The following is a 55,891-nucleotide window of genomic DNA, read 5'->3' as shown; positions in this document are numbered from 1 at the left end:
CGCACCGAAGTCTGATTCACCGCACCGCGGTGGCGGTCTGATTCACCGCACCGCGGAGGCGGCGGCGGTCTGATTCACCGGCGGTGCACGACCACCCGGCCGCCGCTCTTGGGCGTATAGGCCACGCCCCTCGAGTGGGTCTTCTCGGCGGGGGCGTCGGTGGGTTCGATCACGAAGTGCCGCAACACTGTTCGCAGCACGATGTCCATCTCCACGTTGGCGAAGGCGGCACCCACGCAGCGCCGGGTGCCGCCGCCGAACGGGATGTGCGCGAACGTGGGCGGGCGCTGACCGATGAATCGGTGCGGGTCGAATCGGTCCGGGTCGGGGAAATCCTGGGCACGGTGGTGCATCTGGGACAGCGCGACGACGATGGAGTAGCCCCGCGGGATGGTGTACTCGCCGAGATCGAATGAGGGCGCGTACACGTGGCGTCCGGCGAAGTCGATGACGGTACGCACCCGCTGCACCTCGAGGATGACCGCCTGCCGGTATTCGTTGTCCTCGGTGTCGGCCTCGGCAGCCAACCTGGCCAGCACGTCGGGGTGGCGGCTGATGCGCTCGAAGGCCCAACCCAGCGTGGCTGCGGTCGTCTCGTGGCCGGCCGCGAGCAGCGTGAGCAGTTCGTCGCCGATGTCCTGGCGCGACATCGAGGACCCGTCCTCGTAGGTGCTCTTCAGCAGCAACGCCAGCACGTCGTCGCGGTCGTCGAAGTCCGGGTCGGCCTGCACGGCGTCGATCAGTCGGCCGATCACCTCGTCGTAGCGCCGACGGTAGCGCGCCAGCCGTCCCCACGGGCTGAACCGGCCGTAGGTGCGTGCCGGGGTGGGCAGCACCGCCAGTCGGGAACCGAGGGTGACCCACGGCGGGATGATGCGGCGCAGCTCGTCCAAATGCGCTCCGTCGGCGCCGAATACCGCCCGCAGGATGGCGTTCAGGGTGATGCGCATCATCGGTTCGAGGGTCTCGAACGGCGTTCCCTCGGGCCAGTTCTGGGCTTCGCGCAGCGTCTCTTCTTCGAAGATGGCCTCGTAGTTGCGAATGCTCTTGCCGTGGAACGGTGGGGTCAGCAGCCGGCGTCGCCGCCGATGGTCGGCACCGTCGAGGGCGAACACCGAACCCGACCCGAGTACCCGCGACAGGTTCGGCTGGATGTTGCCGACGTCCTCGGTGTTGGCCATGAACAGTTCCTTGGCCAGTGCCGGGTCGGCGACGATCACGGTGCGGCCGAACACCGGCAGCTGCAACGTGAACACGTCTCCGCATCGGCGGACGATCTGTGCGACCGTCCACTTCCGTGACGTCGTGAAGCCCAGTCCCTGGATCAGCCGGGGCACGGGCGGGGTGGGTGGCAACCGCACCTCACGGGGCGCTGGGGCGCTCCGTTCGGCAGTGGTGATCGTCGCTTCGGTCATCCGCAATCGGCTCCGCTCTGGTACTTGGGTGTACCGCGCTCGTGTCCGGTACGGTACCGCTTGGTACCACGGGGTCGCAAGGGGGTGTCGCGATCATGACCGCCGTTCCCGCCGACTCGGCGGTGACCGCTCGGCTGCTCGACGGCTTGGCGGCCTCGGTCCGCGAGCGCGGCTACCGCGACACGACCGTCGCCGACATCGTCCGGCGCGCGCGCACGTCCAAGCGAACCTTCTACGAGCACTTCGACAGCAAGGACCGCTGCCTGATCGAATTGCTACGCCGCAACAACGACGACCTCATCGCCGCCATCCTGGCCGCGGTCGACGCGCAGGCGGACTGGCCGGTTCAGATCCGTCAGTCCGTCGACGCCTACGTCGAGCACATCGGCGCCCGGCCCGCCATCACGCTGAGCTGGATCCGGGAGGCGCCGGCCCTGGGCGCGCAAGCGCAGCCGTTGCACCGCCAGGCCATGGTGAAACTGACCGACATGCTGGTGACGCTGACCGGGAACCCGGGATTTCGCCGTGCCGGTATCGGCCCGGTCTCCGCTTCCTCCGCGCTGATCCTGTTGGGCGGCATACGGGAACTGACCGCGCTCGTCGTCGAGGACGGTGGTGACGTCCACGAGATCGCCGGACCCGCGGTGGCCGCGGCGACGGCGCTACTGGGTCCGCACTGACCTCACCCGAGGATCAGACGCGCCGACCTCTCGAGTCGGCGCGCGATCTCGTCGTAGGAGACGTAACCCATGCCCGCGCGGACCAGCACCCCGGAGTACAGCATCTCCAACGTGTCGATCACGTCCGGGTCGGTCTGAGGTCCCAGCGCGCCGGCCAACCGGTCCCGGATGTCGCGGCCGATGCGCAGCCGCAGCACCTCGACATCGGGATCCTTGCCCAACAGCGCGGTCGTCACGGCGCCGGCGAACTCCGGCTCGTCGGCGACCAGGAGCGAGATGTGCCCGAGCACGTCGACCACCCGGGCGACGGGATCATCCGACTCGTGATCGACGTGGGGCGAACCGGCCAGCCGGCGCCAGAACACCTCCGCCACGAGATGCTCCTTGGAGGAGAAGTACGTGTAGGCCGTGGCGGCGCCGACGCCCGCCTCCGCGGCGACCCTGCGCACGGTCAGAGCGGCGAATCCATCCCGGGCGAGCAGCTCGACCGAGGCCCGGCCCAACCGCTCCACGGTGTCGGCCTGTCGGGCCGTCAGACGGCGCCGAGTCGACTCCAGGGCCGGATCGGACACATGTCCGGACGCTACTACAACGACCTGTGACCAGCAACGGTAAGTTGGGCGCCATGAGCGATACGACGGCGCACCCCGACACCGCACTACCCCCGGCCGCCGCCGAGCTGTTCGAACTCGCCGAACGCGTCACGGGTTTCATGCCCGCTGATGAGGGCCGCGCCCTCTACGACACCGCGCTGCACTACCTGGGCGACGGCGTCGCGGTGGAGATCGGGACGTACTGCGGCAAGTCCACCGTCATGCTCGGCGCCGCCGCCCAGCAGACCGGTGGGCTGCTGTACACCGTCGACCATCACCACGGCTCCGAGGAACACCAGGCCGGCTGGGAGTACCACGACTCCTCGATGGTCGACCCGGTCACCGGCCTGTTCGACACCCTGCCGACGCTGCGCCACACCCTCGACGCCGCGGGCCTCGACGACCACGTGGTGGCGATCGTGGGACGCTCGCCGGTGGTCGCCCGCGGTTGGCGAACCCCGTTGCGGCTCTTGTTCATCGACGGTGGCCACACCGAAGAGGCGGCCCGCCGCGACTTCGACGGCTGGGCGCGGTGGGTGTCGGTCGGCGGGGCACTGGTCATCCACGACGTCTTCCCCGACCCCGCCGACGGCGGGCAGGCGCCCTTCCACATCTACCGCCGCGCGCTGGACACCGCAGAGTTCCGCGAAGTCGCGGCGACCGGTTCGATGCGGGTGCTCGAACGCGCGACGGGCGATCCGGGCACGCTCGGCGGCGCGCAGGTCAGCGCTCGCTGATCACGCACTCGCAGTCGTAGTCTCCCTCGAGACCCCGCGGCAGATCGGGACCGCGGAAGATGCCGCTGCCCGGCGTCGCGCAGGACAATGCATCCGCCGCGAGGATCACCGCCGCACCGGTCCAGGTGGTGCGTTCGACCGGCCAGCGTTTGCCGTCGGCGTACACCAGGCCGGTCCAGTACGAACCGTCCTCCTCGCGGAGGTGGTGCATGGCCGCGAACTGCGCATGCGCGCGTCCTCGGTCGCCGATCGCGTCCAATGCCATGACCAGCTCACAGGTCTCGGCACCGGTCACCCACGGCCGGTCGTCCACACACCGGATCCCCAGATCCGGAACCACGAAATCGTCCCACCGCTCGTCGATCCGGGAGCGCGCCCGGGGCCCGCGCAGCGCGCCGCACAACACCGGGTAGTACCACTCCATCGACCAGCGGTCCTTGGCGACGAACGCTTCGGGGTGTTCGACGATCGCGTGACCCAACCGCCCGACGGCGACCTCCCACTCGGGCTGCGGGTCGTCGACATAGTCGGCCAGCGCCAAGGCGCACCGGATGCTGTGATGGATGCTGGCGCAGCCGGTGAGCAGGGCCTCCTCGGCGATACCGGACGGGCTTGCCGCCCAGGCGATCTCGCCGGTGCCGGACTGAAGGCTCAGGACGAAGTCGATCGCCTTGACCACAACCGGCCACATCGTCTCGGCGAACCGGCGGTCGCCGGTGACCAGCACGTGATGCCACACACCGGTGGCGATGTAGGCGCAGAAGTTGCTGTCACTGTTGGCGTCCTCGATGACGCCGTTGCGCAACTGGATGGGCCAGGTGCCGTCGTCGCGCTGGGTGCGCAACGACCAGTCGAAGGCCGCCCGCGCCGGCTCGAGCAGTCCCGCGACGGTCAGCGCCATCGCGTTCTCGATGTGGTCCCACGGATCGGTGTGCCCGCCGTGCGACCACGGGATGGCACCGGACGGCTCCTGCGTCGCCGCGATGGACTCCGCCGTCTGGCAACACTGGTCGGGACTGAACGCCCCGGGCACACCGGGGATCTCAGGCATCGGCCGGAGGTTTCCTGAAGTAGAGCGCCACACTCTTGCCGATCAACGGGTTGAGCGCGGCCTCGGCAGTGCGGGTGAGCCACGGCCGGCTCATCATGTCCCACACCAACAGCTTGTGATACGCCGTCACCGCCGGATGATCCGACTTCTCGGTACCGACGGCGCATTTGAGCCACCAGTACGGCGCGTGCAGCGCATGAGCGTGATGGGTGGCAGTCAGTTCGAGGCCGTGTGCGAGCACCTTGTCGCGCAGTTCGTCGGCGCGGTAGATGCGGATGTGACCGCCTTCGTTGGCGTGGTATTCATCCGAGAGCGCCCAGCAGATCCGCTCCGGCAACCACCGCGGCACCGTGATCGCCAGCGCACCACCGGGTCTGAGGACCCGCACCAGTTCGGAGATCGCCCGGTCATCATTGGGCACATGCTCGAGGATCTCCGAGGCGATGACGCAGTCGAAGGTGGCGTCGTCGTACGGCAACTCCAGCGCGTCGCCTTTGACGGCCTCGCCCCGGGCCGAAGCGGGTGCCTCCCCCTCGGCTTTCATCGCCTGCAGGATCTCGTCGACATCATTGAGATCGGCGACGTTCTGGTCGAAGCCGATCACGTCGGCGCCACGGCGGAATGCCTCGAAGGTGTGCCGGCCGGCACCACACCCGACGTCGATGACCTTGCTGCCCGGCCCCACCTCGAGCCGGTCGAAGTCCACGGTCAGCATGCCGCGACCCGCCGACAGGCGCGCTCGTAGACCGAGACAGTCTGCGCGGCAACCGATTCCCAACTGAATACGTCCAGCGCACGGCGCCTTCCGTTGTCTCCGAGCCTGCGCAGCTCCAGCGGCGAATCCAGCAACTCGCCCAGTACCCTGGTCAACTCGTCGACGTCGGCGGGAGTGACCAGCCGCGCACATTCACCGTCGGGTCCGACCACTTCGGGCAGCGCACCGGCCCGGCTGGCGACAATCGGGGTCCCGCTGGCCATCGCCTCCACCGCGGGAAGCGAAAAGCCCTCGTACAGCGACGGGATGCACGCCACCTCGGCGGAGGCCAGCAGCTCTGCCAGTTCGGCGTCGGACAACCCGCTGGAACTGTGCACGATGTCGGAGATACCCAACTCGGCGATCAGCTTCTCGGTCGGGCCGTTGGGCTCGAGCTTGGCGACCAGCTGCAGCTCGAGATCACGCTCGATGCGTAACCGGGCGATGGCGTGCAGCAGGTGGCTCACGCCTTTGAGCGGCACGTCGGCGCTGGCGATCGCGATGACACGGTTGCGCACCCGGTTCGGCGCGGGTTGGAACAACTCGGTGTCCACTCCCAGCGGTACGACATGCAGCTGGTCGGGGCTGACCGCGAAGTCCTCGGCGATGTCGGCAGCCGAGGTCGACGACACAGTGACCAGCTCGGGAATCCGGCGTGCTACGTCCTTCTGCATCTCGGCGAAGCCGTACCACCGGCGGACCAGCGGCTTGCGCCACCACTTCGCCGCGGCGACGTCGAGGACCCGGTCCCGGGTGATCGGATGGTGCACGGTGGCCACCACCGGCAGCCCGGCCTCGGCGATCGCCAACAGACCGGTACCCAGGCACTGGTTGTCGTGCACGACGTCGAAGTCGGCGCGCCGGTCGGCGAGCAACCGGGCCACCCGCATGCTGAACGTCTTGGGTTCGGGGAAGCCCGCAGTCCACGTGGTCAGCAGTTCGCGGACGTCGATGCTGGTCTTGATCTCGCTGGGCCGAGGGATCCGGAACGGGTCGGGCTCGCGGTAGAGGTCCAGGCTGGGCACCTTGGTCAGGCGCACCCGCGGATCCAGACCGTCCGGGTACGGCTGCCCGGAGAAGAGTTCCACGTCATGGCCGAGCTCGACCAGGCCGCGGCTCAGGTGTCGTACGTAGACGCCCTGGCCACCGCAATGGGTCTTGCTCCGATAAGACAGCAACGCAATGCGCATGGTCAGCTCACATACCCCGCGCAGCGCTCACGCACATACCCCGCGCCGCGCTCACGCGCGAGGATCCGGATGGAATGCCGCACTGAGCAGGCCAAATCGATTGGAGCAAGGAATCCGAACCCTCCTGGACATGTGTCCAGACTATAGTTTGACGTGCTAGCTGACGCAACGCGTGCGCTAGCTCTGACTACCACAGTCACCTGTTGACGTCCCCGCCGACCTCGGCGCAGTGCGTCTCACCGGGGCGGGAACCCGCCGGTGGCGACCGGGCCCCAGCGCCGCGGGGTGATCCGGATCAGACATTTGCCCTGCTCGACCATCGCCCGGCGGTAGTCATCCCAGTCGGAGTGCTCACCGGCAACCGACCGGAAGTAGTCGACGAGCGGTTCGAGCGCCTCGGGCAGGTCCAGGACTTCGCCGGCCCCGTCGACCTGGACGTAGGGCCCGTCAAAGTCGTCGGAGAGCACGACGACGCTCGTGCGCGGGTCGCGGCGGATGTTGACCGACTTCGCCCGCTGCGGATAGGAGGCGATCACCAGGCGCCCGTCGCCGTCCACCCCACCGGTCACCGGCGAGCTCTGCAGCGACCCGTCGCGGCGGTGGGTGGTCAGCACCATGCGGTGCCGCGGTCGGATGAACTCGAGCAGGTCGGCCCCTGAAACCGGCTCGGCGGTCGCGATGCGTCTGGCCATCGGTTCAGCGTATCGAGTTGTCGGCCCGACTCCGTACTCTGTCGAACATGAGTTCGAACAGCCCGCTTGTCCGTGAAACGACCGCCGTGACCCCTGTGCTCGACGCCGCAGATGACGCGTTGAGCGCCTTCCAAGCCCTGACCGACCTGCCGGTACACACCCTGCGCCCGGCCGATCAGCGGGCGCTGCTGCTGCGCCTGGACGCCATGGAACGTCGGCTGGCCGCGCTACAGCGGCGTCTGCTGGCGCGGTTGGTCACCGGGCCGCCCCCGGTGCAGTTTGCCGGCGCTCCCTGGGCCGAAGTGCTCGCGCGGCGGCTGCGCATCTCGATCGGTGAAGCGGAGAAGCGCATCGCCGAGGCCACGGCGGGCTCCGCCGATCCGCGCGATCAGGCCGTGACAGCCCGCGTCGCGCCGCACGGCAGCACGAAGGCGAAAGCCCGCGGAAAGCCGAGCCCGGTCAGGCGTCCGCGGCGCAGCGCGTCCACCGACACCGACCGAGTCGCCCCGGAGGACGGCTCGTAGCACCGCAGCGCGTCGCCACTGACCTCGACCAGCAGCACCCAGTGCCGCGGGACGACGCGCCCGATGAGCACCGCCACCGGCCGGCCTTCGCCCACCGCGGCGAGCACATCGGCCAGTCGGTCGCATCGCCCTCGCCGGCACCGCCACCGGTAGCGCAGCCCGCACACCCGGGCTCGTTCGGTGAGCGCACGTGCCATTCCCGCCGGCGTGGTACCCAGACGGCGCGGCCACACGGCGTTCACCTGGGCGTGCACGCGCTGCTGTTCCCTGGCGAACCAGGCATCGGCCACGCCGGCCTCGCGCAGCATCGAACCGTACTCAGCGTCCAGCATCGCCCCGGCGACCACGGCGACCGCCGGCCCGCAGGTGATCCCGTCACGCTGCCGCAGGGCGCCCACAGCAAACTTCATGCGCCACGCCCTTCCCGCCGTGAATTTTTCGCCGGCTTTGGGTACTTGCCACGTTAGGCACAACGACGTGGGGAGATGCGCATGTTCACGACAGCGACGGTGGGGCACCGATGACGTTCAACATCACCCCGACAGCAGCCCAGCACGACCTGGCCCGCCGCACCCACGAGTTCGCCGAACAGGTCATCCGCCCCGTCGCCGCCGAGTACGACCAGCGCCAGGAGTTTCCCTGGCCGGTCCTGGAACAGGCCGCTGAGCAGGGCTTCTACAGTCCATTGTTCTACCGGGACCTGATCGGTGACCCGACCGGGCTGTCGCTGCCGATGTTCATGGAGGAACTGTTCTGGGGCTGCGCGGGAATCGGGTTGGCGGTGGTGATGCCGGCGCTGGCGCTGTCGGCCATCGGGCAGGCCGCCACCCCCGAACAGATGCTGCAGTGGGCGCCGGAGTGTTTCGGCACCCCCGGCGACCTGAAGCTGGCCGCGCTGGCGATCTCCGAACCCGAGGGTGGCAGCGACGTGCGCAACCTGCGCACCAGGGCACGCCGCGACGGCTCGGGCCCCGACGCGGACTGGATCATCGACGGACACAAGATGTGGATCGGAAACGGCGGCATCGCCAATGTGCACGTGGTCAACGCCGTCGTCGACGAGGAACTCGGGCACCGCGGGCAGGGTCTGTTCATCGTCCCCGGCGGTCTGCCGGGCCTGGAGATGGTCCGCAAGCTCGACAAGCTGGGCTGCCGGGCGTCGCACACCGCCGAGCTGAAGTTCAACGGCGTCCGCGTGCCCGCCGACCATCTGCTCGGCGGGCAGGAGAAACTCGAGCGGCGGCTGGCCCGCGTGCGCGAGGGCGGGCCCAAGCGGTCGGGATCGGCAACGCTGGGCACGTTCGAGCAGACCCGCCCCATGGTCGCCGCGCAGGCTCTCGGCATCGCCCGGGCGGCGTTGGAGTACGTCACGGAATACGCCAACCGGCGTGAGGCGTTCGGCGCGCCCATCATCGACAACCAGGGCATCGCGTTCCCGCTCGCCGACCTGGCCACCAGTCTGGATGCGGCGCGGTTGCTGACCTGGCGGGCGTCGTGGATGGCCGCCACCGGTGTGGCGTTCGAGCGCGGCGAAGGATCGATGTCGAAACTGGCGGCCAGCGAGCTCGCGGTGCGCACCACCGAACGGGCCATCCAGACCATGGGCGGCTGGGGATACATCTCCGACCACCCCGTCGAGAAGTGGTACCGCGACGCCAAGCTGTACACCATCTTCGAGGGCACCAGCGAAATCCAGCGGATCGTCATCTCCAAGGCGCTCGGCGCGGCCGACGGGAAGCCTCCGCTGCACGTCGACCTCGAACCCACCGGCGGTCCGCTCAACCGCGTCTTCGGCCGGGGCACGCCGGTGCGCACCCGTGTCGCCGACACCGCGCTGACGATGAAGGACCGGGTTCCCGCGCCGGTGATGCAGATGGCGATGAAAGTGCTTCGGCCGCCCAGCAAGTAGGGCCTGCGGATCGCGCCGGACGGAACCGGCGGTCACGCTAATCTACTGCTGTGACCAGTGACGACTCCCTGGAGCAGGCGCTCGCCGGTGGCGCGCCCCAGCTGGTGGGTTGGTTTCGCTTCCACTTCGCCGACGAACGGTGGGAGTGGTCCGACGAGGTTCAGCTCCTGCACGGCTATCAGCCCGGGACCGTGACCCCGACCACCGAACTGGTGCTCTCGCACAAGCACCCCGACGACTACCGGCAGGTCGCGGCGACCCTCGAGGAGATGCGCCGCGAGCACCGGACGTTCTCGACGCGGCATCGCATCATCGACACCCGCGGCGATGTGCACGAGGTGGTCGTCATCGGCGATCAGCTCCGCAATGCCGACGGCCGGTTGATCGGCACCCACGGTTTCTACGTCGACGTCACCCCCAACGAGGCAATGGCCAAGGCGATGGTCAGCGCGGCGCTCGACGAGATCACCGAGAACCGCTCCGTCATCGAACAGGCCAAGGGGATGCTGATGCTGGTCTACCGGGTCGATGCGGACACCGCGTTCGAGCTGCTGCGGTGGCGCTCGCAGGAGACCAACGTGAAACTGCGGATGCTCGCCGAACGGTTGCTGGTCGATTTCGCCGGCCTCGACTACGAGGAGACCCTGCCGCCCCGCGCCACGTTCGACCACCTGTTCCTGACTGCTCACCAGCGGGTGGACCGCACCAGCGATACCGTGGGCACGTGACCGCCTCGAAGAAAGCGCTGATCATCGTCGACGTGCAGAACGACTTCTGCGAGGGCGGCTCGCTGGCTGTCGCCGGGGGCGCGGACGTGGCGCGCGGCATCAACGCCCTGCTGGGCGGCGGCTCGAGGTACGCACACGTGGTGGCCACCAAGGATTTCCACATCGACCCGGGCGGGCATTTCTCCGACCACCCGGATTACGTCGACTCGTGGCCACCACACTGCCGGGTCGACACCGGCGGGGTGGAGTTCCACCCCGACCTGGACACCGCGCCGATCGAGGCGGTGTTCAAGAAGGGGCATTACACCGCCGCCTACAGCGGCTTCGAGGGTGCCGACGACGACGGCACCGGACTGGCCGAGTGGCTGCGCTCCCGGGGCGTCGAAGCCGTCGACGTCGTGGGCATCGCCACCGACCACTGTGTGAAGGCCACCGCAGCCGATGCGGTCGCCGCCGGATTCGCCACCCGGGTGCTGCTGGACCTGACCGCCGGCGTGTCGCCGGCGACCACCGCGCAGGCGGTCGAGACGCTGCGCTCTGCCGGGGTCGACGTCGCGTCCTGACCTGTGACCCACCCGACGGTTGCACCACCCCCTCGGGTGGGCATCCCATAGGGTCGCCACACGCCGTCATCCGACGAATCCGCATCGCGCTAGCACAGGAGAATCGCCTTGACCGAGATCGCCAGCTCACCGGGCAACGTCATGGCTGTCGAGCCGTGGCCCGGCAAGGCCTACCCCCTCGGCGCCACCTACGACGGGTCCGGCACGAACTTCGCGTTGTTCAGTGAGGCCGCCGAGTTGGTCGAGTTGTGCCTGTTCGACGCGGACGGCACGGAAACCCGCATCACGCTGCCCGAGGTGGACGGATTCGTCTGGCACGGTTTTCTGCCCAACATCGAGCCCGGGCAGCGCTACGGCTACCGCATCCACGGCCCCTATGACCCCGGGGCCGGCGTGCGCTGCAACCCGAACAAGTTGCTGCTCGACCCCTACGCCAAGGCCATCGACGGGACGTTCGACTGGAACCAGTCGCTGTTCAGCTACAACTTCGGCGACCCCGACAGCCGCAACGATGACGACTCGGCGGCCAGCATGCCCAAGTGCGTGGTCATCAACCCGTACTTCGACTGGGGGGTGGACCGCCCGCCCAGCCACGAATACGCCGACTCCGTCATCTACGAGGCCCACATCAAAGGCCTCACCGAGACGCACCCCGACATCCCGGAGCAGATTCGCGGCACCTACGCCGCGGTCGCCCACCCGGCCATCATCGACCACCTGGTCGCGCTGGGGATCACCGCGATCGAGCTGATGCCGGTGCACCACTTCGCCAACGACTCGACCCTCGTCGACAAGGGCCTGTCCAACTACTGGGGCTACAACACCATCGGTTTCCTGGCCCCGGACTCCAAGTACAGCTCCAACCCCAACCCCGGCGGGCAGGTGCAGGAGTTCAAGACCATGGTGCGCACGCTGCACGAAGCGGGCATCGAGGTCATCCTCGACGTGGTCTACAACCACACCGCCGAGGGCAACCACCTGGGTCCGACGCTGTCGATGCGGGGCATCGACAATGCCGCCTACTATCGCCTCGTCGACGACGACAAGCGCTACTACATGGACTACACCGGAACCGGCAACAGCCTCAACGTCGGTCACCCGCATTCGCTGCAGCTGATCATGGATTCGCTGCGGTACTGGGTGACCGAGATGCACGTCGACGGGTTCCGTTTCGACCTGGCCTCCACGCTGGCCCGGGAGTTCTACGACGTCGACAAGTTGTCGACGTTCTTCGAACTCGTCCAGCAGGATCCGACGGTCAGTCAGGTCAAACTCATCGCCGAGCCGTGGGACGTCGGACCCGGCGGGTACCAGGTCGGCGGCTTCCCGCCGCAGTGGACGGAATGGAACGGCAAGTACCGCGACACCGTGCGCGACTACTGGCGCGGCGAGCCCGCCACCCTCGACGAGTTCGCCTCCCGGCTCACCGGCTCGGCCGATCTCTACGAGAACACCGCGCGCCGACCCGTCGCCTCGATCAACTTCATCACCGCCCACGACGGTTTCACGTTGCGGGACCTGGTCTCCTACAACGAGAAACACAACGAGGCCAACGGCGAGGACAACAACGACGGGGAAAGCCACAACCGGTCCTGGAACTGTGGCGCCGAAGGCCCCACCGAGGACGCCGAGGTCAATGCGTTGCGCGCCCGGCAACAACGCAACTTCCTTACCACGCTGCTGCTGTCGCAGGGTGTCCCGATGATCGCGCACGGCGACGAACTCGGCCGCACCCAGCAGGGCAACAACAATGTGTACTGCCAGGACAACGAGCTGTCCTGGGTGGACTGGTCGGCGGCGGACACCGATCTGATGGAGTTCACCCGCACCGTGTCACAGCTGCGTACCGCGCATCCCGTGTTCCGCCGGCGCCGGTTCTTCACCGGGCAGCCCATCGAGGCCGGCGGACTGCCCGACATCCTGTGGCTCAACCCGGACGGCTCGGTCATGTCGAGCGAGGACTGGGGCACCGGTTACGCGAAGTCGATCGCGGTCTACCTCAACGGCAATGCCATTCCCTACATGGACCTGCGCGGAATCCGGGTCACCGACGCGTCGTTCCTGCTGTTCTTCAACGCCCACTATGAGCCGATCAAGTTCAAGGCGCCGAAGAAGAAGTTCGCGCCGCAGTGGCGCCCCCTCATCGACACGGCGACCGGGGTGGTGCCCGACGACGCGAAGCCCCTCAAGGCGTCGGCCACCTTCGAGGTCGCCGCGCGCGGACTGGTCGTCCTCGAGGCCATCCCCGAGTAGCCCGAGCACCGGCCACCTGAAAGACGTTGCGCGACACTGCGCTTAGCAACCCAGTTCAGCGTTTTTCGGCGCGCTGTGTGTTAGCTTGAAGATGCTGTGCAACCGTGACCGCCGAGTCGGCGTCGGGTTCCCGACTGCCGCCGGCCGGGCGGGCCGGAGTAGGAGCCGAAGAGCGGCGGGGACCTACCCGGCGGTCACGGTTGCCAGCTCTGCTCTCGACCTCCGCGGATCAACCGAGAATGCGCTGGATCGACCGCATCGGGATCGGCAGCCAGGACGGCCGGAACTTGGCCTCGTACGCGGCTTCGTAGATCGCCTTGTCGAGTTCGTAGGCGGCCAGCACCTCACCCGACTCGCGGGGGTCGGTTCCGGCCACCGCCGCGTAGCCCTCGCAGAACGCGGTGCTGTTGCGCTGGACCCATTCCCGTGCCCGCGCGGCAACCTGCCGGTCCCGCTCGTGGTCGGCGGACAGGTCGACCAGCCGCTGATAGGCGGCGTACTCGAAGGATCGCAGCACGCCGGCCACGTCGCGCAACGGGGAATCGGGCCTGCGCCGCTCCTCCAGCGGCTGTCCCGGCTCGCCTTCGAAGTCGATCAGCAGCCAGTTCTCCGGCGTGCGCAGCACCTGCCCCAGGTGCAGATCGCCGTGCACCCGCTGCACCGTGATCTGCTGGCCGGCGAGCTTGCGGTACCGCTCCTCGATCAGGGCGGCGTGCCCGCCCAGGTCGGGCACGGATGCGGCGGCGGACTGCAGCCGCTCGAGCACGGTGTCGACCGGGAAATCCATGGTGGACGTGCCGAGTTCGGCGGCCAGCGTGGCATGCACGGAGGCCACCGCCTCACCCAGCCGGTAGGACTCGCCGGCGAAGTCGCCGCCGACCTCGTCGGCATAGAGGTCGCCCTCGGCGAACAGGTCGCGCGTGCTGGCCGTGGCCATGTCCCAGCCCTCGGCACTGTTGGCGGCGAACTCGGTCACCATGCCGAGCGCACAGGGCTGCGAACCCGCCGCATCCCAGGCGGTCTCATACGAGCCGAGCAGCGGCGCGATGTGTGGGTTGCCCGCCCGGGCCAGCACCCGGTTCAGCTCGATGTCGGGGTTGATGCCGGGGGTGAGGCGACGGAAGACCTTGAGCACCGCCCGGTCCTCGAAGATGACGCTGGTGTTGCTCTGCTCGACTCCCGCCATGCGCGGAACAGTGGTCGTAGGCAGGTCGGCGCCGGGTTCCTTCTCGAAGCGCAGAGCACCGATGGAGGCCGACGAATCGATCAGGGACAGCAGCTGTTGCGCCGCGTCGGGATCGTAGAGCGCATCGCAGGCCACCCGTTCCCCGTCGGGTCCCTCGACGGTTCCGATGGTGGCGACGTCGCTGTACTCGTCGATCGGCTCGGCGCCCCAGCGCAGCAGCACCTGGTAACGCTCTGCGCCGCCGTCGGTGTAGGCCACGTCGAGCAGCACCAGTTCGACACCGTCGGACAACGCGGTGACGGCCGAAGGTCGTGCGGAGGCCAGTTCTCGGCTGCGCCCGGCGTACCAGCGCTGGCTGACGATCCAGTCGGCGAAGGGCAGATTGTCGACGGTCATCACTGCTCACCTCCCTCGGTGGGGTCGGGTCGCAGCATGAACCAGTAGAAGCCGTGGCCGGGGAGGGTGAGCAGATAGGGCAGATTGCCGATGCGGGGGAACTCGACGTGACCGGTCATCTCCACCGGGATGTGTCCGTTCCAGGCCTGCAGGTTGAGTTCGATGGGCTGCGGGAAACGCGACAGGTTGTTCACACACAGCACGACGTCGGTGCGGCCGTCCTGCTCCAGTTCGCGCACATACGCCAGCACCGACGGGTTGGTGCCGCCCAACTCGCGGAATGACCCGACCGCGAACGCGTCGTGCCGGCGGCGGATGGACAGCATCGTGCGGGTCCAGTTCAGCAGCGAGGTCGAGGTGTCGCGTTGGGCTTCGATGTTGACCGACTGGTAGCCGTAGATCGCATCCTGATTGGGCGGCAGGTAGAGCCGCCCTGGGGTGGCGGTGGAGAATCCCGCGTTGCGGTCGGGGGTCCACTGCATCGGGGTGCGCACCGCGTCGCGGTCGCCCAGCCAGATGATGTCACCCATCCCGATCTCGTCGCCGTAGTACAGGACTGGCGAACCGGGCAGCGACAGCAGCAGCGCGGTGAACAGCTCCATCTGGTTGCGGTCGTTGTCCAGCAGCGGCGCCAGGCGCCGGCGGATGCCGACGTTGGCCTTCATGCGCGGATCCTTGGCGTACTCCGCGTACATGTAGTCGCGCTCTTCGTCGGTGACCATCTCCAGCGTCAGCTCGTCGTGGTTGCGCAGGAAGATCCCCCACTGCGCCATCTCCGGGATGTCCGGGGTCTGGGCGAGGATCTCCGAGATCGGGAAGCGCGACTCGCGGCGCACCGCCATGAAGATGCGGGGCATCAGCGGGAAGTGGAACGCCATGTGGCATTCGTCGCCGCCGGTCTCGGGGTCCCCGAAGTACTCGACGACATCGGCGGGCCACTGGTTGGCCTCGGCGAGCAGCACCCGGCCCGGGAACTCGTCGTCGATGACCTTGCGGCAGTGCTTGAGGAAGGCGTGGGTCTCGGGCAGGTTCTCGCAGTTGGTGCCCTCCCGCTCGAACAGGTAGGGCACCGCGTCGAGGCGGAAGCCGTCGATGCCGAGGTCCAGCCAGAACCGCAGCACGTCGATCATCGCTTCCTGCACCGCAGGGTTGTCGTAATTCAGGTCGGGCTGGTGCGAGAAGAACCGGTGCCAGTAGAACTGCCGCCGCACCGGGTCGAACGTCCAGTTGGACTCCTCGGTGTCGACGAAGATGATCCGCGCATCGGGGTAGGGCTCGCTGGTGTCACTCCAGACGAAGAAATCGCCGTAGGGGCCGTCGGGATCACGACGGGATTCCTGGAACCACGGATGCTGATCGGAGGTGTGGTTCATGACGAGGTCGGTGATGACGCGGATGCCGCGGCGGTGTGCGGCGTCGAGCAGCTCGACGAAATCCTCGACGGTGCCGAACTCGGGCAGCACCTTGTAGAAGTCGCGGATGTCGTAGCCGCCGTCGCGCAGCGGGGAGTCATAGAAGGGCGGCAGCCAGAGGCAGTCCACGCCCAGCCACTTCATGTAGTCCATTCGTTCGGTCAGGCCGCGTAGGTCGCCGATGCCGTCGGAGTTGGAGTCGTAGAAGGCGCGAACCAGAACCTCGTAGAAGACCGCCTTCTTGAACCACACGCGGTCCTCAGGGAGGGCGCGCGCGTGGGTGAAGTCTTCCGCGGTCGGGTGTTCGACTACCCCGTCTTCGACGTGGCTGCCCTCCGCCGGGCCTGCTGAGCGGGTGCGAGTGCTGTCGTCCATAGGTGTTTCCAACCTACCCAGGTCTGGCGGAAATGAATCACCCGAGCGGAGCGAGAATCAGATCACCCGAGCACCCGGCCCGCGCCGATGCGGGTCAGGGCAGGAAGCGTTCGGCGCCGGGTGTGCGCACGTATCGGAGACTGTTGGCCTGCCGGTATCCGATGACGCCGCCGCCGAACGTCAGCAGCAGCAGTCCCGCGACGCCGGGCAGGGCCACCGCGGCCAACTCGGCCAGCGTCGGGTTGGTCAGTGCGCGGGGATATCCCAACCGGGCGGGTGGGCCGGACAGCGGGGTCGACACCGACTGCGGTGCCGATTCGGCGCTCGGCGGCAGCGAGCCGCGGATCACCGGGGTACGCACACCGGCGGTGCCGGGTTGTGTGACACCGGGCGCGGGAGCGGCGACCGCCTCGACCGGCCGGGCGCCCTGCCCGCCCACGGTGGCGACGCGGGGCACCGCCACCACGAGCGGTGCGCGCATCACCGGGGCTTCGGACATCACGCCGCCGCCTCCGCCGCCCGCGGTGGTCGTGCCGGTCGCCGCGTCGACGACGGGCTCCTCCTCCTGGGTGCGGATGGATGGTCCCGGCGGGGCCGGCGTGGGGTTGACGACCAGCGACTGGAGGAACCCCTGCAGGGTCGGTACGGAGACCTCGACGGTCGTGTAGAACGACGAGACCGTCGGCCACGTCCCGGCGGGTATCTCGTCGGCCGCAGGCAGGCGAGGTACCGGGATCCTCATGGTGATCGAGGAGTTGCTGTAGTCGAACATCCGCGGGGTTTTCGACGGCGGTACGGGACCGCGGCTGGAGCCGCCGCGCTCACTTGCGGCGTCCTCGTCGTCGGCCAGTACGAGGTCGTCGTCTTCGAAGTCCACTGCATCTTCGGCATCGTCGAGTGCATCGGAGCGGATCGTCGGCGGATCGGAGTCGCCGGATTCCCCGACATCACCGTCGTCATCCCCGACGGAATCGTCCGCGTCGGCTTTGCTGGCGGTGCTGTCCTCCCCCGAGCCGTCACCGGCACTGTCGGAACCCTGGCTGCTGGTTCCGGAATCGGAGGGCTGCGCGACGGCCGGCGCCGCGCCCGGGCCGGCGATCAACAGACCTGCCGAGACCAGACCGGCGAGCGCGGCGGCGCGCAACGAAGGCTCGCCCATGGTGCCCCAATTCTTGCCCGGATCGGTTGCTCGGCAGGTCGGTGTTCTCACCGAGATTCTCGCACATCCGCACCGCCGAATCCGCTGAGTGCAGTTGCTGACGGGAGACGATCAATCGACGTCCGCGTCATTTTGTTTCGGCGCCACGCCGACCCGATCCGGCCACCCGCTATCGTGCCGGGGGTGAGCTCCGCAGGCCCGACACGCGACCACGGTGATCCCGGCGACGCACCCACCGTCCCCCCTGCGCTGACCGAACCCGCCGACACCCGGCGCCCATCGGCGGCCGAGGAGGCGCGAACCATCGCGGCAGCCACCAACACCGGCACCCTGGCCTCGCTGACCGCCGACGGGGACCCGTGGGCGTCGTTCGTCACCTACGGCTTGCTGGGCGGGGCACCGGTGCTGTGTGTGTCGAACCTGGCCGAGCACGGCCGCAACCTCGCCCACGACCCGCGAGCCAGCCTGGCGATCGTCGCCCCCAGCAGCCAGGCCGACCCGCTGGCCAGTGGCAGGGTCACGCTCGCCGGGCACGTCGAGCAGCCCGTCGGCGACGAACGCGACGCCGCCCGGGCCGCGCACCTGGGCGCGGTCGCCGCCGCGAGGTACTACATCGACTACAGCGACTTCACGCTGTGGGTGCTGCGGGTGTCCCGGGTGCGCTGGGTGGGCGGCTACGGCCGGATGGATTCGACGACGGGCCCGGACTACGCCGCCGCCGAACCGGATCCGGTGACCCCGCGGGCGGCGGGTGCGGTGGCGCACCTCAATGCCGACCATGCCGACAGCCTGGTGGCGATGGCCCGCACGCTGGGCGGCTATCCCGACACCGTCGCCGCGACCTGCACCAGCGCCGACCGATACGGCTTGGACCTGCGGTTGGACACCGATCGCGGGATGGCCTACACCCGAATCGGATACGCCGGCCCCATCAATTCGATCGACGAATTACGTTCGGCCACGGTCGAGTTGGCGCAACGGGCGCGCCGGGGCTGAACTACCATCCCCGTCATGGCTGAGCACAACCCTCCGCGCCCGCAGACCTGGCAGGCGGCGTTCGAGTTGATCCGCGACCGCGGACACGAGCACCGCGCCGAACCGTTCCGGCTGGCCAGCGGCCAACTCAGCCACGACTACATCGACGGCAAGTACGCCGTCGACACCGGAGAGCGCCTGGCGGTGGTCAGCCGCGCCGTCGCCGATCTCGCCTCGGCCCACGGCATCGAGTACGACGCCGTCGGGGGACTGACCATGGGTGCCGACCCGCTGGCACACGGCGTCGCAATGGTCACGGGCAAGGCGTGGTTCTCCGTGCGCAAGGAACAGAAGCAGCGCGGCCGGGAGCAGTGGATCGAGGGCACGCGCCTGCAGGCGGGTGACCGGGTCCTGCTCGTCGACGACGTCATCAGCACCGGCGGCTCCACCGAGATCGCCCTCGAGCGCGTGACCGCGCTGGGCGCCGTGGTTGCCGGCGTCATTCCGATGGTCGACCGCGGCGACATCGCCGCCGGCCGCTTCGCCGCCCGCGGTGTCCCCTTCGTCGCGTTGGTCAGCTACCGCGACCTGGGCATCGAGCCCGTTCGCGACGTCTGATACCTCAGTCGCGGACGACTCAGTCACGAACCACGAGGACGCCGTCGGGTTCCACTCCGACGGTGACGCGGTCGCCGGGCGCCAGCCGCCGGGCAGCCGAACTCGGCATCTGGGCCGTCAGCGCCACGCCGTCCGCGAGCGTGATCGCGACCCGGGAGACGGCCCCGAGGAACGCCACCGAGGCGACCGTGGCCGAGCCCGCGGGATCACCACTCACGGTGAGGGATTCGGGCCGGACGCGAGCCGTGCCGGCGCCGTTGGCCACCGACCCCGGCAGCGTCGGGACGCCGACTCCGAGCAGCGTCGCCCGGCCGCCGGACACGTGTGCGGGCACCTTGTTGTTCAGGCCGACGAAGTCGGCGACGAACGGCGTCGCGGGGTGGGCGTACAGCTGTGCGGGCTCGGCCACCTGTTCCAGTCGACCCCTGTTCATGACCGCGACCCGGTCGGCTATCGCCAACGCCTCCTCCTGGTCGTGGGTGACGAGCAGCGTGGTGGTCCCCACCTCCGACTGGACCCGCCTGATCTCGTCGCGCAACTGGACGCGCACCTTGGCATCCAGCGCCGACAGCGGCTCGTCGAGCAGTAACACCCGCGGTTCGATCGCCAGCGCCCGGGCCAGCGCCACCCGCTGCTGCTGCCCCCCCGACAACTCGGTGGCGTACCTGTCGGCGTAGGCGGCCAGCCCAACCAGGTCGAGCATCTGCGCCGCGCGCTTCCGTCGCTCCCGCCTGCCCCTGCCACGCATCTTGAGCCCGAACGCGACGTTGTCGAGCACGCTCAGATGCGGGAACAGGCTGTAGGCCTGGAACACCATGCCCATGTCGCGGCGGTTCGCCGGCGTCCGGTGCAGGTCCACCCCCGCCACCGACACCGTCCCCGACGTCGCCTCGTCCAACCCCGCCACGATCCGCAGCGCGGTGGTCTTCCCACACCCGGACGGGCCCAGCAGTGCCACCAGTTCACCGGGCCGGATGTGCAGGGTCAGGCCGTCGAGGGCTCGTGAGTCTCCGTAGACGCGGGTGAGTTCGTCGACATCGAGGGCCTGACCGCCGTCCTCGCCGCGGCTCATCGGACCCCCGATGCGGTTCTACGGCGCCCCCGAGTGAGCAGCGACAGCGCCGACAACAGCACGAAGCCGAACACCAGCGTCGCCAGCGACGCGGCCACCGAGGTGGGGCCGTCGCTCTTGCCCAGCAGGACGATCTGCACCGGCAGGGTCTGGTATCCGCTCAGCGAGGCGATGGTGTACTCACCCAGCACCACCGCGGTGGAGATGAACGCCGCCGACACCATGCCCGGCCAGATGTTGGGCACCACCACCTGCAGCGTGGCGGTGAACCACCCGGCCCCCAGCGAGCGGGCCGCCTCGGTGAGGGTGCGCAGATCCACAGCGGACAGCGAGGCGTCCAGCGCCCGGTACGCGAACGGCAGGACGACGACCACGTAGACGAACGCCAGCGTCAACGGCGACTCACCCAGCAGGTAGGTCACCCACAGATACACATTGCGCAACCCGACCACGATCACCAGCGCCGGGATCGTCAGGGGAAGCAGACACAGGAACTCGACCGGGCGCCTGGCCCACTGGGCCCGCAACCGCACCCAGATCATGGTCGGCACCAGCACGCTCAGCATCCCGGCCACCGTCAGGACCGCCAACAGCACCGACACCGCGATCGCGTCGTACAGCGCCTCGTCGTGCACCAGGTTCGCCCACGCCTGCCACGTTCGCCCGTCCCGGTTCCGGGTGGAGAAGTCGGCCATCGCGTACAGCGGGAACAGGAAGAACAGCCCGAAGCCGACCCACAACACCTTTCGCGTCCACCGCGCACCGGCGGTCACGACAGCCACCGGTCGCTGCGGCGCACCACCAGGCGGTAGGCGGCCATGACGACCGCCACGACGACGATCATCTCCAACGCCAGCGCATACGCGAATCCGGCCTGCCCGAGTACTACGTCGCTGGTCAGAGCGGTGCGGATGAGCAGCGGCACGATCAGGCTGCCCTGACTGACCAGTGCCGCCGCGGTGGCGTATGCGGCGAACGCGTTGGCGAACAACAGCAGGACCGAACCGAGGAACGCCGGCCTCAACAGCGGCACGGCGACGTCGCGCCAGTAGGCCCACGTCGACGCACCCAGGCTGACGGCCGCCTCGCGCCACTGGCTGCGCAACCCTTCGAGAGCCGGGGTGAACACGATGACCATCAGCGGGATCTGAAAGTACGTGTACACCAACACCAGTCCGCCGAGGCTGTACAGCCATCCCGACCCGGCCAGGTTCCACCCGGTGAGCTGTTGCACCCACAATGTCAGCACGCCGTTCACACCGACGGTGGACAGGAACGCGAAAGCCAGTGCCACGCCGCCGAACTGGGCCAGCACACTACACAGGGCCAGCACCGCCCGCCGCAACGTCGAGTCGGGCGCAGCGCTGACGATCAACCAGGCCAGCACCGCTCCCGCCGCGGCGCCCACCAGCGCGCTGATCGCGGACAGCAGCAGACTGTTCGTCAGCGCGGACAGCGCCGTGCGGGTGAACAGCGCCGCGATCCGGTCCAGTGTGAACACCAAGTCGGCGTAGACCGCGCCGATCAGCACCGTGATGGTCGGGATGATGAGGAACACCACCACGACGATGCCGAACGGCAACAGCGGCAATGCTTCCCGGAGCATCCGCGCGGCGCGGCGACCGGAGATGACCACCCTCGGCCCACAGCCGCGGCCCAGTTGTCCGCGAGGTACTTCGACGCGGCCTCGGTCTGCTGCGGTGTCGGCACCGTCACCGGGCCGTCCACGACGGGCAGCGCCGCGGCCACCGCCGGGTCGAGCGTCCCGTCGGCGAGCATGTTGTCGGCGCGGACCGGGCGAACCCCGCCCTCGGCGAACAGGTTCTGCCCCTCGTCGCTGTACAGGAACTCCTGCCACAACCGGGCGGCCGCCGGGTGCGGAGCGTCCTTGTTGATGGCCTGGTAGTAGTAGCCGGCGACCGGGTTGTCCGGTGGGACAACGACGGTCCAGGACGGCAGCTTCTTCGTCTGCGCGGCGTTCGTGTAGTTCCAGTCGATGACGACCGGTGTCTGCCCGGACTCGATGGTCGCCGGTGTCGGGTCGACCGGAAGGAAGTTCCCTGCCTCGTTGAGTTGGGCGAAGAACTCGACACCGGGGGCGATGTCGTCGGCCGACCCGCCCTGCGACAACGCGGCCATCATGACCCCGGAGAACGCGGCTCCGGCCTGAGTCGGGTCACCGTTGAGGGCCACGCTGCCCCGGTATTCGGGTTCGAGTAGGTCGTCGACACCCGTGACCGGCGGCACGGCGGCCGAGTCGAAGCCGATCGACATGTAGCCGCCGTAGTCGTTGACCCAGGTGCCGTCGGCATCCTTGAACGCCGCCGGGATGTCGTCGAACGTCTCGACCCGATAGGGCGCGAACATCGAGGTGTTGGCCAGCGCCACTGCCTGGCCCAGGTCGAACACATCGGGTGCGCTGCTGCGCCCCTTCTGCTGGTTGGCGGCGTTGATCTCGTCCTGGCTGGACGCATCCGGCTGCGCCGAGTTGACCTTGATGCCGTACTTGTCGGAGAAGGCCGAGATGATGGCTCCGTAGTTGGCCCAGTCCGGCGGCAGCGCAATGACATTCAGCTCGCCTTCGGCCTGGGCCGCTTCGACGAGCTCGGCCATCCCACCGAAGTCCGCGGCCGACGTCGTCTGCCCGGCCTCGACCCCGGACTGTGTCTCGGTTCCGGAGCCGTCGCGTTCCGGAGGTGCGCAGGCCACTGCGCCGACGAGCAGTGCACCGGTTGTCACCACACCCACCATCCGGGCCAGCCGGGCTCCGCACGAGATCGTCGAGAGAATCACTGCCGAACCTTCCGATGGTCGGACGGCCGTGGGGTGTCGGCCGGGTTACCGGGGCTCGACGTCTCGGTGAATGAATTCGACCCGCCCGGTGCGCCGGTGGTGACCCTACCCTGGTCTCATGTCGGGATTCGATGCAGCAGCGGGGTTCGATGCGCCAGTGCGGTTCTCGAGCTCGCCGGTCGCGGTGCTGGGCACGGTCGGCGCCGACGGCGCACCGCACCTGGTGCCGGTGGTGTTCGCGATGCCCGAAGGCCGCACCGACGTGCTGTACACCGCTGTGGACGCCAAGCCGAAGTCGACCAGGCGGCTGCGCCGACTGGCCAACATCGAAGCGAACCCGTCCGTGAGCCTGCTCGTCGACCACTACGACGACGACTGGAACCGGCTCTGGTGGGTGCGCGTCGACGGCACCGCCACGATCCACCTGCGCGGTGACGAGGTCGCCGCCGGATACGCCGCCCTGCGCGCCAAGTACCCCCAGTACCAACGCGTCGAACTGGACGGCCCGGTGGTCACCGTCGCGGTCCGGCGCTGGTCGTCCTGGCAGGGGGGTTAGCCGGAAGTTCAGGCGGGGGCAGTCCGGAACGCGAATGGAGGTCAACCGGGCAGACATCCGAGATGCCCAGCGACAGAGTTGGTTCATCCGATTCCGCCCGCCGAGGAGCCCCGATGACCACCATGCGTCTTGCCCATGACGACGACCTCACCACACGCTTCGCCCGCGACGCGGTGCCGGCGATCGACGGACTGTACCGCCACGCATTCACGTTGACCCGCAACCACGCCGACGCCGAGGACCTGTTGCAGGACACCGCTGCCAGGGCGTACGCGTCGTTCGGGTCGTTCCAACGGGGGACCAACCTGTCGGGCTGGCTCTACCGGATCATGGTCAACACGCACCGCAACAATTACCGCCGGCAACAGCACCGCCCGACACTGTGGCTCACCGACGAGTTCAGCGACCCTCAGCTGCTCACCCATGCGCGCCGCACCGCCGGCCCCGGCTCGGCCGAGGACGAGGTGCTCGCACGGGCCGGAGACCAGCGGGTGGCTGCCGCGATGCGGGGACTGCCCGCAACGTATCGGACCGCGGTGTATCACGCCGACGTCGAGGGCCGCACGTACAAAGAGATCGCCGCGCTGACCGAGGTGCCGCTCGGCACCGTCATGTCGCGCGTGCATCGAGGCCGCATCCGGCTGCGCCGGGCGCTCGCCGAGCGCGCGGCGGCCTGATCCCGCTACGACTTGGCGATCGCGGCCTCGAGTTCCTCTTCGTAGGCGCCTTCGTCGCGACCCAGCGCGATCGTGCCCGCCACCATCGCCGCGGTGGCCACCGCGATCGCCACGGCGTCCCACCGCCCCACGTCGAGGTGTTCGCCCAGCACCACCGCCCCGAGAAGTACCGCGATCATCGGCTCCAGCACCAGCATGGTGGGCACCGAGGTCTGCAGGGACCCGGCGTGGAACGCCGACTGCTGCAACAGTGTCGCGATCACCCCGAGCACGGCCAGCAGATACAACACCGGGGTCGTCACCACCGCCAGCACGCCCTGATGGGTCAGCAGGTGCATGACGAGCTTGGTCAGCACCGCGACCACACCGAACAGCACACCGACCGCCACGGCCAGCAACACCGCGCGCCGCCAGCCGGCGGTACGCACCGCGACGACAACACAGGCCAGCACCGCGACGGTGCACACCACCGCGACGATCGCCGACGTGGACAGCGACGCGGCATAGTCGCCCGGGCTGGCCTTGGCCAGCACGACGAACACGGCCAGTGCCACGGTCAGCAACACCGCCCAGGCCCACTCGCCACGGGTGACCCGCCGGCGTGCCAGCCGCGCGCTCAGTGGCAACGCGAACAACAGCGCCGACACCAGGATCGGTTGCACCAGCAGCAGCGACCCGGTCGCCAGCGCCAGCGCCTGGAACACATATCCGGCGATCGCGGCCCCGGTGCCGGCCCACCACAACGGCCGGCGGACGAGGGTCTTGAACATCACGGCGCTCACGCCGTACTCGGCCGGGACGTCGATGGTGGCGCGCTGTCGCACGACGATGCCGACCGCGAGGAACACCGCGGCCAGGAGCGCCAGAAGCACTGTCAGACCTTGGCCGATCACCCGACTAGGACAGCACACTTGCCTGAGCGTCGCCCACTCCGGTCGGATGTCGGCGCGGCGGACGCAGCCGGGCCGTCGGCTAGGTACAGCTAGGAGGCCTCCCGGCCGTCCACCACGCGGAGGGTGGGCCGGTCCGCGGGCTCCGGGGCGATCTTGTCGTTGACGGTGGCCACCACCGCGTCGACGCGGTCGACGGCGCGGTCACACATGCCGCGCACGCGGTCCCCGGCGGTGTCGACATCGTCGGCCGCGCTGCGCAGGTAGCCACGCAGGGTGATGCGCAGGCGCTCACCGCGCAGACGCAGACGTCGCCGGACCCGGTCGTCGATCTCGACGGTGACGTAGGGCAACACCTGGAGCTTCATCTGCACGTCTTTCGCTCGGGGACTGCTGGCACCAGGGTAACCAGGCCTCACCGCACCTGGGTCATCGAACGACCCGCGGTCATTCCGCGCTGCCCGCGCTACACGCGGCTACGCCGGAACGGTGCGCGGCCGGGCGGCTGCTGAGGGGGCGGCAGCAGCGGGTGGCGCGGGCGCACGGCGACCTCGGTGGGCTTCTGGGTGTCCAGGTGGAGATCCTGTCCGGCGTGCCGGATGGTCAGCTCCCCCTCGGGACCGTCGCGCAGCGTGTAGGTGACCGTGTCGTGATCGACGGCGACGATGACGCCGAAGTTGCGCCACCGCAACCGGAACCGCATCCGCGTGATGCCCGGCGGCAGATGGGGGTCCAGGGACAGCATCTTCTCGTCGTCTCGCAGCCCGCCGAAACCCTGGACCAGCGCGGTCCAGCTTCCCGCCAGCGATGCCACGTGCACACCGTCGCTGGTGTTGCGGTGCAGGTCACGAAGGTCGATCAACGCAGCCTCGTAGGCGTAGTCGTGCGCCAGCTCGAGGTGGCCCACCTCGGCGCACATCACCGCCTGGGTACACGCCGACAGCGACGAGTCCCGGGTGGTGCGCCGCTCGTAATAGTCGACGTTGCGGGCCTTCTGCTCGTCGGTGAACGCGTGGCTCTGCCAGTGCATCGCCAACACCAGATCCGTCTGCTTGACGACCTGGGAGGAATAGAGCCTGAAGTAGGGTTCGTGCATCAACAGCGGGTAGTCGTTGCTCACGGTGAAATCCCACTCCCGCAGCGTGGTGAAGCCCTCGCACTGCGGGTGGACACCGAGTTCCTCGTCGTACGGGATGTGCACGGCGTCCGCCGCATCCCGCCAGGCGGCGATCTCCTCGTTGCCGGCGCCGAGATCGGCTGCGTCGTCGGGATTCCGCCCGCACGCCTCGGCGGCGATCCGCAGGTTCTCGGCGGCCATCAGGTTGGTGAACACGTTGTCCCGCACGATCGCGGTGTACTCGTCGGGACCGGTGACGCCGTCGATCCGCCAGCGACCGTGACGGTCGTGATGGCCCAACGACATCCACATCCGGGCGGTCTCGACGAGCACTTGCAGCCCGCATTCCTGTTCGAGCGACTGGTCACCGGTCACCACCCGGTAGCGCTCGAAGGCCAGCGCGATGTCGGCGTTGACGTGAAACGCGGCAGTGCCCGCGGGCCAGTACCCCGAGCACTCCTCGCCATGGATTGTCCGCCAGGGGAAGCACGCACCCTTCAGGCCGATCTCGGCGGCCCGGTCGCGTGCCATGTCCAGAGTCGAGGCGCGCCAACGCAGCGCATCGGCGGCGGAGCCCGGAGCGGTGTAGGTCAGCACGGGCAGCACGAAACCTTCGGTGTCCCAGAACGCGTGGCCGTCGTACCCGGTTCCGGTCAGGCCCTTGCCCGGGATGGCGCGTCGCTCGGCGCGGGCGCTGGCCTGAAGCACGTGGAAGAGCCCGAAGCGCACCGCCTGTTGACAGTCCGGGTCTCCGTCGACCTCGACGTCAGCGCAGTCCCAGAACTCGTCGAGGTAGGCACTCTGGGACTTCAGCAGGCCGTCCCACCCGGTGTACCGCGCGGCGGCGATGGCGGCGGCGGCCTGATCGTGCAGCGCGGGCCGCGACCGCAGGCTGGACCAGCCGTAGGTGATGTATTTGACGATGCGCAGCTTTTCGCCGGGTTTCAGAGCGCACACCACCGTGGTGCGTGCCCAGTCGTCGCCCGCGTCACCACTGAGCTGGACCCGGCCGGGCGCCTCGACGAGGTGGTCCATCGCGGCCGCCATCATCAGCCCGCTGGCACGCGTGCGGTGCATCAGTGACGCCCCACGTTCGCTCACTTCGTGGTCCACCGGCTCGAGCGGCTTGACCAGCAGCGCCGCCACCCGAGGGTCGTCCGACGGAGCGGGCTGGTCTTCGTTGGCGACGAGTTCGGATTGCACGGTGACGCGCACATCCTCGTCGAGGGCTTCGACGATGTACTCGATGGCGGCCAGGCCCCGCTGTGCCAGCGACACCAGCCGGGTCGACTCGATGCGCACGTGCTTACCGGCAGGCGAGCGCCATTCCGCGGTCCGGCGCAGGGTGCCCGCCCGCAGGTCGAGGACCCGTTCGTGGGCCATCAGGTCGCCGTAGCGGACGTCGAACGGCTCGTCCTCGACGAGCAGCCGGATCAGCTTGCCGTTGGTGACGTCGACGACCGACTGACCTTCCTCCGGGTAGCCGAAACCGGCTTCGGCGTAGGGCAGCGGACGGTTCTCGTAGAAGCCGTTGAGGTAGGTCCCCGGCAGCCCGTAAGGCTCCCCCTCGTCCAGGTTTCCGCGCATGCCGATGTGGCCGTTGGACAGGGCGAACAGCGATTCGCTCTGCGGGAGCAGATCCAGGCACAGCTTGGTCTCCCGGACGTGCCACGGTTCAACGGGGAAGGCCTCGTCGGCGATCATCATGACAGCAGCTCCCCCAGATCACCCACGACGACGTCGGCGCCGTTGTCCCGCAACGCATCCGCCTGTCCGACCCGGTCCACACCGACCACCAGACCGAAGTTCCCGGCCCGGCCGGCCGCCACCCCGGAAATAGCGTCCTCGAACACCGCGGCGTGCGCGGGCGCCACGTCGAGCAGTTCGGCGGCCCGCAGAAAGGAATCCGGCGCCGGTTTGCCGGCGATGTGTTCCTCACGCAGCGTCACCCCGTCGACGCGGGCTTCGACGAAGGCGTCCAGGCCGGTCAACTCGAGCACCTCGCGGGTGTTGGCGCTCGACGACACCACCGCGCGGCGCAGCCCCGCATCGGCGGCAGCCTGGAGATACCGGCGGGACCCTTCGAACACCTCCACCCCGTCGCGGTGCAGCACGTCGGTGAAGCTGTCGTTCTTGCGTTGTCCGAGTTTCTCGACCTCTGCGTCGTCGAGTGTGATGCCCCGGCTCTCGAGAAAGGACCGCACACCGTCCAGCCGCGGCTTGCCGTCGACGTACTCCTCGTAGTCGGCGCCGGCGTCGAACGGCACGAACTCGTCGCCGGTCTGGTCGCTGCGCGCACGAAGGTAGTCGTCGAACATCGCTTTCCATGCCTGCCGGTGCACACTCGCGGTGTCGGTCAGGACGCCGTCGAGGTCGAAAAGGCAGGCACGGATGTCATCGGGTAGCCCCAGCATCCTGTTCACGCTAACCCGAACAGCGCCCGCAGTTCAGTCGTGCGCCACCAGATGAGCCCGGCGAAGACCAGCAGCAGCGTCACCGCGGCACCGGCCTGCACGAGGTCGCGCCTGGCCCGGGGCGCGTAGGCGAACGCCGCGGCGACGGCCGCACCGGTCACCAGCCCGCCGATGTGACCTTGCCAACTGATGTTCTGCGAGCTGATCAGCGGGATCACGAAGGTGAAGGCCAGGTTCAGCGCGATGATCACGACGACGAACCGCACGTCCATGTTCAGTTTGCGGCCCACCACGAACATCGCCCCGAACAGCCCGAACACGGCACCTGACGCGCCGGCGGTGGCCGCGTTCAGCTCCGACGCCAGGTACACCAACACCGAGCCGCCCAGCGCACTGAGGAAGTACAGCGTCCCGAACCGCAGCCTTCCCAGCGCCATTTCCAGGGGCGGGCCCACGATGTAGAGCGCCCACATGTTGAACAGGATGTGGGTCAGCCCGTAATGCAAGAACGCCGAGGTCAGCAGCCGGTACAGCTCGCCGTCGGCGACTGCCGGCGGCCACAGCACCAGCTCGCGTTCCAACCCTGCCGACGTGCTCTGTAGCAGGAACATCAGCAGGTTGACCCCGATGAGCGTGTACGTCACCACCGGGGTCGCCGAGCGGCCCGGCCGGCCGCCGAACGCGGTGCGCGCCGGGCGGACGGTGCGGGCACCTTCTCCGACGCAGTCCGGGCACTGGTGGCCGACCGCGGCGGAGCGCATGCACTCGCCGCAGATGAACCGGTTGCAGCGGGTGCAGCGGACATAGGTCTGCCGGTCCCGGTGGCGGTAACAGGTGGGGATCTGCGGCGCCTCGTTGGGAATGCTCACAGCACTCCGAAGAGTTCGATCCAGTTGCCGTCCGGGTCGGCGACGAACATCCAGCCCATGCCCGGCACCGGCGCGAACTCCGTCAGCGGCTCGACGACGTCGTACTCCGAGGCCTCGAAGGCCGCCGCCATTGCGCGCAGCCCGTTGACACCGATGGTGAAGTACCGCAGACCCGCCTGCACCCGCCCGCCGCCGGGCGCTGCCGGCGCGGGCGGCGGCGTGGTGTAGGTGACCAGTTTCAGCACGTTCGCGCCGAGCGAGTAGCGGCGCTGCGTGCCGCCCTCGAAGTCGATGTCGCCCTGCGGCTCGAGCTCCAGGAACCCCTCGTAGAACGCGACCATCGGCTCCAGGTTCGTGGTGACCAGGCCGACCTCGATACCCGGGGAGAGCAGATCCAGCTTCACGTCCCCCACGCTAGCGGTCGAGCATTTCCGTCGCCCGGTCGTCCCACCGGATATGCCGGATATGCCAAGCGGGGTAGAGTTCGCACCATCCGGAGGTTTTTCGCACGCGACCACTGAGTTCGCGTCGCCGCCGAATCAGGCGGGCCGTTGGACGGCCCAGGCGGGATCTTCTCATGACAGCTCAACACAAGGTCGACGGCAGCGGTCGGTCCTCATCGGGTCCGGAGCACACACCGCGGCTGCGGCTCAAGCGCAAGACCTCGCGCTCCGGCCACGTGGACGGGGCGTGGTGGCCGCACAGCGACGACCTCGCGGCCGAACTGCCCGACCTGGTGACGGTGTTGTCGGTACGGCTTGGGGCAGTGACCAGGGTGACCTACAACGTGGCGGACTGGCCGGAAACCGTGCACAAGCAACGGATGGGCGACCAGGTGGTCCGTCTCGACGGCTATCACCGTCACCCGCTGCACACGGTGGGAATACTCGACGGTCGGGGCAACGAAATCGACCTGCTGGTGGTGCCGGCGCAGACGGACGCCGACGATGCCCACCAGATCATGATGACCGCCGCGGAAACCGACGACGTGTCAGCAGTCGAGCTGCTCCTCGCTGGAGGTCCACGAGGTCGTAAAACGTTGTCCGCGTGATGAAACGCGTAGTGGGGACGGAACTCGAGGTCGACGTCACCGCACCGACGACATTGGAGTTCCAGATCGCCGTCGCGCCCCATCCGGGTACCCAGGTGTGGGAGTCGCTCTCATTTGTGCTCGACGGTGCCCCCGTGACCGCCCTCGAGATCAGCGGCGTGCACGGCAACCGGATTCACAAGCTCGAGGTGGCGGGCGGGCAGCTGAGCGTCAACTACTCTGCCACCATCCTCGGCAGCACCGCCCCGGCGCCCATCACCGAGTACGACCTGTCGATGTACCTGCGCCCCAGCCGCTATGCCGAAGCGGACAAGTTCTACGGATTCGCCGCAACGGAGTTCGGTAGCTACGTGGATTCGGCGACGTTGCTGGAGAAGGTGTCGACCTGGGTGGGCAGCCGGCTGAACTATGTCCCCGGCTCCAGCGACCCCATCGACGGGGCGGTGGACACGTTGCTCGCCGGCGCCGGGGTGTGCCGCGACTTCGCACATCTGGTGGTCGCGATGTTGCGAGCCGTCAACGTCCCCGCGCGGGTGGTCTCGGTGTATGCGCCCGGCCTGTATCCGATGGACTTTCACGCGGTCGGCGAGGCATTCGTCGACGGCCAGCGGCGGGTCGTCGATGGGACGCTGCTGGCGCCGCGGCAGTCGCTGGTGCGCATCGCGACCGGACGTGATGCGGCCGACATCGCGTTTCTGGACAACCACCGGGGTGCGATCAGCCTGGAACGGATGGCGGTGAGTGCCATCGTCGACGGCGAGCTGCCCACCGACGCGATCGATCAGCTCGTGTCGATCACGTGAGTACGTGGTGCGGGTACGCCTGGTCCCGGTGCTGGAACGCCAGGATGGCGGGATTACGGACGGTTCCGTCCCGGATCTCGATCGCCCGGGCGATCGTCGGCGTCTCGTCCCAGGCCGCCGGTCCGGCCAGCACCGTCTCCAGGTGGGGCAGCAGCGCCTCGCTGATCTCCCACGTCGCCGAGTTCCACAGGTAGGACGGGCTGTGGTCGACCGCGTAGTAGAGCACGTCGTTCGCCACCTGGATCACCGGCTCGGCGAATGAGGTCGGCCGAGCCCACTCGAAGCCCATGCCGGCGTCACAGGAGACGTCGACGACGAGGCTGCCGGGTGTGAACGAGGCCAGGTCGCCCTCGGTCACGAAGACCTGCGGTGCGGTCGGATCCTGCAGCACACAGTTGACGACGATGTCGTTGTCCACCAGCAGTTCGGCCACCGGGAGCCGACCGTCGTCGGTGTCCACCCAGATGCGGTCGGGGCTCTCGGGGTCGGAGCCCATCTGCAGCATCTGGACGGACGGGATCGGCGCGGCCACCGCGGCGACATCCCGGTTGGTCAGCACCCGCACGTCATCGACACCGTGCGCGTTCAACCCGGTGACGGCGCCGCGGGCGGTGGCTCCGAAACCCAGCACGGTCGCCCGCAGCCGGCGGCCGTAGGTCCCCGTGATGCCGGCCAGCGCCATCGCATGCAACACAGAGCAGTAGCCGGCCATCTCGTTGTTCTTGTGGAAGACATGCAGGCCGAAGCCGCCGTCGGACTGCCAGTGGTTCATCGCCTCGAAGGCGATCAAGGTCTGCCGCCGGTCGATGGCCGCCTGGGTCAGCGCGTGGTCCTGCACACAGTGCGGCCAACCCCAGATGGTCTGACCCTGCCGAAATTCGGTGAGATCGGCGGCCTGCACCTTGGGCAGCAGGATGACGTCACACGTGGCCACGATCTCCTCACGGGTGGTGATGCCCCCGACGAACGGAGCCAGCATCTCGTCGGTGGCGCCGAAGTCGGCCCCGTAGCCGCTCTCCAGGAGGATCCGCGGCCGCAGGTCCTCGTCGATGCGGCCGAAATGCTCCGGGTGGATCGCCAGCCTGCGCTCGTCGGCTTTGCCGGAGCGGGCAAGGACGCCCAGAGTGAGCTGTCGTCTCTGCAGGCCCGGTTCTTCAACTGGCATGTGGCCAGACCCTACCCCGCCGACGGTTGTGACAGAAAAATGACGCCTTGGGCATCCGAGATCACGATCAATTAAGCACAACCGGCCGATCCTGAGGATTCTCAGACTGCCGTGACCTGAATTGCGCTGTTGCACCGGGTGATTACCCGTTTTTGAGGCGCACATCACCCCTACGGGCTGTAACGTTTCCGCGTTCGCCGCCAGCTGATCATGAGACCGGTTTGGGCACTGCGGATCTCGGCTACTTTGGGGTCGGGCGGGGATGCAGAGATCCAAGACACGAAGGACGAATCGATCATGAATTCCAGTGGAACCGCAATGCGCCGCGTCGTCGCCGGCCTCGGGGCGGGCGCGCTGTTCGGCGGCCTCGCCGCCGCCACGGTGGCCGCGCCCGCCGCGGGCGCCGCGACGGCCGAGCAGTGCAGTGCCAGCGGCATCGCCGACACAGTCAGTTCGGTGACGGGTCAGGCCCGCTCCTACCTGGACGGGCACCCCGGCGCCAACCAGGTGGTGACCGCGGCGATGAATCAGCCCTATGCCGAGGCAGAGGCCAATCTGCGGGGCTATTTCACGGCCAACCCGGCCGAGTACTACGACCTGCGGGGCATCCTGTCGCCGATCGGTGACACGCAGCGCACCTGTGGCGTGACGGTGCTGCCCGGCGAGTTGGCGACGGCCTACAACACGTTCATGGCCGGCTGAGTCGACGCATCGATGCCGCGGCGGCGGGTTCTGTCCCGCCGCCGCGGCACTTAGACTGACTTGCTATGAGGCTCACTTTGACAGCTGCGGCAGCGCTGACGGGCCTGTGTGCCGTGCTGACGGCGCCGGCCGCGGCCGCGCAACCGGATCCGCCACCGGGCCCGCCGCCGGGCCCGTCCCAGGGCACCGCGATCGACGAGGACGGAACCTACGCGGTCGGCGCGGACATCGCCCCTGGCGTCTACCAGTCCGCCGGGCCGATCGACGGCGGCGCCTGCTATTGGAAGCGCACCGCCGGCGACGAGCTGGTCGACAATGCGCTGACCAAGAAGCCCGCGGTCGTGCACATCGAGGCGACCGACACCTCGTTCACCACCAGTGACTGCCAGTCCTGGCAGTTGACCAACCTGCCGCCCCCGCCGGAGCCCGCCCCCGGTGACTTGATGGGCCAGTTGTCGGCGCTGATCGCCAACGGCATGTTCTCCGGGGGCCCGCGCTGACCGACGGCCGCATCGCAGTCCCCGACGACCTCGACGCCGTCACCTCGGTCGGCGCCGAGGACCACACAGCCGTGGACCCGGCCGCCGTCGAGCGGATCTGGGCGGCGGCGGAGCACTGGTACGCGGCGGGCATGCACCCTGCCATCCAGGTCTGTCTGCGCCGCGACGGACGGGTGGTGCTCGACCGCGCGATCGGTCACGCCTGGGGTAACGGTCCCGACGACCCCGCCGACGCGGTGAAGACCCCGGTGGATCCCCAGACCCCGTTCTGTGTGTACTCCGCGGCCAAGGCGATCACCACCACCGTCGCGCACATGCTCATCGAGCGCGGCGCGTTCGGCCTGGACGACCGGGTCTGCGAGTATCTGCCCACCTACACCAGCCACGGCAAGGACCGCACCACCATCCGGCACGTCATGACCCACAGCGCCGGGGTGCCGTTCGCCACCGGTCCGCGGCCCGACCTCAAGCGGATGGACGACAGCGAGTACGCCCGCGACATGCTGGGCAGGATGAAGCCGGTCTATCCGCCGGGCCTGGTGCACATGTACCACGGCGTGACATGGGGTCCGCTGATGCGCGAGATCATCTCGGCGGCAACGGGACGCAACATCCGCGACATTCTGCACGACGAGATCCTGGCGCCGCTCGGCTTCCGATGGACGAACTACGGCGTTGCGCCGCAGGATGTTCCGCTGGTGGCGCCCAGCCACGTGACGGGCACACCGCTGCCCGCGCCGATCGCGAAGGCCTTCAAGGCCGCGGTCGGCGGCACGCCGCAGCAGATCATCCCGTTCTCCAACACGCCCCAGTTCCTGACCGGGGTGATTCCGTCGTCGAACACCGTCTCCAATGCCCACGAACTCTCCCGCTTTGCTGAAATACTTTGTCGCGGTGGCGAACTGGACGGGGTACGGGTCATGTCACCGAAGACTCTGCGATCGGCGACCGCCCCGGCCCGACGGTTGCGCCCCGACATCGCCACCGGATTGGCGCCGATGCGGTGGGGCACCGGTTACATGCTGGGATCCACCCGGTTCGGGCCGTTCGGCCGCGACGCTCCCGGCGCGTTCGGTCACACCGGGCTGACCGACATCGCGGTGTGGGCCGATCCGCAGCGGGCGCTGTCGGTGGCGGTCGTCAGCAGCGGCAAGCCGGGGCGGCACGCCGAGGCCAAGCGCTACCCGCAGCTGCTGGACCGCATCAACGCCGAGATTCCGCGGGTCTAGCGTCGCGGATGCCGCGGTAAATCCCCCACCGCACGATCCACGGCATCAGGACCCGCTCGAACGTCCACGCCGGGAACCGGAACGCGCGCCCGTTGGGTGCGAACACCTCGAGCCCGTCCGGCTGGATGCCCAGCACCGATCCCCACCGCCGAGCCGGCGGACGGTAGCTGCGCAGCGGGGTGCCCGCGAACCACGCGCGCACGTTGCGGGCGAGCAGACCGTCGGCCCGGTTGCGCGCCGAGCTCCGCAACGGGTCGGTGGCGGCGACATCGCCGATCGCGAACACCTCCGGGTGGCCGGGCACCTGCAACTGCGGGGTGACCCGCACGAAACCGTGCTCGTCGAGCAGTTCGGCCGGCAGCCACTCGGTGTTGGGGCGCACCCGCCCGATCGCCCACAGCACCAGGTCCGCCGACACGTCCGGCTGACCGGTGCTCCAGCGCACCGTCCCAGCGGTCAGCGTGTCCCCGGTGAACCCCTGCGGCAAGTCGGCCCGGTGTCCGGGATGCAGCCCGACGCCGGCCTCGATGAGGCGGCGGCGTACCCGCTCCCAGGTGCGCGGGTGATGGCCGGCCAATGCCCGCTCACCGGGAAAGAACAGGTCCACCCGAATCTGCGGCCACCTCGCGGCGATGTTGGCGGCGCTGCTCACCGCGGCCGCACCACCGCCGACCACGATCACCGACCGGGCCGCCGCGAGCTGGTCGTGGGGTGCCCGCAGCTCGGCGTCGATCTCCGTCGCGGCCTGCAGCCCGGGGCGGCGCCAGAATCCGTTGGTGACGCCGGTCGCGATGACCAGCGCGTCGTAGGCGACCGGGGTCGTCGATCCGTCGGCGCGGCTGACGGTGACCGTGCGCGCGGTGAGGTCCACGCCGGTCAGGGTGCCGTGCACGGTGCGGATCCGGTCCAGGCCGCGGAATCGCTGGAACGGGATCCAGTTGTGCCGCGCCCAATGGTCGGGATCGGCCAGCCGCCAACCCAGCTCCTGTCCGCTGACCAGCCCCGGCTTGGTCGAGATGCCGACCACGTCGGCGTGTTTGGCCAGCTTCATCGCGGTCAGCACGCCGGTGTCACCGAGGCCCGCGATGACCACCCGCCGCGTCATGCCCGCACCGTCGCCGGCGGCCTGGGTACGAACCGCGACACCCGGTCGATGACCGCCTGATAGCCCGGGCGCCGTTGCAGGCTACGGGTTTCCATCATCGGGATGCTCGCTCCCAGGAACATCGCGAGCATCGCGGCGGCGCCGGCGAACAGCCACCACGCCTGCGGTGCGGCCGCCAACCCGAACAGCGCCAGCGCGAACCAGAAGCCGAACTCTCCGAAGTAGTTCGGGTGCCGCGACCAGCTCCACAATCCACGGTCCATCACGTCCCCGGGCCGCGCCGACGCGACGAAGCGGTGCATCTGCACATCGGCGACACCCTCGAGCGTCACCGCCGCCATACCGACGATGAACGCGACGACGGCCAGCCATGCCAACCCGCCACCCGGCGTCGTCACCGCGACGTACACCGGCACCATCCCGAGGAACACCTGCAGGGTGGGGATCAGGTGGATGGCCACCAGGTCGGCGACGAACTCGAACCGTCCCGCCCGCTCCCGGAACATCGGATAGCGCCAGTCCTCGTGATGCAGGCCGGGAAATGCGTAGACCCAGTTGGCGGTCAGGCGAACCGCCCACACCACCACCAGCACGGTGATCAGCCAGGTCCTCAGCGCGTCACCGTCGCCCTGACTCCACCAGTAGAACAGCAGCAGCGGCGGGATGACGCTCCAGTAGGCGTCGTAGAAGCTCGAGTTGCGGTAGGCGCGGCTGAACGCGAACACCACGAGCGTGGCGAGGATGTCGGCGATCAAGGTGTCCAGCCACAGCCGGCCGGTCGCCGGGCCCCACAGCAGCCAGGCGTAGCCGACCGCGACGGCGATCAGGTAGGCGACGGTGACGATGGCCAGCGAGCGGCCCTTGGAGCGGGTCATCCGAGCCGGACCCGGAACATCGTCGGCCAGTCCTTGCCGGTGATCAGGAACTCGTCGCCGTTGAGATGGGCGATGCCGTTGAGCACCTGCGCGCTCGGCGGGATGCCCCGTTCCCGCAGGCCGGCAGCGTCGACGACAAGGTCGACAGCCCCGTCGCCGGGGTCGATCCGCACGATCGTGTCAGTGGGCCACACGTTGGCCCACACCCTGCCCTCGACGCACTCGAGCTCGTTGAGCCCGGTGACCGGCGCGCCGTCGCGGGTCACGTCGACGCCGCCGAGCTCGCTCATGTCGCCGGGGTCGTGGAACCGCAGCCGGTCGGTGCCGTCGCTGCGGACCAGCCGCTGCCCGTCGTAGCACAGCCCCCAGCCCTCGCCCGCCAGCGGGACTTCCCGCACCGGCGTCACGGTGGCACGGTCCCACTGCACGGCCACGCCGTCCTGATAGGTGAGCTGCCAGATGCGGTCGCCGACCACCGTGATGCCTTCCCCGAAGTAGTCCCCCGGTATCGGCTCCGCACGGTTCACCTGCCCGGTCGACGGGTCGAGCGTGCGCAGCTGCGACTGCCCGGCCAGCCCGGTGCCCTCGTAGAGCGTCGAACCGTGCATCTCCAGCCCCTGGGTGAACGCGTCGGGGTCGTGCGGGATCTCGGCCAGGACGACGGGCGCGACCGACGGGGCGGGCTCGCCCTGCGCAGCGGGAGCGACGAGGACACCGGCCAGCACGACCAGGACGGCTGCGGACAACATCCGCACTGTGTTCATACCGACGTTCTACCGTGCGACGATGGCCGAATGAAAGCGGTCAGTTGCGTGCACGGCACGCTGGACGTCGTCGACATGCCCGATCCGCGGCCGGCGGACCGGCAGCTCATCCTGCACGTGCTGCGCTGCGGCATCTGCGGTTCGGACCTGCACGCCAAGGATCATGCCGACGAGCTGACCGAGGTGATGGCCGAAGGCGGCTATCACGACTTCGTGCGCAGCGACACCCCGGTGGTGATGGGACACGAGTTCTGCGGTGTGGTCGCCGAACGGGGCCGCAAGGTGGGCAAGGAGTTCAAACCCGGCACGCCGGTGGTGGCGTTCCCGCTGCTGCGCGCCCACGGCGGTGTACATCTGACCGGTCTGTCGCCGAAGGCTCCGGGCGCTTTCGCCGAGCAGGTGGTGGCCGAGGCCGCGATGACGTTCGCCGTGCCCAACGGCCTCGATCCGGGCACCGCGGCGCTGACCGAGCCGATGGCGGTGGCGCTGCACGCGGTCAACCGCAGCGAGATCACCCGCAGGGATGTCGCGATCGTCATCGGGTGCGGCCCGGTCGGGCTGGCCGTGATCTGTCACCTCAAGGCCCGCGGCATTCAGACGATCGTCGCCAGTGACTTCTCCCCCGGACGCCGCGCGCTGGCCAGCCGTTGCGGGGCGCATGTCGTGGTCGATCCCGCGGCCGGGTCGCCGTACGAGGCGGTACCGGCGAACCGACGGGGTATGACGGCGCTGCCCGAGCTCTACGAGCTCGGCATGGGTGCGATGGAGAAGCTGCGCCGCGTGCCGGGTTGGTCGCATGTCTACCGGCTCGCCGATCGGCTCGGCGGCACCGCGCCGAAGCGGCCGGTGGTCTTCGAATGCGTCGGGGCGCCGGGGATGATCGACGGCATCGTCGGCGCCGCCCCGCTGGCGTCGCGGGTGGTGGTCGTCGGGGTGTGCATGGGCGACGACAAGCTGCGCCCGGCGATGGCAATCGGCAAGGAGATCGACCTGCGCTTCGCGTTCGGCTACACGCCCCTGGAGTTCCGCGACACGCTGCACATGCTGGCCGACGGCAAGCTCGACGCCTCCGCGCTGGTGACGGGCACGGTCGGATTGGGCGGCGTCGCCGCGGCTTTCGACGCCCTGGGCGATCCCGAGGCGCACGCCAAGATCCTGATCGACCCGTCCAGCGAAGCCGTCACGCCCTAGAGAGGCAGGGGCGTGTTCGCCGAGTCGAGGTGCTCGACGGTGGTGAACACCAACTCCCGGTCGCCGATGTTCTCGATGTCGTGCAGCAGGTATTCGCCTGCGGCAAAGCTGAAGTGGCGGGTTTCCCCGGCGTCGTAGGCGACCTCCCGTGTGGTGCCGTCTGCGGTGTGCTGGCGGCTGCGGCCCGGCGTGACAGCAGTCCAGAAGTAGTCGAGGACGTGGCGGTGGGCGTGCCACCTGGCCCCCGGCGCCAACCGGATCTCCCACACCCGTACCCGGCCGTTCTCACTGAGCAACCGGGACCCGACGTGGCCGTCGTGGGCGTGGGTGTCGAACTCGGCGCGCAACTCGTCCGTCCAGCCTTGATAGTCAGTGCCGACGAGCGTCCCGGCCAGGGGCGCATCGGTCAGGAAGTCGTTGTTCGTGGTCGTCATGGCGGTGCCTTTCTCTAATGGCCCGGGCCGTAGAGGCCGAACCGGTTGTCTGGGTCACCGGGCACCCACGTGCAGGTGACCTGGGAGCGGGTGCCCATCTCCTTGACGCGGCGCAGCAGCCGCTGGCCCAGCTCGAGTTGTCCGGGTTCCCATTTGGCGAGCGCCTCGGCGATGTCGGAGCTGTCGGCGAGCGCGTCGTGCAGCGCCCACGCGTTCGCCGCCGCTTTGGCGGTGCCGGCCGCCGCGTGCGGCCGGGCGGCACTCGCGGCATCGCCGATGAGCGCCACGCGCCCGGTCGCCATCTGCTGCACCCCGACGTCATAGACCGCCTGCAGATAGGGCTGCTCGGTGCGCAACACCACCTCGGCCGCTGCCGGAGCCAACACGTTGCTTGCCGCCGAGCGCATCTCGTCAACGAAGCGGTCCTGGACCTGGCCGGGGTGCAGGGAGACCCCGGCGACGAAGCCGCGCTTGTCGGTCATCAGCTCGTCGAGTTCGTACCCCTCGGCGACATTGCGGTACCAGACGTAGTTCAGCAGTCGCTCACCGACGGACAGCCCACCCGACGGGGACGGGATCGGGTAGACGTTGATGTGGGTGTGCAGGCCAAAGCTGTAGCTGATCGAGTCGCGCAGCAGCTCGAAAGTGGCCGGTGAGACCTCGCGTTCGGGCACCGTACCCCGCCAGCCGACGTAGCCGGAGTACTCCAGCTCCGAATCCGGGGAGATGCGACGCCGGCTCGCCGAGGTGATGCCGTCGGCGAACACCACCAATTCGGCGCGCTCGATGCGTCCGGAGGCGAACCTGACCTCGACACCGTCGGCGTCCTGATCGAAGCCGGACGCGTATTCGCCGAGGTGATAGCGCTCGGTGCCGAAATCAGCGAGCAGTGCCCGGTAGAACGTCCCCCAAGAGGTGTATCGCCACGGCGCCGCCTCACGGTAGACCACCTCGTTTTCGGAACCCAGGTACTGTACGAAATGAGTTGCTGTGCTGACATTTTCGGGGTGCTGCTCGCTGCACTCGACGAACCAGCGCAGTGTGTCGGGCTGCAGCACGATGCCGCCTCCGCGCCCGTCGAGATCGGTGGGGGTTCGTTCGTAGACGTCGACGTCGAACCCCAGCTTGCGCAGCAGCAGCGCCGCGGTCAGACCGCCGATCGAGCCGCCGATGACGACGGCGCGATGTCCTGCCCAGTGCTGTCGGCCGGTGTCAGTCATGTGTCTCTCCTGTGTCGAGCCCGAGGAAGGTCCGGGCGTTGTCCTCCAGCGCGGCGTCGTCGATGCCCGCCGCGTGCGGTAGTGCGAGGGGGTCGGGCGTGCCCATGTCGAAGGGATAGTCACTGCCGCACATCAGTCTGCGTGGGTCTGTCTGTGCTCTCAGCAGCTCCAGCGCAGCGACGTCGTGGGTCAATGTGTCGAACCACAACGCGGAGAACGTCTCCCGGGGCGGCCGGATACCCCCCTGCCGGACGTCGGCGCGTTGCCGCCAGCCGTGCTCCCACCGACCGACGAGCGCCGGCGCGCAACCGCCGCCGTGCACGAGGCAGATGCGCAATCCCGGGATGTCGTCGAGGACACCGCCGAGGATCAGGGCAGCCGCGGCGGTGGCGGTCTCGACGGGATTGCCGATGAGGTTGGCCAGGTAATGCGAACCCCATTCGGGCCGCGGTAGCTGCATCGGGTGGACGAGCACCGCGAAGTCGAGTTCGGCAGCGAAGCCGAGGATGTCGCGCATCGGGCTCACGTCGAACGAGGTGTCGGCCAGCAGCGGCGGCACCGCGATGCCCCGGATGACCTCGGATCCGGCCACCGCCTCCATCTGCTTTCGTGCCGCGGCGGGGTCGTGCAGGGACACCAACGCCAGACCCGCGAGCCTGCCGGCGCTGTCGCGGCACACCTGGTGCAGCGTGTCGTTGAAGGTCCTGACGAAGTCGTCGACGCCGTCGTGGTCGGCGACCGGGAACGCGAACGGTGGAGCGGACAGCACCCGCGCGCCGAGCCCGGCGGTGTCGGTGTCGTCGAGTACGCGGGCGATATCGCTCATCGCGTCGGTCTCTATCGACAACGGGAGGTCCCCGAGGTGCAGTTGGCCGTCGTGGTCGCGCAGCGCGGGAAGTGGTGTGCCCGGCGCGAGGCCGAACAGCTCCCGCGGCAGCCAGTGGGCATGGATGTCGATCGGGCCGGGATGCATTGTCATGCCGCTGATCCAGCCGCTTCGAGAGCCTCGAAACGCGCGAGTACCTCGGCCTGCAACACGGCTACCGCGGGGTCGGAAGCCCGCCGCGGCCTGGGAAGATCGACATCGATGATCTCGTGGATGCGGCCGCCGGGCGCCAGCACGACGATGCGGTCGGACAGCTGGACGGCCTCGGTCACGTCGTGGGTGACGAACATGACGGTGCGGCGAGACTCCAGCCAGATGCGCTCGAGGTGTTCTCGCAGGGTGCGCGAGGTCATGGCATCGAGGTGGCTGAACGGCTCGTCCATCAGCAGCACGTCGGGTTCCACGGCGAAGGCGCGGGCAATGCCGATGCGCTGCTGCTGACCGCCGGACAGCTGGGCCGGATAACGGTCGGCACAGTGGCTCAGCCCGACCAGGTCGAGGTAATGCCGGGCGCGGTTCTGCCAGCCGTCCCGTTCGTGCTGCACGAATCCCAGGTTGGCCATGACCGTACGCCAAGGGAGTAAGCGCGCGTCCTGGAAGACGTAGCCCACCCGCGCGTCGCGTGTTCCGGCCCGTAACCGCACGTTTCCCGAGCTGAGTGGCTCGATACCGGAGACGATGTTGAGCAGGGTGGTCTTTCCGCTGCCGGACGGCCCGACGATGGAGACGAAGGTCTCGCCGGAGATCGTGAGGTCGATCTCGTCGATCACCCGCGTGACGATCCCGCGGCGGTCCGTGAATTCTTTGACGAGGGTCTGGATTTCGATGGAGGCCATGATTTCTCGCTTTCTAAACGGAGCGCCAACGGGTGGCGTAGCGCTCGATGGGCCCGAGGATGAGCAGGTCTGCGACAACCAGCAGCAGGATGAAGACGAGCACCCACGCCAAGAAGCCGTCGAGTTGGTTGGCGTCGTACCAGTAGCGGGCCCGCCAGCCCACTCCGGAGGTGGCGCCGAACCACTCAGCCAACAGGAGCCCGTTCCACGCGCTCATGATGGCGAATCGGACCGCGGCGATGGTTGATCCGGCCACCGCGGGTGCGACGATCTCACGGAGTACCCGGATACGGGGGACGCCGAAGGCCCGCGCCATGAGAACCAGATCGGCGGGCACCGCTCTGGTCGCCTTCGCGATGTTCACCACCACGAACGGCAGGCCGGACAGGAACACGGTGACGACCGGGGTGAGCCAGCCGAAGCCGAACCACATGGTGGTCAGCAGCGCCCAGATCACCGCCGGGATGGCCAGCGCGGCGGCGTTCAGGTCGGAGAACGCGAGATCGGCCAGGCGGGACAGGCCCATCAGCACCCCGATGACCGCGCCGACGATCAGCGCCGCGGCCAGGCCGAGGACGAACCGGTTCATACTCAACGCCAGGTTGTGCCACAGTTCGCCGATCTCGGCCTCGGTGATCAACCGCTGGATCGAGTCGGTCACCGACGGCACACGGTTTCCCACGATGACGGCGAGCTGCCAGGCGGCCAGGATGCTGAGCAGTGCCGCAGTGACGGCTCCCGCCGACGTTCCCCGTGCCCGTAGCTGGTGTTGCCAGGACGAGATGACGGTCATGCGATTTCCTTCCGCCAGGCGAAGAAGCGGTTCTCCAGGGCCGCCAGGCCTCTCTCGATCAGCACCATCGCGATGATGAACAACGCGGTCCAAGCCAACATGTCGTCCACCCGGAATTCCTGGTAGGCCTTGCGGATCATGAACCCGACTCCGCTGCTCGCCCCGAACACCTCGGTGAGCGCCTCGACCTTCCACGCCATCGCGAAGCCGTAGCGCACGCCGGCGAAGACGAAGGTCGTCAGTGCCGGTAGGTAGAGATGGCGCAGGATGTCGCTTCGGCGCCGCTCGAACGCCTGACACATCGCCAGCAGGTTGCCGTCGACCGACCGCACACCTTCGGCGACGTTCATCGCGATGAACGGGAGTGCCACCAGCGCCGACACGACGATCGGGCCACCGGCGCCCACGCCGAAGATCAGCAGTCCGAAGACGGCGTAGGTCAGTCCGGGCATGTTGCCGAGGACGAAGAGCGGTAACGAGAAGTACGCGTTGAGGAATCGGCTGCGGCCCATCGCGAAACCGATCACCAACCCGCCGGCCATGGCGATGGCGAATCCGGCGGCGATCTTGGCGATGCTGGTGGCGAAGTTCGCGACCGCCTCGCCGGAGACCACGATGGCGTACACCTGCTCACCGACTCCGACGGGGGTGGGCAGAATCGGGTCGTCGACCCAGGCTGCCAGGGCAGCCCAGGCGGCCAGGGCGAGGAGGAGAGCAGAGCCGGACACGAGCCACCGGTTGTGTCGGACGGGCCCACGTGAGCGACGACGGGACGGCGGATTCGCCGCGACCGACCCGGTGTCCGGCAGGGCGACAGTCTGGGTCACGGTTGGACTCCTTCGGTGGGCAGGAATTTCGGATCGGTCACGTCCTCGGCGATCACGCCGGTCCGCCGCATCAGGTCGAAGATGGAGCTCTCGTCCTCAGCCCACTGTTGATCGAAGCGGACCTCATCGGTAACCCAATCATGTTGGGCCACGTAGTCCTTCATGAACGCGATGTCTTCGGGCGTCGACACGGCGAAGTGCTGAGGGTAGCGCTCGATCATGTCGTCACGGTGTTGCTGCCACTCGGTGAGGCCACGATCCCACAGGTCGAGGAACGCCGACACCTCACCGGGATGCTCGTCGACCCAGTCCTTGCGCGCGACGAACACGTTGCCCATCGGCCCGTCGTGGCCGGGAGCGTCGAGCTGGGCGAACAGGTCGGCCGACGACTTTCCGTCGTACAGCGCGCGCACCGACCCTTCACGCAGCTCGCGTGCGGAGAGGTCGGGATAGCAGATGCACGCGTCGATCTCACCGCGCGCCAACAGGTTCGACAGGTTCTGGATGTCGGCGACAACGACGTCGAAGTCACCGTCCACTAGCTTGAGGCCGTGCATCTGCTCGACCAGCGCACTCCACACCAGCGTGCCGGACACCGTGGTGAACACGCCGAGCCTCTTGCCCTGCAGGTCCTCGAGCGACTGGGCCGGGTCGTCGGTACGCACCAGGATGCGACTTCGTTCAGCGTTGTAGCGGCCGATGATCACGGTCTCGCGCCGGGTCTGTTCCTCCAGATACGGCACTTCGAACGATGCCGTGGAGATGATGTCGGCGTGACCACCGGCGAAAAGGCCGAACTCGTCCCAGGTGGCGCTGCTCTCGATGGTGTAGCCGGAATCGCGCTGCCACTCCTCGACGACGCCGGTGTCGTTCATGTAGTCCCAGATCGGGTCGGGGGCGAACGTGAACCGGATGACCCCGTCGCGAGCGGTCCGCGACGATGCCGGACCACCCAGTCCGGCTGAGCACGCCGTGGTCAAGGTCAGGACGGCCGCGGCGACGACGGCCACCACGGTTCTCACGCAGGTACGAGATGAAACAGTCACCGATGACCTCCTCGGGTTGTGACGGTGATCACGAGGACCCACTGTGGTCGCCGGAAAGAACGCGGGCAATGTCTTGCGTGACACTTCTATGCTGATCTCTATGTCAGTGTCGACACATTCCTCACCGGTCCCGCCCTCGGAGCGGTGGCTGAGCGCCCTGGCCGAGATCGGCGAAGCGGTCGGCGGTGAGCAACCGGTCACCGATCTGCTCGACCGAGTCGCCCGGACAGCGTGCACCCTCCTGGACTACGACTTCTGTGCGGTGTTCCTGCCCGCGCACGGTGGCGCCGCGCTGACCATCGTGGGGTCGCACGGGTTGTCGCCCGAGTACGTCGCTCAGGTCAATGCGGACCGCCCGATCCTGCTCGACGTGCGCGGCGATCAGGAGGCGCCGACCAGCATGGCCTTCCGGACCGGAGAAGTCGTCGCCCTTGGCGACATCGAGCAAGTTCCTGGTTTCGGCTGGGGCGGCGTCGCCCATGAGCAGGGTTATCGAGCGCTGATCTCAGTGCCGCTGCGACGCGGAGCCGAGGTCATCGGTGCGCTCAACGGCTACCGCGCCGAGCCACATCAGTTCGACCGCGCCGAGATCGGCTTGGTCTCCACGCTGGCCAGTCAGGTGGCGATCGCGCTGGGGACCGCGCAGCTGCGAGCCCAGGAGCAGGCCACCATCCGTGAGCTCCGCCGCGCCGAGGAGGTGCATACCCTGCTCACCGCGACCGCACTGCGGGGCGAAGGCGTGGCCGGGGTGTGTGCCGCGCTCGCCGAGCTGCTCGGGCACGGGGTGCTGATCGAGGATGTCTACGGTGAAACGCTGGCCGCGGCGCACTGGCCGGGAATCGACCGCGAGCCCACCCCGGTCGAGGTGGACGAGCAGCTGCGCGCCGGCACTGTCGTCTCGGTTCGCTCCCGCGGGCCCGCAGTGGCCGGAGTGCTCCTCGATGCCGCCGTGGTCGCGCGCATCCATGTCGACGCGCCACGTGCCGAGCTGTCCGGTCTCGATGTGCGCGCCGTCGAGCAGGCTGCGGTCGTCACCGCGCTGGAGTTACTGCGGGCGCGCACCGCCGCGGAGGTCGAGCAGCGGCTGCGAGGTTCGCTCGTGGCCGACCTGCTGGCCGTCGACGACGCGGCGTTGCCGGAACTGCTCGACCGGGCGCGCCGACTGGGTTGGGATCTGTCCGGCCGCCAGACACTGGTGGTGCTGCGTTCTCCCGCAGCGAAACTCACCGACACCCGCACCGATCGTGTGCTGGCCGTCGCCGACCGGGTCGTGTCCGCACTGGCGGCCCGCCCGCTGGCGGCCACCTACCGCGGCGACGTGGTGCTCGTCTGCTCCGACCGATCCCCCCACGTGTCGCCGGCCGACATCGCCGGCCGTCTCGTGGACACGCTCCGCCGGGCCGGGGTTGTCGACTACGCCGTGGCGGCGGTGTCCCGCCCGGCCAGCGCCCGGGAGTTGCCCGCGGCGTTTCGCACGGTCCGCGGCGCGCTCGACCTCGCCGCGGAGCAGCGCACGTCGACGGTCATGGATCTCGGTGACGTCACCATCGACCACCTGCTGCTGCAACTCGACGAGCCTGACCGGCTGCGCGAGTTCGCGTACGCAGTTCTGGGCCCCGCCATCGAGTACGACCGAAAGCGGTCCACCGAACTGCTTCACACCGCCAGGGTCTTCGTCGACCATGATCTCGACCGGCGGGCCGCCGCCGGCGTGCTGCACCTGCACGTCAACACGGTCGCACAGCGCATCAGGCGGCTGGAGGAGCTCACCGGGCTGCGGTTGGCACGGCCGAAAGATCTGCTCGAGCTGACCGCGGCGCTACGGGTGGCAAGGATCGCTGGGCTGGGCTGACGTTCAGGTGGCGATCGCGTCGATCGCGCGCAGGATCCGCTGCTCGCTGACCGAGCCGCGGGTTCCGAGTTGCTGGGCCCACAACGAGACTCGCAGTTCTTCGATCATCCATGCGATGTCGCGCACGTCGGCCGCCGAGGCCCGCGCCGGCGACAACGCCGCGCGCAGTTCGTCATAGGCCCGCTGTACGGCAGCGACCCGTGCCATGCGCTCACGGTCGGCCGCGGGCGCCTGCGGCAGCCGCTCGACACGACGGCCGATCGCGAGCAGGTAGCGGGTGAGATCGGTCAACCTGTTCGGCCCGGTCGCGGCGACGAATCCGACCGGCAGCAGCCGGGCGAGCTGGCCGCGGATGTCGGCGATCGCGTCGGCCTGCGCGGCGCTGGGGACCTCCGGAAGCGCCAATTGCACGTCATTCCATGCGGTGAGCACCTTCTCGGTGCGCCGCACCACCTCGGTCACCGTCGACGCCAGGCGCGCCGAGAGCCGCTGCCGGGCGGCGGCGAACTCGGCGCGCGTCCACACCGGTGCGGTGACCAGCGCCTGCACGGCGGCGTCCGTGCAGTCGTCGAGCAGCGCGGGCAGCGACCCGTCCGGATTGTTGGCCAGCACCAACCTGGTACGCGGGTCCAGGCTCTTCTCCAGCGTCTTCGTCGTCGACGGACCCGCCAGCCGAAGCAGCCGTGCGCTGCCCGCCGGCATGGCCGCGGCCTGCTCGGCCTGGGTCGCGAACACCCGGATGTCCACCGCGGCAACGCTGTCCACCAGCGCCGGATATCCTCGCACCGGATTGCCGGCCGCACCGCGCTGTTCGACGACGCGCGGAATCTCGTCGAGGTCGGCCGGCCAGTTGCGCAGCCCCCTGCGTTCGACCTTGGCGCCGACGGTGTCCGCGACGGCCTGCCGCGCGGGCGCGGCCAGCCTCTGCTGCAGTTCGTCGAGGTTCTTGCCGCGCGAGACGACCGTGCCGTCCGGGCCTTCGACCGCGAAGGTGACCCGCAGGTGCGGTGGCAGCTTGTCCAGGTCGAAGGCGTCGATCGGTACCAGGATCCCGGTGCGGCGCCGCAGCTCGCGCTGCACCGCGTCGAGGAGTGGTCCGCTGTCGGGGGAGATCGACGCCAGCAGGGCGCGTGCAGTGTCCGGGGCCGGAACGAAGTTGCGCCGCAGGTCTTTCGGCAGGGACTTGATCAGCGCGGTGAGCAGCTCCTCGCGCAGGGCCGGGACCTGCCAGGCGAAGTCGTCACCGCCGAGACGGGCCAGCACCTCGACCGGCACGTGTACCGTGACCCCGTCGTCGGCGGCGCTGGGGTCGAAACGGTAGGACAGCGGCAGCGCCACGTCCCCGGCGGTCCACACGTCGGGCTGTTCGTCGCCGGTGTCCGAGCGCAGCAGATCCGCGCGCGTCATTGTGAGCAGGTTCGGTGTGCGGTGCCGCGCCTTGCGCCACCACCCGTCGAAGTGCCGTGCCGAGACCACCTCGGCCGGGATCCGCGCATCGTAGAACGCGAAGATCTCGTCGTCGCCGACGAGCAGATCACGGCGCCGGGCGCGGTCCTCCAGCTCGGCGAGTTCGGTTCGCAGACGGGCGTTGTCGCGGAAGAAGTGGTGCTTTGTCTGCCACTCGCCGTCGACCAGGGCATGCCGGATGAACAGCTCCCGCGACACCTCTGCATCGACTTGGGCGTAGCCGACCCGGCGGCGCGCCACCAGCGGCAGCCCGTAGAGCGTGACCCGCTCGAACGCCATCACCGCGCCGCGCTTGGCATCCCAGTGCGGTTCGCTGTACGTGCGCTGCACCAGATGCCCGGCCACTCGTTCCACGGCCTCGGGGTCGATGCGCGCCGCGGTTCTGCCGTAGAGGCGGCTGGTTTCGACCAGATCGGCGACGACGACCCACCTGGGCGGGCGCCGGGTCAGCACCGACCCGGGCGCCAGGACGAACCGCGCGTTGCGGGCGCCGGTATAGTCCCGTCCGTCGCCCTCCCGAAATCCGATGTGCGACAACAGCCCCGCGGTCAGAGCCTGGTGTATCCGCGCCGGATCGGCCGGCTCGTCCTGTTCGGTGATGCCCAGGTCGCGGCAGATGCCTCGCAGCTGACCGACGAGGTCCTGCCATTCCCTGATGCGCAGGTAGTGCAGGAACTCGTCGCGGCACATCCGCCGAAAAGAGCTTCCCGAGCGTTCTTTCCGTTGCTCGCCGAGGTAGTTCCACAGGTTGAGGAACGACAGGAAGTCGGAGTGCTCGTCGGCGAACCGGGCGTGCTTCTGGCGGGCGGCATCCTCGCGGTCGGTGGGCCGCTCCCGCGGGTCCGGAATCGACAGTGCCGCCGCCAAAATCAGCATCTCGCGGACACAGTTCTCGGCGTCGGCGGCCAGGATCATCCGGCCCAGCCGCGGGTCCACCGGGATCTGCGCCAGCCGACGCCCGACGACGGTTAGCTCGGTGCCCTCGAAGGCGCCGAGTTCCTGCAACAGCGCCACCCCGTCGCGGATGCTGCGGGCGTCGGGCGGGTCGAGGAAACCGAAGCCTTCGATGTCGCCGAATCCGAGGGCGGCCATCTGCAGGATGACCGCGGCGAGGTTGGTGCGCAGGATCTCCGGCTCGGTGTAGCGCGGGCGTGCCTCGAAGTCGTCTTCGGAGTACAGCCGGATACACACCCCGGGTGCGGTGCGACCGGATCTGCCGGCCCGTTGCGCAGCCGAGGCCTGCGAGATCGGTTCGATCGGCAGACGCTGCACCTTGGTCCGGCGGCTGTATCGGGAGATGCGCGCGGTGCCCGGATCGACCACGTAGCGGATGCCCGGCACGGTCAGCGAGGTTTCGGCGACGTTGGTGGCCAACACGATCCGCCGCCCCTGGTGGGCGGCGAACACCTTCTGCTGCTCGGCGGTCGGCAGCCGGGCATACAGCGGCAACACCTCCACGTCCGGCCCCACCGCGCCCCGCAAGGCCTCGGCGGTGTCGCGGATCTCCCGTTCCCCGGACAGGAACACCAACACATCGCCCGCGGGTTCGCTCTCCAACTCGGCGACCGCATCGACGATGGCCTCGGTCTGGTCGCGCAACTCGGTGCGCACGACGTCGTGGTCGGGGTCGTCAGGATCGTCGGAATTTCCCGCCCCCTCGACGGGCACCACCACTTCCAGTGGCCGATAGCGGATTTCGACAGGGTAGGTGCGCCCGGACACCTCGACGATCGGGGCGGGGCCGGCCTCGGTGCCGAAGTGCGCGGCGAAACGCTCCGGCTCGATGGTCGCCGAGGTGACGATCACCTTCAGGTCCGGGCGCCGCGGCAGCAGCTCGCGCAGATAGCCGAGCAGGAAGTCGATGTTGAGGCTGCGCTCGTGCGCTTCGTCGATGATCAGCGTGTCGTAGCGGAGCAGGCGTCGGTCTCGCTGGATGTCGGCGAGCAGAATGCCGTCGGTCATGAGCCGGACCAGGGTGCGGTCGCTGGCCTGGTCGGTGAAACGCACGGTGTAGCCGACCGTCTCCCCGAGCGGTGTGCCCAGTTCGTCGGCGATGCGGGAGGCGACGGTGCGTGCGGCGAGCCGGCGCGGCTGGGTGTGTCCGATGGTCCCGCGAATACCGCGGCCCATTTCCAGACAGATCTTGGGCAGCTGGGTGGTCTTGCCCGAGCCGGTCTCGCCGGCCACGATGACCACCTGGTTGGCCGCGATCGCGGCCGCGATGTCCGCCCGCTTCGCGGACACCGGCAGATCGGGGTAGCCGATGCGGGGCACCGCGGCCTGTCGGGACGCCACCAACCCCTCGGCCGCGGCCAGCGCGGCGGTGAACTGGTCGAGCTTTCCCGGGTCCCCGCCGAGCTTCTTCAGGCGCCGCCCGAGCCGGGCGGCGTCACGGAGGGTGACGCCGTCGAGGCGGGCGCGGAGCTCGCGGATCGTTGCTGGGGACGGTTCGGACACCTCGGCAGACGGTTCAGCGTCTGTCGGGCGACCAGTAGGCCAGCATCTCGGCGAGCGTCTCGAACGCCGCGGTGTTGACGCCGTAGGTCGCCTCGAAGTGCACCGACAGCGGGAAGCCGAGCTCGCCCACCCCGTCGATGACGCGCTTGTAGAGATCCAGCATCATCGCCCGCCGACCCGCCGGATCGGTCTCGGCCAGCGTGCGGACGAACTGCTGTTCCGCCGCCACGGCCTCGTTGCCGGGATCCTGGATGAGCCACTCGATCAGCCCGACACGGCTCTCGACCTTCGGCACGAACCCGAACGACAGCAGGATCTCGGGCCGGTGGTCGGTGGTGGCGGCGAAGTCGCGGAGGAATCCGACGATCGCGTCGGAGTACAGCAACTGGGTCATGCCGTAGGTGGCGCCGCGGTCGCACTTGAAGGTGAACCGGCCCTGCTCCCCCTCACGGGTGGGGATCAGGATGGCCCCGCGGTGCTCGACGACACCCTCGAACAGCGACAACGCGTCTGTCGGGGCCACACCGGTGCCCTCACCGTCGTTGAGTGTGCGGGGCACGCCGACGAAGGCGATGCCCTCGAAGCCGCTGTCGCCGAGTTCGGTCAGCCGGGTACGCAGTGCGTCCTCGTCCATGAATGCGGTGACCTGAGTACACAGGCCCTTGATGCCCGGCAGTTCCGGCTTGATCATCGACCAGAAATCCAGGACGTCGAGCTTCGGCTTCATCTCCACCGGCCGCCCGTCGTCCTCCTCGATCATCCCCGGGATCATGACGTGGCGGATGCGGTCCTCGAGTCCCGCTTCCTTGGAGCACCGCCGGACCTTCTCGGCCTCCTCCAGTGCGTGCTCGCGGCCCCGATCGACGTTCGGGGGCACCAGCTCGAGCGCGATGGTGTTCAGGCTCACAGGTATTAGCTCCACATCTGACGTACTCGGGGCGGGCAGGTCATCCGGGTGAATCACGATACCGACCCGGCGGGGTCGCCGCGTGCCCGCCTTCTGCGTGTATTCATGGAGGAAGCCTCATGAACCTTGCTCAGAAACCTCTTCAGGCCCGCGCGCTGCTGATCGTCCTGACGACGATGCTGGCGGCCGCGCTCGCGGCGTGCACCGCGGTGGAGCCCTCATCCGGGTCCACCACGTCCAGCACCGCGCTGCCCAGTTCGCCGTTCGATCCGACGACCACCGCGCCGCCGGCACCGAGCGGTCCGCGGTTGGCCTATCGATCGGCTGACGAGATCGGGGTCGTGGACGGAACGGAGGTCGTGGCGTCGGTGGCGGGCTCGTTTCCACCGTCCAACGACCTGATCACCACCGAGGACTACCGCTTCGTGTTCGCCAGGACGGCGGACAACACGTTGACCACCCTGGACGTGTCGACCGGAGAGTCGAACACGCTGTCCGTCGACGTGGGCTCCGCCGTCGGCACCGGCGGGGGCAGCACCGTGGTCTGGTGGGAGCAGCCGAACCGGCTGATGCAGCTCGACCTGGCCGATCCCGACGCACAGCCGGCGCTGGCGCAGATCGTCGACCTGCCGCCGGTGGCCGGGATCCGGCCCGGCGAGCCGCGGCTGCTCGTGGCGCGCGGCGGCACCGCCGTCATCGCCCGCGTCGAACAGCCCCCGTCTCCGTTCGGGGGGCCCGACACGCTCTACGCGGTCCGGGGTTCGGTGCCACCGGCGTCCCTGGGGCAGGTGGATGCGAACAGTCCGGTGACGGTGGCCCGGCTCAGCGCCGACGGTGCGCGGCTGGCGTATGCCCTCTACCGCGCCACCGATGGCGCCTGCGGTACGGCGGCCGTGGAGATCACCGACGCCGACGGCTCGCAGCAGACTTACGACGTCGCCGGCACCGATGCGGAGAGCGGTTCCCGGGTGCCCAAGCTGTGGTGGCCGAGCGAGGGGCTGCCGGAGTTGAGCCTCATGACGTGGCGATGCGACCGGCCGGAGACCTACCCGCCGCTGGTGTGGCAGCTGGCCGACGACGGTATGACCCAGGTGCAACCGCCCGCGTCCGCGATTCAGATCGCCGATGTGGCGCCCGGTCAGCGGGCATTGGTGCTACCCGAGGACGGCCAGTACACCGATCCGGTCGGTGCGCTGGTGCTCGAGGAGAGCGACCGCCGATTCGCCGTCGCATCTCAGGTCGACGCCATCGCCGTCATCCCGCTCGCTCCGTAGGCTGGGAAGAGTGAGTATCGCGCTGCAGGACAGGTTCGTCAGCGACCTCCCCGAACTGGCGGTGCGCTGGCAGGCCGAGTCGGCGCCCGAACCGCGCCTGCTGGTCCTGAACACCGTCCTCGCCGGTGAACTGGGCCTCGATCCCGACTGGTTGCGCGGGCCCGGGTTGGGTCTGCTGCTCGGCACCGATGTGCCCGAGGGGGCAGCGCCGGCCGCCCAGGCCTATGCCGGCCACCAGTTCGGCGGGTTCGTGCCCAGGCTCGGTGACGGGCGTGCCCTGTTGCTCGGCGAGTTCACCGACGGTGAGGGCCGGATGCGCGACCTGCATCTGAAGGGCTCGGGACGCACGCCGTTCGCCCGCGGCGGGGACGGTCTGGCCGCGGTGGGCCCGATGCTGCGCGAATACGTGATCAGTGAGGCCATGCACGCACTCGCAGTGCCGACCACCCGCGCGTTGGCTGTGGTGGCCACCGGCCGCCCGGTGTACCGGGAGACGCAATTGCCCGGCGCCGTGCTGGCCCGCGTCGCTTCCAGCCATCTGCGGGTCGGCACGTTCCAGTACGCCGCCTCGACCGGTGATCGGGCGCTGCTCACGCGGCTCGCCGACCACGCCATCGCGCGCCATCACCCGTCGGCTGCCGGCGCCGAGCACCCCTATCTGGCGCTTTTCGACGCGGTGATCGCCGACCAGGCCGATCTGGTGGCGCGGTGGATGCTGGTCGGATTCGTGCACGGCGTGATGAACACCGACAACATGACCATCTCCGGAGAGACCATCGACTACGGTCCGTGTGCCTTCATGGAGGCCTACGACCCGGAGACGGTGTACAGCTCGATCGACAGCTGGGGCCGCTACGCCTACGGGAACCAACCCTCGGTCGCGTTGTGGAACCTGGCCCGCTTCGCCGAGGCGTTGTTGCCGTTGTTCGACGAGGACACCGAGCGTGCCATCACGTTGGCGGAGACGTCGCTGCACGCCTTCCAGGGGCACTACGACCGCCGCTGGACGGCCGGCATGGCGGACAAGCTCGGGCTGCCCGACGTGCCGGGCGATGTCGTGGGCGGATTGGCCGGCGAAGCGCTGACCCAGCTGCAGCAGAACGGGCTCGACTACACGTCGTTCTTCCGCCGGCTGGCCCAGGCCGCGCGCGGTGATGCCGAACCGGTGCGCGGTGAGTTCATCGACCTGGCCACCTTCGATGATTGGCTCACCCGCTGGCGCGCCCTGCAGCCCGACGCCGATCTGATGGACCGCGCCAACCCCGTCTACATTCCGCGCAATCACCTCGTCGAGGATGCGCTGACGGCGGCCACCGCCGGCGACTTGGCGCCCTTCGAGGCGTTGATGTCCGCGGTCGGTTCGCCCTTCGAGGAGCGGCCCGGGCTCGAGCGGTATGCCGAGCCGGGTCAGAAGGAGTTCACCGCCTCCTTCCGAACTTTCTGTGGAACCTGACCACACCGGCGTAGCGTCTCAGCGGTGAGCTCCAAGCGCCTCAGCCCCCAGGATCTGCTGTTCATCTACGGCGAGACGTCGAGCTCGAAGATGCATGTCGCGGGTCTGCTTCCCTTCACTCCTCCCGCCGATGCGCCCCGCGACTATCTGCGCCGCATGATCGACGAGGCGCGCCGCCAGGAGGTGGTGGCCCCGTGGAACCGCAAGCTGGCTCACCCCCGCCTGCAGTTCAGCCCGCTGCACAGCTGGGTGGAGGACGTCGACTTCGACTTCGACTATCACGTTCGCCGGTCGGCGCTGGCCAGTCCGGGTGACGAGCGCGAGCTGGGCATCCTGGTGTCCCGGCTGCACAGCAATCATCTCGACCTGACCCGTCCGCCGTGGGAGTTGCACGTCATCGAGGGGCTCGAGGGCGGTCGCTTCGCGCTGTACATGAAGATCCACCACGCCCTTGTCGACGGGTACAGCGCGATGCGGATGCTGGGTCGCAGCCTGTCCAAGGACCGAGAATCCCAGGACGTCCGGATGTTCTTCAACGTGCCGACGCCGGCGCGGCCGCCGCGCGAGGCCGGCACGTCCAACCCGTTGACGGCCACACTGCGAGCGCTCGGCGGTCTCGGCTCCACCGTCACCGGCGGGGTGAGCTCGGCGATCGACCTGACCAATGCTCTGGTCAACACACAGATCCGCCGCGACGGCGAGTACGCGCACATCGCGGGCTCGGCCTCGGCACCGCACAGCATCCTCAACGCGCGCATCAGCCGCAACCGTCGGTTCGCCACCCAGCAGTACGAGTTCGACCGGCTCAAGGCGCTCAGTTCTCAGCACGGCGCCACCATCAACGACGTGGCGCTGGCCATCATCGGAGGCGGGCTGCGCACATTCCTGGCTGACATGGACGAACTCCCCGAGCGTTCGTTGGTCGCCTTCCTGCCGGTCAACGTGCGTCCCAAGGGTGACGAGGGGGGCGGCAACGCGGTCGGTGCCATCTTGGCGCCCATGGGGACGGACATCGCCGACCCGGTGGAGCGGCTACAGACGATCACCGCGGCAACCCGCGCGTCCAAGGCCCAGCTACAGACGATGTCACCCACTGCGATCATCGCGTACAGCGCGGCGCTGCTGGCCCCGACCGGCGGGCAGATCGCCGGGGCGTTGACCGGCGTCGCGCCGCCGTGGCCGTACACGTTCAATCTGTGTGTCTCCAACGTGCCGGGCCCGCCGGAACCGTTGTACTTCAACGGTTCCCGGCTCGAAGCAACGTATCCCGTGTCGATCCCCATCCACGGGATGGCGTTGAACATCACGCTGCAGAGCTACGCCGACACCATCAACTTGGGCTTCGTGGGCTGCCGCGACCGACTGCCCAGCCTGCAGCGTCTGGCGGTGTACACCGGGGAAGCGCTCGCCGACCTGGAGAAGGCTTCGGTCGACCAGCCCGGCTGATATAGATCGA

At 68.9% G+C, this 55,891-nt stretch carries 54 protein-coding genes and 1 pseudogene (1 of these 55 cut by a window edge); 22 read left to right on the top strand and 33 right to left on the bottom strand.

The window, feature by feature from the left end; all coding sequences use genetic code 11:
- Positions 1-15, top strand: partial view of a peptide-methionine (S)-S-oxide reductase MsrA gene (gene msrA, locus J3476_RS22845; RefSeq protein WP_152519207.1) — the 3' portion only. Its footprint begins 495 nt before the window's first position; 15 of the gene's 510 nt are visible here — the last part of the coding sequence; its start codon lies beyond the left edge, outside the window; the stop codon is at positions 13-15.
- Between the two features lie 59 nt (positions 16-74).
- On the opposite strand, the gene J3476_RS22840 is transcribed toward msrA, so the two are convergent.
- Positions 75-1,415 (bottom strand): cytochrome P450, encoded by a 1,341-nt coding sequence (locus J3476_RS22840; protein ID WP_207068621.1) that lies wholly within the window; start codon positions 1,413-1,415, stop codon positions 75-77.
- 95 nt (positions 1,416-1,510) lie between these two features.
- Here J3476_RS22840 and J3476_RS22835 point away from each other — a divergent pair, with 95 nt between their 5' ends.
- Positions 1,511-2,095 carry a TetR/AcrR family transcriptional regulator gene (locus J3476_RS22835; protein ID WP_207068620.1) on the top strand — a complete coding sequence of 195 codons (585 nt, stop codon included), beginning with the start codon at positions 1,511-1,513 and terminating at the stop codon, positions 2,093-2,095.
- 2 nt (positions 2,096-2,097) lie between these two features.
- Here J3476_RS22835 and J3476_RS22830 read toward each other — a convergent pair whose 3' ends face one another.
- Positions 2,098-2,667, bottom strand: coding sequence for a TetR/AcrR family transcriptional regulator (locus J3476_RS22830; RefSeq protein ID WP_207068619.1), 570 nt, complete (start codon positions 2,665-2,667; stop codon positions 2,098-2,100).
- Between the two features lie 53 nt (positions 2,668-2,720).
- Here J3476_RS22830 and J3476_RS22825 point away from each other — a divergent pair, with 53 nt between their 5' ends.
- A complete protein-coding gene (locus J3476_RS22825; RefSeq protein ID WP_207068618.1) occupies positions 2,721-3,425 on the top strand; it encodes a class I SAM-dependent methyltransferase in 705 nt (234 codons plus the stop codon).
- Here the strand turns inward: J3476_RS22825 and J3476_RS22820 are convergent.
- The 4 genes from J3476_RS22820 to J3476_RS22805 all read right to left on the bottom strand — a co-directional run bounded on the left by J3476_RS22820 (position 3,412) and on the right by J3476_RS22805 (position 7,112).
- The gene (locus J3476_RS22820) at positions 3,412-4,476 is read right to left on the bottom strand and encodes a prenyltransferase (RefSeq protein WP_207068617.1); all 1,065 of its coding nucleotides are present in this window, start codon (positions 4,474-4,476) and stop codon (positions 3,412-3,414) included. The genes J3476_RS22825 and J3476_RS22820 overlap by 14 nt on opposite strands.
- Positions 4,469-5,191: a class I SAM-dependent methyltransferase gene (locus J3476_RS22815; RefSeq protein ID WP_207068616.1), complete on the bottom strand. Its 723-nt coding sequence runs from the start codon at positions 5,189-5,191 to the stop codon at positions 4,469-4,471. Before J3476_RS22815 ends, J3476_RS22820 begins: the two co-directional genes overlap by 8 nt.
- A complete protein-coding gene (locus J3476_RS22810) occupies positions 5,185-6,420 on the bottom strand; it encodes a glycosyltransferase family 4 protein (RefSeq protein ID WP_207068615.1) in 1,236 nt (411 codons plus the stop codon). Before J3476_RS22810 ends, J3476_RS22815 begins: the two co-directional genes overlap by 7 nt.
- Positions 6,421-6,656: 236 nt before the next feature.
- A complete protein-coding gene (locus tag J3476_RS22805) occupies positions 6,657-7,112 on the bottom strand; it encodes a PPOX class F420-dependent oxidoreductase (RefSeq protein WP_207068614.1) in 456 nt (151 codons plus the stop codon).
- A gap of 47 nt (positions 7,113-7,159) precedes the next feature.
- Here J3476_RS22805 and J3476_RS28215 point away from each other — a divergent pair.
- Positions 7,160-7,471, top strand: a pseudogene (locus J3476_RS28215) (hypothetical protein); the annotation flags it as partial.
- A gap of 29 nt (positions 7,472-7,500) precedes the next feature.
- Here J3476_RS28215 and J3476_RS22795 read toward each other — a convergent pair.
- Positions 7,501-8,046 carry a hypothetical protein gene (locus J3476_RS22795; RefSeq protein WP_207068613.1) on the bottom strand — a complete coding sequence of 182 codons (546 nt, stop codon included), beginning with the start codon at positions 8,044-8,046 and terminating at the stop codon, positions 7,501-7,503.
- Between the two features lie 110 nt (positions 8,047-8,156).
- Here J3476_RS22795 and J3476_RS22790 point away from each other — a divergent pair, with 110 nt between their 5' ends.
- The 4 genes from J3476_RS22790 to glgX all read left to right on the top strand — a co-directional run bounded on the left by J3476_RS22790 (position 8,157) and on the right by glgX (position 13,089).
- On the top strand, positions 8,157-9,545 hold the full coding sequence (locus tag J3476_RS22790) for an acyl-CoA dehydrogenase family protein (protein WP_207068612.1): 1,389 nt from the start codon (positions 8,157-8,159) through the stop codon (positions 9,543-9,545).
- Between the two features lie 50 nt (positions 9,546-9,595).
- Complete coding sequence (locus tag J3476_RS22785) at positions 9,596-10,273, top strand: PAS and ANTAR domain-containing protein (RefSeq protein ID WP_207068611.1); 678 nt, start codon at positions 9,596-9,598, stop codon at positions 10,271-10,273.
- Positions 10,270-10,836 carry an isochorismatase family protein gene (locus J3476_RS22780; protein ID WP_207068610.1) on the top strand — a complete coding sequence of 189 codons (567 nt, stop codon included), beginning with the start codon at positions 10,270-10,272 and terminating at the stop codon, positions 10,834-10,836. The genes J3476_RS22785 and J3476_RS22780 overlap by 4 nt, the downstream gene beginning before the upstream one ends.
- Before the next feature lie 141 nt (positions 10,837-10,977).
- Positions 10,978-13,089: a glycogen debranching protein GlgX gene (glgX, locus tag J3476_RS22775; RefSeq protein ID WP_207068656.1), complete on the top strand. Its 2,112-nt coding sequence runs from the start codon at positions 10,978-10,980 to the stop codon at positions 13,087-13,089.
- 229 nt (positions 13,090-13,318) lie between these two features.
- Here the strand turns inward: glgX and J3476_RS22770 are convergent, their stop codons facing one another.
- The 3 genes from J3476_RS22770 to J3476_RS22760 form a co-directional block, all read right to left on the bottom strand.
- Complete coding sequence (locus J3476_RS22770; protein ID WP_207068609.1) at positions 13,319-14,671, bottom strand: maltokinase; 1,353 nt, start codon at positions 14,669-14,671, stop codon at positions 13,319-13,321.
- On the bottom strand, positions 14,671-16,458 hold the full coding sequence (treS, locus tag J3476_RS22765; protein ID WP_207068608.1) for a maltose alpha-D-glucosyltransferase: 1,788 nt from the start codon (positions 16,456-16,458) through the stop codon (positions 14,671-14,673). Before treS ends, J3476_RS22770 begins: the two co-directional genes overlap by 1 nt.
- 94 nt (positions 16,459-16,552) lie before the next feature.
- Positions 16,553-17,617: a hypothetical protein gene (locus tag J3476_RS22760; RefSeq protein WP_207068607.1), complete on the bottom strand. Its 1,065-nt coding sequence runs from the start codon at positions 17,615-17,617 to the stop codon at positions 16,553-16,555.
- Between the two features lie 183 nt (positions 17,618-17,800).
- Between J3476_RS22760 and J3476_RS22755 the strand changes: the two genes are divergently transcribed.
- The gene (locus J3476_RS22755; RefSeq protein ID WP_207068606.1) at positions 17,801-18,613 is read left to right on the top strand and encodes a HugZ family protein; all 813 of its coding nucleotides are present in this window, start codon (positions 17,801-17,803) and stop codon (positions 18,611-18,613) included.
- A gap of 15 nt (positions 18,614-18,628) precedes the next feature.
- Positions 18,629-19,210, top strand: coding sequence for an orotate phosphoribosyltransferase (locus J3476_RS22750; protein ID WP_152519224.1), 582 nt, complete (start codon positions 18,629-18,631; stop codon positions 19,208-19,210).
- A 19-nt stretch (positions 19,211-19,229) separates the two neighbouring features.
- Here the strand turns inward: J3476_RS22750 and J3476_RS22745 are convergent, their stop codons facing one another.
- The 4 genes from J3476_RS22745 to J3476_RS22730 form a co-directional block, all read right to left on the bottom strand.
- Entirely contained in the window at positions 19,230-20,282 is a 1,053-nt protein-coding gene (locus J3476_RS22745) for an ABC transporter ATP-binding protein (protein WP_207068605.1), read from the bottom strand.
- Positions 20,279-20,977, bottom strand: a complete 699-nt coding sequence (locus J3476_RS22740; protein ID WP_207068655.1) for an ABC transporter permease subunit — start codon at positions 20,975-20,977, stop codon at positions 20,279-20,281. Before J3476_RS22740 ends, J3476_RS22745 begins: the two co-directional genes overlap by 4 nt.
- A gap of 74 nt (positions 20,978-21,051) precedes the next feature.
- Positions 21,052-21,888 carry an ABC transporter permease subunit gene (locus J3476_RS22735; protein WP_207068604.1) on the bottom strand — a complete coding sequence of 279 codons (837 nt, stop codon included), beginning with the start codon at positions 21,886-21,888 and terminating at the stop codon, positions 21,052-21,054.
- A complete protein-coding gene (locus J3476_RS22730) occupies positions 21,807-23,033 on the bottom strand; it encodes an ABC transporter substrate-binding protein (protein WP_207068654.1) in 1,227 nt (408 codons plus the stop codon). The genes J3476_RS22735 and J3476_RS22730 overlap by 82 nt, the downstream gene beginning before the upstream one ends.
- 160 nt (positions 23,034-23,193) lie before the next feature.
- On the opposite strand from J3476_RS22730, the gene J3476_RS22725 reads away from it, so the two are divergent.
- Together J3476_RS22725 and J3476_RS22720 are read left to right on the top strand one after the other, a co-directional pair.
- Positions 23,194-23,631, top strand: a complete 438-nt coding sequence (locus J3476_RS22725) for a TIGR03668 family PPOX class F420-dependent oxidoreductase (RefSeq protein ID WP_207068603.1) — start codon at positions 23,194-23,196, stop codon at positions 23,629-23,631.
- A 113-nt stretch (positions 23,632-23,744) separates the two neighbouring features.
- Positions 23,745-24,308, top strand: coding sequence for a sigma-70 family RNA polymerase sigma factor (locus J3476_RS22720; RefSeq protein WP_286183572.1), 564 nt, complete (start codon positions 23,745-23,747; stop codon positions 24,306-24,308).
- A 5-nt stretch (positions 24,309-24,313) separates the two neighbouring features.
- Here the strand turns inward: J3476_RS22720 and J3476_RS22715 are convergent, their stop codons facing one another.
- From J3476_RS22715 to J3476_RS22690, 6 genes are all read right to left on the bottom strand, one after another.
- Positions 24,314-25,201 (bottom strand): DMT family transporter, encoded by an 888-nt coding sequence (locus tag J3476_RS22715; RefSeq protein WP_207068602.1) that lies wholly within the window; start codon positions 25,199-25,201, stop codon positions 24,314-24,316.
- An 89-nt stretch (positions 25,202-25,290) separates the two neighbouring features.
- Positions 25,291-25,566 carry a hypothetical protein gene (locus J3476_RS22710; protein ID WP_207068601.1) on the bottom strand — a complete coding sequence of 92 codons (276 nt, stop codon included), beginning with the start codon at positions 25,564-25,566 and terminating at the stop codon, positions 25,291-25,293.
- 98 nt (positions 25,567-25,664) lie between these two features.
- Positions 25,665-28,019, bottom strand: coding sequence for a glycoside hydrolase family 65 protein (locus J3476_RS22705; RefSeq protein WP_207068652.1), 2,355 nt, complete (start codon positions 28,017-28,019; stop codon positions 25,665-25,667).
- Positions 28,019-28,729, bottom strand: coding sequence for a beta-phosphoglucomutase family hydrolase (locus J3476_RS22700; protein WP_207068600.1), 711 nt, complete (start codon positions 28,727-28,729; stop codon positions 28,019-28,021). The genes J3476_RS22705 and J3476_RS22700 overlap by 1 nt, the downstream gene beginning before the upstream one ends.
- A gap of 5 nt (positions 28,730-28,734) precedes the next feature.
- Complete coding sequence (locus tag J3476_RS22695) at positions 28,735-29,598, bottom strand: rhomboid family intramembrane serine protease (protein WP_286183571.1); 864 nt, start codon at positions 29,596-29,598, stop codon at positions 28,735-28,737.
- The gene (locus J3476_RS22690) at positions 29,595-30,002 is read right to left on the bottom strand and encodes a VOC family protein (protein WP_207068599.1); all 408 of its coding nucleotides are present in this window, start codon (positions 30,000-30,002) and stop codon (positions 29,595-29,597) included. Before J3476_RS22690 ends, J3476_RS22695 begins: the two co-directional genes overlap by 4 nt.
- Positions 30,003-30,175: 173 nt before the next feature.
- Here J3476_RS22690 and J3476_RS22685 point away from each other — a divergent pair, with 173 nt between their 5' ends.
- Both J3476_RS22685 and J3476_RS22680 read left to right on the top strand, forming a co-directional pair.
- Positions 30,176-30,649 (top strand): DUF5994 family protein, encoded by a 474-nt coding sequence (locus tag J3476_RS22685; protein ID WP_207068598.1) that lies wholly within the window; start codon positions 30,176-30,178, stop codon positions 30,647-30,649.
- The gene (locus J3476_RS22680; protein WP_207068597.1) at positions 30,649-31,452 is read left to right on the top strand and encodes a transglutaminase family protein; all 804 of its coding nucleotides are present in this window, start codon (positions 30,649-30,651) and stop codon (positions 31,450-31,452) included. The genes J3476_RS22685 and J3476_RS22680 overlap by 1 nt, the downstream gene beginning before the upstream one ends.
- Here the strand turns inward: J3476_RS22680 and J3476_RS22675 are convergent.
- Complete coding sequence (locus J3476_RS22675; RefSeq protein ID WP_207068596.1) at positions 31,445-32,617, bottom strand: N(5)-(carboxyethyl)ornithine synthase; 1,173 nt, start codon at positions 32,615-32,617, stop codon at positions 31,445-31,447. The genes J3476_RS22680 and J3476_RS22675 overlap by 8 nt on opposite strands.
- A 297-nt stretch (positions 32,618-32,914) precedes the next feature.
- Here J3476_RS22675 and J3476_RS22670 point away from each other — a divergent pair, with 297 nt between their 5' ends.
- From J3476_RS22670 to lipE, 3 genes are all read left to right on the top strand, one after another.
- Positions 32,915-33,319: a heme-binding protein gene (locus tag J3476_RS22670; protein WP_207068595.1), complete on the top strand. Its 405-nt coding sequence runs from the start codon at positions 32,915-32,917 to the stop codon at positions 33,317-33,319.
- A 65-nt stretch (positions 33,320-33,384) separates the two neighbouring features.
- Positions 33,385-33,819, top strand: a complete 435-nt coding sequence (locus J3476_RS22665; protein WP_207068594.1) for a hypothetical protein — start codon at positions 33,385-33,387, stop codon at positions 33,817-33,819.
- Positions 33,816-35,048: a lipase LipE gene (gene lipE / locus J3476_RS22660; protein ID WP_207068650.1), complete on the top strand. Its 1,233-nt coding sequence runs from the start codon at positions 33,816-33,818 to the stop codon at positions 35,046-35,048. Before J3476_RS22665 ends, lipE begins: the two co-directional genes overlap by 4 nt.
- On the opposite strand, the gene J3476_RS22655 is transcribed toward lipE, so the two are convergent.
- Genes J3476_RS22655 through J3476_RS22645 form a run of 3 tightly spaced genes read right to left on the bottom strand, consistent with a single transcriptional unit; the run spans position 35,023 to position 37,792 of the window.
- Positions 35,023-36,153 (bottom strand): FAD-dependent oxidoreductase, encoded by a 1,131-nt coding sequence (locus J3476_RS22655; RefSeq protein ID WP_207068593.1) that lies wholly within the window; start codon positions 36,151-36,153, stop codon positions 35,023-35,025. The two genes, lipE and J3476_RS22655, sit on opposite strands and share 26 nt — an antisense overlap.
- Positions 36,150-37,028 (bottom strand): DUF1295 domain-containing protein, encoded by an 879-nt coding sequence (locus J3476_RS22650; RefSeq protein ID WP_207068592.1) that lies wholly within the window; start codon positions 37,026-37,028, stop codon positions 36,150-36,152. Before J3476_RS22650 ends, J3476_RS22655 begins: the two co-directional genes overlap by 4 nt.
- Positions 37,025-37,792 carry a glutaminyl-peptide cyclotransferase gene (locus J3476_RS22645; protein ID WP_207068591.1) on the bottom strand — a complete coding sequence of 256 codons (768 nt, stop codon included), beginning with the start codon at positions 37,790-37,792 and terminating at the stop codon, positions 37,025-37,027. The genes J3476_RS22650 and J3476_RS22645 overlap by 4 nt, the downstream gene beginning before the upstream one ends.
- A 30-nt stretch (positions 37,793-37,822) precedes the next feature.
- On the opposite strand from J3476_RS22645, the gene J3476_RS22640 reads away from it, so the two are divergent.
- On the top strand, positions 37,823-38,983 hold the full coding sequence (locus J3476_RS22640) for a zinc-binding dehydrogenase (protein WP_207068590.1): 1,161 nt from the start codon (positions 37,823-37,825) through the stop codon (positions 38,981-38,983).
- On the opposite strand, the gene J3476_RS22635 is transcribed toward J3476_RS22640, so the two are convergent.
- Genes J3476_RS22635 through J3476_RS22605 form a run of 7 tightly spaced genes read right to left on the bottom strand, consistent with a single transcriptional unit; the run spans position 38,980 to position 45,001 of the window.
- The gene (locus J3476_RS22635) at positions 38,980-39,417 is read right to left on the bottom strand and encodes a hypothetical protein (RefSeq protein ID WP_207068589.1); all 438 of its coding nucleotides are present in this window, start codon (positions 39,415-39,417) and stop codon (positions 38,980-38,982) included. The genes J3476_RS22640 and J3476_RS22635 overlap by 4 nt on opposite strands.
- A 14-nt stretch (positions 39,418-39,431) precedes the next feature.
- The gene (locus tag J3476_RS22630) at positions 39,432-40,637 is read right to left on the bottom strand and encodes an NAD(P)-binding protein (RefSeq protein WP_207068588.1); all 1,206 of its coding nucleotides are present in this window, start codon (positions 40,635-40,637) and stop codon (positions 39,432-39,434) included.
- Positions 40,630-41,616, bottom strand: a complete 987-nt coding sequence (locus tag J3476_RS22625) for an amidohydrolase family protein (RefSeq protein ID WP_207068587.1) — start codon at positions 41,614-41,616, stop codon at positions 40,630-40,632. The genes J3476_RS22630 and J3476_RS22625 overlap by 8 nt, the downstream gene beginning before the upstream one ends.
- On the bottom strand, positions 41,613-42,359 hold the full coding sequence (locus J3476_RS22620) for an ABC transporter ATP-binding protein (protein WP_207068586.1): 747 nt from the start codon (positions 42,357-42,359) through the stop codon (positions 41,613-41,615). Before J3476_RS22620 ends, J3476_RS22625 begins: the two co-directional genes overlap by 4 nt.
- A 13-nt stretch (positions 42,360-42,372) precedes the next feature.
- Positions 42,373-43,152: an ABC transporter permease gene (locus J3476_RS22615; protein WP_207068585.1), complete on the bottom strand. Its 780-nt coding sequence runs from the start codon at positions 43,150-43,152 to the stop codon at positions 42,373-42,375.
- Positions 43,149-43,979: an ABC transporter permease gene (locus J3476_RS22610; protein WP_207068584.1), complete on the bottom strand. Its 831-nt coding sequence runs from the start codon at positions 43,977-43,979 to the stop codon at positions 43,149-43,151. The genes J3476_RS22615 and J3476_RS22610 overlap by 4 nt, the downstream gene beginning before the upstream one ends.
- Positions 43,976-45,001 (bottom strand): ABC transporter substrate-binding protein, encoded by a 1,026-nt coding sequence (locus J3476_RS22605; protein ID WP_286183565.1) that lies wholly within the window; start codon positions 44,999-45,001, stop codon positions 43,976-43,978. The genes J3476_RS22610 and J3476_RS22605 overlap by 4 nt, the downstream gene beginning before the upstream one ends.
- Before the next feature lie 124 nt (positions 45,002-45,125).
- Here J3476_RS22605 and J3476_RS22600 point away from each other — a divergent pair, with 124 nt between their 5' ends.
- Complete coding sequence (locus J3476_RS22600) at positions 45,126-46,877, top strand: GAF domain-containing protein (protein WP_207068582.1); 1,752 nt, start codon at positions 45,126-45,128, stop codon at positions 46,875-46,877.
- Between the two features lie 3 nt (positions 46,878-46,880).
- On the opposite strand, the gene hrpA is transcribed toward J3476_RS22600, so the two are convergent.
- Together hrpA and J3476_RS22590 are read right to left on the bottom strand one after the other, a co-directional pair.
- Positions 46,881-50,801, bottom strand: coding sequence for an ATP-dependent RNA helicase HrpA (gene hrpA / locus J3476_RS22595; RefSeq protein ID WP_207068581.1), 3,921 nt, complete (start codon positions 50,799-50,801; stop codon positions 46,881-46,883).
- Positions 50,802-50,814: 13 nt separating this feature from the next.
- A complete protein-coding gene (locus tag J3476_RS22590; RefSeq protein WP_207068580.1) occupies positions 50,815-51,708 on the bottom strand; it encodes a mycobacterial-type methylenetetrahydrofolate reductase in 894 nt (297 codons plus the stop codon).
- 119 nt (positions 51,709-51,827) lie between these two features.
- On the opposite strand from J3476_RS22590, the gene J3476_RS22585 reads away from it, so the two are divergent.
- Genes J3476_RS22585 through J3476_RS22575 form a run of 3 tightly spaced genes read left to right on the top strand, consistent with a single transcriptional unit; the run spans position 51,828 to position 55,881 of the window.
- On the top strand, positions 51,828-52,982 hold the full coding sequence (locus J3476_RS22585) for a hypothetical protein (RefSeq protein ID WP_286183564.1): 1,155 nt from the start codon (positions 51,828-51,830) through the stop codon (positions 52,980-52,982).
- 10 nt (positions 52,983-52,992) lie between these two features.
- The gene (locus J3476_RS22580) at positions 52,993-54,435 is read left to right on the top strand and encodes a YdiU family protein (RefSeq protein WP_207068579.1); all 1,443 of its coding nucleotides are present in this window, start codon (positions 52,993-52,995) and stop codon (positions 54,433-54,435) included.
- Positions 54,436-54,459: 24 nt separating this feature from the next.
- A complete protein-coding gene (locus tag J3476_RS22575) occupies positions 54,460-55,881 on the top strand; it encodes a wax ester/triacylglycerol synthase family O-acyltransferase (protein WP_207068578.1) in 1,422 nt (473 codons plus the stop codon).
- The last annotated feature ends 10 nt before the right edge of the window (positions 55,882-55,891 follow it).

The organism is Mycobacterium sp. PO1 (genome assembly GCF_017312405.1).
Classification (GTDB): Bacteria; Actinomycetota; Actinomycetes; order Mycobacteriales; family Mycobacteriaceae; genus Mycobacterium.
This window is presented reverse-complemented; position numbering and strand designations above follow the sequence as displayed.

What these genes read in the sequence shown, in the direction of transcription:
- J3476_RS22740 (WP_207068655.1), bottom strand. Translation starts at nt 20,977, where the DNA reads ATGGCCGACTTCTCCACCCGGAACCGGGACGGGCGAACGTGGCAGGCG.
- J3476_RS22675 (WP_207068596.1), bottom strand. Translation starts at nt 32,617, where the DNA reads ATGCCAGTTGAAGAACCGGGCCTGCAGAGACGACAGCTCACTCTGGGC.
- J3476_RS22815 (WP_207068616.1), bottom strand. Translation starts at nt 5,191, where the DNA reads ATGCTGACCGTGGACTTCGACCGGCTCGAGGTGGGGCCGGGCAGCAAG.
- J3476_RS22635 (WP_207068589.1), bottom strand. Translation starts at nt 39,417, where the DNA reads ATGACGACCACGAACAACGACTTCCTGACCGATGCGCCCCTGGCCGGG.
- J3476_RS22705 (WP_207068652.1), bottom strand. Translation starts at nt 28,019, where the DNA reads ATGATCGCCGACGAGGCCTTCCCCGTTGAACCGTGGCACGTCCGGGAG.
- J3476_RS22795 (WP_207068613.1), bottom strand. Translation starts at nt 8,046, where the DNA reads ATGAAGTTTGCTGTGGGCGCCCTGCGGCAGCGTGACGGGATCACCTGC.
- J3476_RS22750 (WP_152519224.1), top strand. Translation starts at nt 18,629, where the DNA reads ATGGCTGAGCACAACCCTCCGCGCCCGCAGACCTGGCAGGCGGCGTTC.
- J3476_RS22585 (WP_286183564.1), top strand. Translation starts at nt 51,828, where the DNA reads ATGAACCTTGCTCAGAAACCTCTTCAGGCCCGCGCGCTGCTGATCGTC.
- J3476_RS22655 (WP_207068593.1), bottom strand. Translation starts at nt 36,153, where the DNA reads ATGACGCGGCGGGTGGTCATCGCGGGCCTCGGTGACACCGGCGTGCTG.
- J3476_RS22725 (WP_207068603.1), top strand. Translation starts at nt 23,194, where the DNA reads ATGTCGGGATTCGATGCAGCAGCGGGGTTCGATGCGCCAGTGCGGTTC.
- J3476_RS22620 (WP_207068586.1), bottom strand. Translation starts at nt 42,359, where the DNA reads ATGGCCTCCATCGAAATCCAGACCCTCGTCAAAGAATTCACGGACCGC.
- J3476_RS22770 (WP_207068609.1), bottom strand. Translation starts at nt 14,671, where the DNA reads ATGACCGTCGACAATCTGCCCTTCGCCGACTGGATCGTCAGCCAGCGC.
- J3476_RS22685 (WP_207068598.1), top strand. Translation starts at nt 30,176, where the DNA reads ATGACAGCTCAACACAAGGTCGACGGCAGCGGTCGGTCCTCATCGGGT.
- J3476_RS22790 (WP_207068612.1), top strand. Translation starts at nt 8,157, where the DNA reads ATGACGTTCAACATCACCCCGACAGCAGCCCAGCACGACCTGGCCCGC.
- J3476_RS22745 (WP_207068605.1), bottom strand. Translation starts at nt 20,282, where the DNA reads ATGAGCCGCGGCGAGGACGGCGGTCAGGCCCTCGATGTCGACGAACTC.
- J3476_RS22805 (WP_207068614.1), bottom strand. Translation starts at nt 7,112, where the DNA reads ATGGCCAGACGCATCGCGACCGCCGAGCCGGTTTCAGGGGCCGACCTG.
- J3476_RS22835 (WP_207068620.1), top strand. Translation starts at nt 1,511, where the DNA reads ATGACCGCCGTTCCCGCCGACTCGGCGGTGACCGCTCGGCTGCTCGAC.
- J3476_RS22670 (WP_207068595.1), top strand. Translation starts at nt 32,915, where the DNA reads ATGAATTCCAGTGGAACCGCAATGCGCCGCGTCGTCGCCGGCCTCGGG.
- J3476_RS22615 (WP_207068585.1), bottom strand. Translation starts at nt 43,152, where the DNA reads ATGACCGTCATCTCGTCCTGGCAACACCAGCTACGGGCACGGGGAACG.
- J3476_RS22710 (WP_207068601.1), bottom strand. Translation starts at nt 25,566, where the DNA reads ATGAAGCTCCAGGTGTTGCCCTACGTCACCGTCGAGATCGACGACCGG.
- J3476_RS22625 (WP_207068587.1), bottom strand. Translation starts at nt 41,616, where the DNA reads ATGACAATGCATCCCGGCCCGATCGACATCCATGCCCACTGGCTGCCG.
- J3476_RS22665 (WP_207068594.1), top strand. Translation starts at nt 33,385, where the DNA reads ATGAGGCTCACTTTGACAGCTGCGGCAGCGCTGACGGGCCTGTGTGCC.
- J3476_RS22645 (WP_207068591.1), bottom strand. Translation starts at nt 37,792, where the DNA reads ATGAACACAGTGCGGATGTTGTCCGCAGCCGTCCTGGTCGTGCTGGCC.
- J3476_RS22680 (WP_207068597.1), top strand. Translation starts at nt 30,649, where the DNA reads ATGAAACGCGTAGTGGGGACGGAACTCGAGGTCGACGTCACCGCACCG.
- J3476_RS22650 (WP_207068592.1), bottom strand. Translation starts at nt 37,028, where the DNA reads ATGACCCGCTCCAAGGGCCGCTCGCTGGCCATCGTCACCGTCGCCTAC.
- glgX (WP_207068656.1), top strand. Translation starts at nt 10,978, where the DNA reads ATGGCTGTCGAGCCGTGGCCCGGCAAGGCCTACCCCCTCGGCGCCACC.
- J3476_RS22825 (WP_207068618.1), top strand. Translation starts at nt 2,721, where the DNA reads ATGAGCGATACGACGGCGCACCCCGACACCGCACTACCCCCGGCCGCC.
- J3476_RS22820 (WP_207068617.1), bottom strand. Translation starts at nt 4,476, where the DNA reads ATGCCTGAGATCCCCGGTGTGCCCGGGGCGTTCAGTCCCGACCAGTGT.
- J3476_RS22760 (WP_207068607.1), bottom strand. Translation starts at nt 17,617, where the DNA reads ATGGGCGAGCCTTCGTTGCGCGCCGCCGCGCTCGCCGGTCTGGTCTCG.
- J3476_RS22700 (WP_207068600.1), bottom strand. Translation starts at nt 28,729, where the DNA reads ATGCTGGGGCTACCCGATGACATCCGTGCCTGCCTTTTCGACCTCGAC.
- J3476_RS22840 (WP_207068621.1), bottom strand. Translation starts at nt 1,415, where the DNA reads ATGACCGAAGCGACGATCACCACTGCCGAACGGAGCGCCCCAGCGCCC.
- J3476_RS22640 (WP_207068590.1), top strand. Translation starts at nt 37,823, where the DNA reads ATGAAAGCGGTCAGTTGCGTGCACGGCACGCTGGACGTCGTCGACATG.
- J3476_RS22730 (WP_207068654.1), bottom strand. Translation starts at nt 23,033, where the DNA reads ATGGTGGGTGTGGTGACAACCGGTGCACTGCTCGTCGGCGCAGTGGCC.
- J3476_RS22630 (WP_207068588.1), bottom strand. Translation starts at nt 40,637, where the DNA reads ATGACTGACACCGGCCGACAGCACTGGGCAGGACATCGCGCCGTCGTC.
- J3476_RS22600 (WP_207068582.1), top strand. Translation starts at nt 45,126, where the DNA reads ATGTCAGTGTCGACACATTCCTCACCGGTCCCGCCCTCGGAGCGGTGG.
- treS (WP_207068608.1), bottom strand. Translation starts at nt 16,458, where the DNA reads ATGGACGACAGCACTCGCACCCGCTCAGCAGGCCCGGCGGAGGGCAGC.
- J3476_RS22810 (WP_207068615.1), bottom strand. Translation starts at nt 6,420, where the DNA reads ATGCGCATTGCGTTGCTGTCTTATCGGAGCAAGACCCATTGCGGTGGC.
- J3476_RS22720 (WP_286183572.1), top strand. Translation starts at nt 23,745, where the DNA reads ATGACCACCATGCGTCTTGCCCATGACGACGACCTCACCACACGCTTC.
- J3476_RS22735 (WP_207068604.1), bottom strand. Translation starts at nt 21,888, where the DNA reads ATGCTCCGGGAAGCATTGCCGCTGTTGCCGTTCGGCATCGTCGTGGTG.